Below are 57,671 nucleotides of genomic sequence, written 5' to 3' on the forward strand. Positions count from 1 at the left end.
TACTGTTAGTAAAGTATGTGTCGTAGGAATCCTCTAGAATTTTTATACTTCCATAAGTATTTAATTCCCTTACTACCTTAAGAGATCTAATTAACTCAGTTTGATTTACTGTAATTTTTCTTTCTTTTTTTTCAGCACCTTTGTCATCACATTCAAATGCAATAAATAGAATATTGCTATCTTGTTCCCTGCCTACTATTACAGATCGGTCTACACCAGTAAATCTGCCAGATTCATTTCTAATTTGTAATTCCATTTTTATCATCCTTTATATTTTTTTATAAGCATACCACGATTTTTTTATAATCGTGTAATATTAACAAAAAAGACCGAAAATATTATAGTCTTCGGTCTAAATCGTTTAATAATTTAAAGCTTCCAATATAGCAAGTAATTTATATGCATCAAAATGAAATTCGAAGCCGTTATTAATTTCTAAAATGAAAACATCATCAGATTCAACATATCGTATGTTTAATTCGCTAGTGACATTTGTATATGTTGAATATGAATCATTTAAGATTCCTACACTACCATTTGTTCCTAATTCTTTCACAACATTAAGTGTTCTAATTAACTCAACCAAATTCACCGTAATTTCTCTTTCGATTTCATCCGCTTGTATTTCATCGCATTCAAAATTAAACTCTAGAGTCTTACTATTTTGTCCTGTACCTAGCATTACTGCCGGGTTGGTTCCTCTAAAACCAAAATACTCATTTATGATTTGTAGTTTCATATGTATCAACCTCTCAACTTTTTTTAAAATTTGTAAATTAACTTCTAAATGCTTCAAGTACGGCCAATAATTCTTCTGCATCAAATTCAAACTTTAAGTCATTTGAAATTTCAATTCTAAAGATTGCTTTGTGATTATAAAAATCTTTTGAAATATGTGCTATATGCCCTTTAACTCCCTCTAATGAATCGTAAGAAACCACTAATTGCGCTTGTATTCCTTTGGAGACAGATATAGCATTTAACGATTTATGGAGCTTTGCATATGAAATGCCAATCTCACGTTTATCCCCTTTGTTATAATAGTCTTTTCCGCATTCAAAAAATATTCCGCCAAATTCTTTTGAAATAACCACTGGTAAATGTTTTTCATCTTCAATTCTGCTTAGTAATTCAAATTTCATCTCATCTCATATTCCTTTTTAATTTATGTTTAAGGAGTTTTTCCGACTTATTGTAAGCTCGGCTCAAACTTTTTCTTTAATCTCTCGTACTCTATTCTATCCTTTTCTTCATTTAATTCTTTTTGTCGTTTTAGGTAATCTTCGTGGGCTTTCTTTTTTGTTCTAGGTATTCGTTTAATTCTTCGTTTGTTATTATCCCCTTCTTATGTAGCTGTTCCCTTAGGTATTGGTGGTTCAGTATATAGCTTCTTGCTCTTGACTTGTTATACACCCAAATTCTCCCTCTATCCTCATCCTCTCCCCACTCTTTTGAGACGACTTGAATTCCCCCATCTGAAGTAACAATCGTGATTGCCTCTGCGAACGCTGCCATATGGGTAAACACGACCTTCTTATCCCAAAGGTCTTCTTCTTTTGTGATAAAATACATTGCAACCACTCCTTACATTTTTATCTATTTTACCACTCTGTTTTTGACCATTGAAAAAAACATTCTATTGTTTTTTGGGTTTCCATTATTGGCACGAAAAAAGACTAGCCTCCTCAGCTAACCTTTCAAAAGTATATCTATATCGCTTAATTTTATTTCCGGATTCCAATCTAATTCATCTTCTGCGAAGCGTGGAACAATGAATTTCGCTTTAGAATTCATTTGAAAGACTTCTTTTCCAAATTTCTCTCCATAGTTAAGGGCCCATCTTGTGCCACCCTCAATATACTGATCTGTTATAGCAATAATAACTTTGCTAATATGAGCTAATAGTACATTTCTTTCTATTAATCTTCGACCTCTTGTTCTAATCCTTCTTTTCATAAGTATACTGTTATGTTTATCGAAATCTGTTGATGACATATCAAACGGAAAAATAAGCGCTCCGTTCTCTTTAATTCTTTCTGAAAGTTTTTTATTTGCTTCTGGGAATATTGTCTCGTCCGTGCTTATTCCTAATACCGCAATTGTTTTTCCTCCGGCGTCTAGTGCGCCTTGATGGGCATATGTATCGATTCCTTCCGCTAAGCCAGAAACTACGATTTTACCTTTACTTGCTGTTTTTTTACCTAATTCATATGCAAGTAAACATTCTCTTTCTGTTGCGTTTCTGGGACCGATAATGGCAACTAGATCTTCTTCTTTCCAAGTGGTTAATGTTCCTACTATATTCATTTAAATTCCTCTCTTTGCTTGAACCTTAATTATTCTGTTTCGCTTCCTGTGTGGCAGCTATTTGAGTCATTCTGTTCGCAGTTATTGTTGGTATTTGAATCATATGTATTTAAATAATAAATGGGGTCAAAAGTGGTATTACACTTAGAAATGTAATTGTTTTTATTATGGCTTCTTTTTTCTTCTGAATTTTTTGCGTAATTATCTTTTCTTGATTCCCTCTTAGGGTTTTCACTTGTCACAATAGTGATTTTTCCTTTATACCCTTGCTGCCTTAAATACTCTCTTGTCTCCTCTTTTACTTTTCTTAATCTCTCTTTTTCTTCTAGTTCTGTTTCTTGTTTTTCATTTAATACATTTGTACGATCAGAATCTGAATTTGAAGAGAAAAATTTTTGTATGTGCATAAAAACTATTATCTCTTACCTCTTTCTATTTCCAGTTAAAACTTTAATCATTTTACCACTTATAATTTTGTTTTTAGAAAAAAAGAAAACCTAACTAGAAATAGTTAGGTTAAGGGATTTATCTATTAACTGATTTTATTACCAGACATTCAATACACTAAAATTTTTCTCTTCTTTATCATTAAGATAAGGGTAGTTTTTTACGTTTAATTCTTCTTTTAACTTCTTATAAAATACTATTATTGATTGTTCCTGTAAAGTGTCTTCGGAGTATGGGTGTTGACTTACAGGCATATCATCTTTGATTTTCAGGGGTATTTCGATTATTACTTTTAAATAGTTTGCGCCACCTGGGATCGCCAATTGGATAGTGCTTGGATTTTCTTTTCTCTGCTTTCTCAAAGTGTCCGTTACCCGTATTGCTTCTATAAAGGTAAATTTACCATCAGTGAACAACAAATCTTTTCGGAATGGCTCTGCTGCTCTACTAATGACAAACCCCTTAGTATCTATGAGGTTTTTAATACTCTGGATTCTCTCCTTATATGACACTTTTATATCGATTTGTCCACAAGTTAGATAACGTTCTAGTTGTTCAAATATATACCTTACTTGTCGATTTCCTGAATCTAATTCCAACAAATAAGTTTCCAAAGCAAATAAGTTCAACTCATTATAATATTTCTCTTGAATATTTTTTAATGTGTATCCTTGAATACCATTACTTTGATTCACTGCTTCATTGTAGGCTTCATTTATTATTGGAAGTATTTCTAAAATTCGTCTTGCCCCCCTAGGAATTACGATCATATTTTGTTGGGGGTGAGTTTTATAATATTCTACCGCTTCCTTATGTTCTACAAATAAGCATATCCCGTCTTTAATACGGATGCCCCTATTTACTAATTTTGAATCATATCTAGTCGAATCTAATTTATTGTTTAGAACATCTATTAATTCTTGGATAGTTTTTTTAGTGGATACAAAGTTTTCTTTTTCGAAATGGTTCAAAAAATTTTCTACTTTCCTTAATGACAACTCTAACAACTCGTCGATTTCAAGATATTCTAATTTTTGATGTGGTTTAATCCAATTTCTAAATTTTTCAATTGTAATAGGTTTTTTATTTGCACAGGCTGATTGAAACATATAAGTTAATTCTTTAGAATGCGCTGTTATATTTCTATCCTCATATTTGAATTGCTCATAAGATTGTTCAATTAATCTAAGTTTAATTCTTCCTTCAAAATCGTAATTATCATTCTCTTTTGAAATGCTTATTTTATCTTTAATGCTAATTAATTCTTTGTATTCACCGAGGTCTTCTACTCTAACTGATTTATCAATGAATTTGTTTGCAAGGTCGTTGGCCCTTTGGTCAAATGCACCGATTAGAGTTAAATTGTATTCTCTAATTTTTTGAAGTCCGATTGAGTTATTGTATAAATCGCTCAAGACTTTTAATATCATTGGTTTTGTAAAAACATTTTTTGATGATTTAATCTGTGCAATTTTACTTTCGCCGTTACTATAATGCCATACTACATCGATTTTATCTCTTTTATTGTCGGGCTCCATTACAACTTCGGACCAATCCATTTCACCTATTGAATGTATGACAGTAGCAATCGCTTGATAAAAATAGCCTTTTCCTCCATAAAGTCCGCTCATCTTGATTTACCTCACTTTTGTATTGATTTTCTTTATTAGTATAATGTAGTAAAAAGCTAGATATAGCAAATTATTCTACCATTTCTTTGACTTCAATGTATCTCTTTGGTAGAAAAACGAGAAGTAATACCCCTTCTCTTTTATCAAATGAGGTGGAATAAATGTATGCAGATGCGTCTACATACCATCAAATTTTAAATCTAACGTGGGATTTAATCGTGGTGGCATTATTGATAATTGCAGTCTTAAAACCTGTTGGATCAATGTTACTGTCAGCTGGTTACTCGTTACATTATGTAGAAAAATATTTTGTAACGCTGGCGGCTTCTATTTTTAGTTATCAATTCATTTTTTCTTTTTTATTTTATACAGGACATACTGGATCAATTCGTGTATTTAATTTCAAAATAATGAATCTAGACTATTTAGTAGCTAATGGATTTATGGATAAAATTGTTCTATTTGCAAGTTCCTCTTTCTTTTTATTTATATTTTTTATGCTATATACGGTACCTTTTATGGCACTTTATAACCGTTTCATTCTAAAAAATGATGCATTGAGATTCAATCATCAAATCACATCAATGTATACTAGAAATTTATTTTGTATCTTGGTGGTTACTCTTATTCCATCGTTTTTCCTTAGCATTTAATTCTAGTTATTCTTTCCTAGCCAAAAATAAAAGAGCAAAATTGCTCTTTTATTCTATTTCTTTTAGCCACTCCATCACTTTTCCGTACTGATAATAATTAACGTTTTTCAATTCAATTTTCGGTAAATCAGGATATTTTTCTAACATCTCTTTCATATCTGCTTTTGAAATTCCTAATACAGAATGTAAGTCTTCTTCACGTATTAGTTTTTTATTACCTGCGCCCATAAACGTATCAGAGCTATCAGGATTCTTGAAGTTTTTCAAACCCTCTCCAATAAAATATCCTAGAAATAATAATCCTATGCCAACCCAAAATAAGTCCATAAACAACACCTCATCCCTTAGAAAACAATTGCATTCATTTTACTCAATTTTACTTATTCATCAAAAGATTTCTAAGATTTTTCTCTAATACTTCGAATAGTAGATATTTTAGGAGGAAATCAAATTGAGATACGTAGTCAAAACGCTAAAAGCCTGTGCGTTAGTGGTTATATGTGCTGCACCGTTTGTAATTGGTGCAACTCTCCCTTCGTCAATTGAAGACAATAACGAGGCTGCATATAAAAAAGTCTTTAAGGGCGAATATGAAATAATTAATAGCAATTTCGAGAACACTGTTGATCGCGTCAAATATAAAAATAAACAGTACTTGGTTTATAAAAAGTACACCGGAAAAACAAAATATACGCCCTTCGAAATATATAAAATTGAAGAGGTTACAGAGCTGAATTTAGTAGATGTTCACTGATTTTCTTGTTTTCTTTTCCCCTTAATTTTATATAAAAAATTGGTTTTATTTTTAATTTTAGAATACAATGCTCCATAAAGATTACAAGGAGTTCGATTATGAATCTAGAAAAATTGAAATTAATTGCCTTTGAAAAATATCCTGAGTGGATGAGAATAATAGATGAAGAACCTACAATGTGGAAAGATTATACTGCTCGTGATCATAACCCACTTGTTATTATTATAGATGAAATGGGAGTATCAATAGGTTATAACAATGTAACAAGAGAACCGGTTTGTCGTATGGTTTGGGAACAACTTGATCCTTATCAAAAAGGTGAAGTTTTCTTAGCTGAATATGATGAAAAAACAACCGAATTACGAAGAAACCAAGAAGTAGCTGACTTATTTGAAAAGAAAGTTCTAGAGGAAATATTCCAACATACTATCGCTTGGAATCTATTAATAAGAAAAAAACACAAGTAAGACGTTATCTTACTTGTGTTTTTTTTATTTCTTATTTAGCTTCTCCTGGGACACCATTTCTTCAAATTTCTTGATCGTATACTTTGGTTCTACGCCAAAACGGTTTAGTTGTAATAAGTCATCGCCAATATTAACATAACCATTTTTTGTTGTGAATGCAGATTTAAAACCTGCCTCCTTAGTGATTTTTAGTGTTTCTTGTTTATATTGACCGAATGGATATGCCATAGAATGGGCGTTTAAATATATTCTACTATCTTCAAAATCTTTCTTTACTATATCGTAAGGTTTTGTAACGACATCAGATTTCTTCTCTTTTGAAATATTATGTAGCTTTGTTGTATGACCTTGATATTCAAATACATCTTTCATTTCTTCCATTTCACCTTTAGATAAATTCTGTAGATTATCTGGATTGAAATTTGATGGATTCTCAGTAATTCTAGAAGTGATCATAAACGCTGTAGCTTTAAGATTATTCTTTTTTAGTGCTGGGTAAGCGTATAGCAGCACTGATTTTTGTCCGTCATCTATTGTAATTAATGTAGTTTTTCCGGGTAAATTTCGTTTCCCTTGAACATATTCTTCTAATTCCTTTGTTGTGATAGTTGTATAGCCCTCTTTTGCTAAGAAGTCCATTTGCTCAGTAAAAGCTTCCGGAGTAATTGTTGTATTTGTTCTAAACTTCTTATTCTCTGAATTTTTCAAAAAGTGATGGTACATTAAAACTGGAATACCTTTATCTTCTTTTGTTATTGATTTATTTACATACCCTAAGCGTCCATCGAAATCTACCATCCACCAGTTTCCTGATGAAGCGATCGTTGGATACCTTCTATTTGCTTTAATTGTAGCGAATTGTACTAATTTCCCTGTCGAATTGTCATAGACTGGCGTGTCCTGATTTGTAATGAACGCTTTAAAACTATTGTGTTTATAATGATTTAAATTCTTATACGTTACTTTTTTAGCGATTTGGGAAGAATCCTTTGAAACGTAAGCGACTGAATTCCCGTATTTAATAGTCCAATAATTCTCTTTTATATCTTTTTTTATTGGATATTGCTGTTCTTTGTTTAAGTACCCTACTACGTCCATTTTACTATTGTGTTCTTCATAAATTGGAGTTTGATCTTGATTTACTTCTAAGTGATTCACGGCTGTTGCTTGAACTGGGCTCATACATAATATTGAAAGAGCCATACTAAAATTTTGTACAATTGAAAACATAAAAATTTACACCTCGCATTTATTCTCTCAGTACCTGAATTATACAAATTTGTATGAAACCATTTATTTTTACTCTATTAATCTTTAAAGATTTACAAATATAATATATGGTTCGGAAATGTTGTAAATAGATGGTTAATTACGAGCTTTTTTCAAACAATTGTCAACCATAAAAATAATAAAAAGCAACGAATTATACGTTGCTTTTTTCTTTATATAATATTGCTTCTTCTATATTCTTTCTCATTAACATATCAAGACTAGCCTTAAATGTCTTCTTTGTCATTTCTTGCTTTGGTCCATTTTGATATAACCAACGAAAAACTAACATATTTGCTTCTTGTTGAGTGTTTACATTTTTATCACAAACCACAAAATTCAATACGTTATATACTACTTTGTATTTTTCATAGTCTTTGTTATCAAAGAAACAATAGAAGCTTTTTCCTGTTTCTTGTTGTCTTTCTTTAAAGTATTCAATCAATCTCGTTTCACCGAATTTAAACTCATAAGAAACGAAAAATACCGGTTGCTTATTTTTTGTTTCTTTTACGTTAATTGTGCCATCCGGTTTTAAAACCACTTGGCCATCATATTGATGATTAACTGGTAGAATATCAGTGAATGTAAATGAATAGCCTTCTTGTATCCAAGTATCAAGAATTGCATTAAGTTCTGCATCCTCTATTAAAGAATAACCAACTTTTTCTTGAGCATATAATAACTTTTGTAACAGCATCAATCGTAATTCAAACGTAAAGCCGCCTGGTTCATAATGCGTTTTTTCTGCCTTTTCATAGTCATAATAATATTGGAAATCCTCGTTCAGCCATCCCTCGCTAAATAGATCTAGTTCAGCAGCTCCTTTATTCAACTTTTTATTGTTTCGATTAACTTCTAATCTTCTTAAAGGTTCTCGATATCTAACATCGTAAGTAACGTCATATAGGAATGCTTTCCATTCTGAAAGGTATTCTACTTCTGTATGACCTGAAGAAGCTAGTGTTTCAAGCATCTTGTCGTTTCTGCCAGCGTATAGACAAACCCAGCAACCGTTACGACTATTTGTAGAACCACAACCTTTAGTTTCAGTTAACTCTTCCCTAGTCATTGGACATTCACCTGAACCATCGCTATACATATCAAAAAGTTCCATTGATTTTAATCCCCAAGGTAAATATTCTTCTGAGGTAATGTAAGCCCATAAATCAGATGTTTTTACAAATTTTATTGGATAAAACATTTTTACATTATCAAAGTCGGGGTTTACTGCGAATAAGTCATTCTCATCAAAAGAGTACTTATTAATAGATCTTGCACGTTTAGCAGATTCATCCAATCTACTTCCTAATAACATCATTGCATCATATGGACGTTCTGAGTTGGATAATTCTTTTTTCGATTTTAAATCTGACAATGAAATAATTGAATTATCAAGATTAATAGGTGCTTCTGCTAGAATTTGTTCCAATTTTTTATTCATTGGATTTATTTTCATTTTTTTCGTACACCATTGAAATGGTGATGGTGGTTTAGGAGCAACTACCCCTCTTCCAATCACGTTCCAGAAAAATGAGTTTTTCATATCTGGTTCAACTAAATGTACTACTAAATTCAATTCCTCTTCGAATTGCTTTATTAATTTTAGATTCTTTTTTAGATACGAAGTCATTTGGTAACTTTCTACTTTTGTGTCTGCACTAACAATATGAACCCTTTTAAAACGGGCTCTTTTAGGCAAGCGTTGTAGCATTTTAAATACTAGCATTAAAACTAAGGAAGAATCTTTTCCACCACTATATGTAACAATCCATTCTTTGTCTTCTTTAATATATGTTTCTTCTAAATAAGTAATGATTTCATTGAATTTGTCGTTCATTTCTCCTGAGTTTAACTCATCTAGTAACCTTAAAGTCTCAAATAATTCCTCGTCATCTCTTTTAATCACTGCATTTCCGTTCATTGCAATTCCCACCTTTTATGTTTTTCTTATCATATCCGTAAGAATAAAAAAGTGAGAAAAAATAAAAAGAATTTTATTTTATGGGTGTTTTTATTTTTAAATATAATATATAATTATCCCAAGAAAACATAAAAAGGATGCTTTGATCGCTAGCGAAGATTACTCCTTTTCCCAACTCACAAGGTTGTTTACAGATAATTACTTAATTAGTGTGTGAAAATTTAAGTTTACTATCTTTGTGTTGTTGGGTTTTTTATTATTTTAAAGACACAATTAGTGCCTTTTTATTTAATAGAGTTACAATTTGTTTTTTGGGGCCCAAGTATTTTATTTGTAACGCTCCACTTTTCTAAGTTAAAGTGGAGCGATCATATAGATTTGTTTATTGAGTGAGATATTTTTAAGTGTATTTAGAAGTTATTATTGAATGTTTACGGAGGTTCTCATTAATGAGTACGAAGAAAAAGTTTTTATCGGGAATGATATTATCTGCTGCACTATTATTAGGTGCTTGTAACAATCCTGGTAAAGTGGAAGACAAAGAAAAATCAAAACAAAACTCTACTGCCTTAGTAGAATCTACAATTGAAAAGTTCGGTGATAAATCAAAGGACATTCAAAAATTTAAGGCTAAAATTGATGCAACTAATTCTATCCTTGTTAAGGATCAGTTATCTGAGACTCAACAATTCCTTGATGTTGACGTGGATTTTACAGATAAAGAAATTCACCTGAAAAACAAATCAAAAAGTAGTAAAAAAGATGAAGTTCCAGCAACTGAAATGTATGTAAAAGATAACAAAATGTATCTTAATGCATTTGGAAAATGGATGACTTCTGAATTAGATCCTTCATTAGACGTATTTAGAGAAGCTGCTGATATTCAAGGTCTAACAGGTGTTTATAATGAGATTAAAGGGTTAAAAAAGGATTTAAAACTGAAAGAAAAAGATAATGTAGTTACAATGGAAACTAAGAATCTTAAGGACATTGAATTAGATCAGATTACACTTGATTCTATTATTGGTTCAGAAAACAGTAAAAAAAATCCTAAAGTTAAAACATATACTGTTAAGATTGATTTAGATAAAAATACATACTTACCTAAAACATTGGAACGTAATGTTTCGATTGATGTTGATGGTGTTATATATACTTCGAAAGCTATAACGCAATACACTGATTTTAGTAATGTTGACATTATAGTACCTGAAGATGCTTTAAAAGCAACTGAAGCAATTCCAGAAGAAGATAATAAATAGACCTTTCCGTAATGAAGGGTCTTTTTTATTTGATTAATTTTAGTATATCCTCCCTTCTCCTACCTCAAACCGTACTTGCTGAGAAAATGTCTATTAGCAAAAATAAAAAGCGCCCTGACTCGTAGGGCGCTTTTTATATAGGGTACTGTTTAAGAAGAATGAGTCCTCTCTTTTTAAGTATACCTATATGAATACCACAATACAATATTGAAATTTTTGGGAATCGATTTTTTTATTATTTAAACAATGAAATAAACCCATTCCAAAGTGATTTTACTAAAGCTGTGAAGCTATGAATAATATTCTGGCCCTCGTCTGAGTTTACAAAGTTATCCCATTTTTCTTTAGCAGCTCCTAATGTTTCGTTTACCTTTTCCCAGTTAATATTTAATCCCTTAATTTTATCGAATAAACTTACTAATTGTTCTTGCTCTTCTTGAGTTAATGGAACTTCCATTTCTTTTGCATTCTTTTGAATAATAGCTTTCATATCCTCTTGTGTCTTAGGTTCTTCGGCAGTAATATCCTGCTTTACTTGGTTCATAAAGTTTGCAGCCTTCTCTTGCCCTATTTCTTTATTTTCTGCTAGTTTAGCGGTTGTTACCATCTCTTCATTTGCAATTTTCTTTTGTACTTCATCTATTTTTTTACCGCTTGATACTTCGTAAGCTTTAATAATACCTGTCAATGCACCTGTTCCTGATACATCAAATGGCGCGGTAATATATACTTTTGCGTCTTTTACACCAGCCGTTGAAAGTGCATTTAAATACATATTATTTGTTATGTAATTAACGTGTTCTGTTTCTACAATTAATCCGGTATTTTTTTCACCTAGAGTAATTTTCGCTGAAGAAATTGCTTTTGAACCAATTTGACTTTTAGGGATATAGTCCCCTAAATATTTATGTTCTTCTTTATTACTTACATATACAATATCGACATCTTTTTCTTTAACTTTCATTTCATCCAGTAATTTATCTTTTTGCTGAATAGATAGATTCTCACCTAAAGTAACAATAACATCTCCTGGTGCAGCGTCAGCTCTAACTATCGAGGTTCCTGTTGATCCTAATATACCTACCGCCATAATTGACACACCTAATTTTGATACGATTTTTTTCATAAAATACACCTCTCCTGCTGTAAAACAAGTTATTAATTAATACATTCATTAAGAGTTAACTCAGTCCTTTGAATGTTTTTTTCACTTGATTACCACAGACGTTTATAATTGTTTAAAAGATGTATAAGGAGTGATGTAATGTTTAAAGAAATAACCCTGAATGCGTTTAAAAACAATGGTTTTAATATAACGGAGTTCGAAAACGCTTTTCATTTCATTTTTGATATGGGAAGAATTATTTGTTATAAAGATTCACATCAATTTATAATCGCTGATTGTTTAATGGATAAATATGTAGTTTCCGATCAATTAAAAGATATATGTAACATTGTTAAAAAGTGTTTAATGAATGAAACGAACCCCTTTATGTTCAGTTTAGTTATGACCGAGTCTAATACCTACTTTTATGATTTAGAATTTGTTAATGTGACAAAGGATGTAGAGGAACGCCTAAAAATTCAGTTCGAAAAGATAAACGCAATTTATCAAATTAAAAGTGGTTGTTTACACCAGTACCAAGATCGGAAAAATCGACCGAAATACTTAAAATCTGATGTATTGTCTATAAATAGTTTCAGTATTGGATTTAATCCGCGAACGTTATCGTTAACACTTCAAACTACAGGGCAGAATGGTTTTGACTACTTATTTGATGTAAACGAACAACCGGATGTATTATTTCAATTGTTTGGTTTGATTGCAAATACATTTTCAGAGAGATTAAGCTTAGAAAGAATTGAACACTCTATTAAGATTGGACGGTTCGGATTTGAAGTCCAACTAAATTTAAAAGAAAAGATAAATTTATGTTTCGAAATTAATGGAAGCGAATATGAACAAATGCGGTTTGTAATTAGTGAATACGTTAAACAAACGGATGAGTATAATATTGATACTGATTTCTTTGATGGATGGTTTGAATATATTTATGTAAATTGGAAAAATAGACAGTTGTACATTCAAGATAACGGATTAATTCGATTTATTCAAAGAAGAGAAGCTTTAAAGTTTTTCGTACCGTCTATATAATATGCATTCAAAAAAGAGCACATATATTGTGCTCTTTTTAGTTACATACTTTCTAGTGTTTCAATTGCGTTTACAATGTCATCGTGTATACAAATTGTAAAATACTTGTCCATATTTGTCTCAGATTTGTTGATAATAATTGTAGGTATATCTGTTCCAGTAATAATCTCTGGGATCTGATTAACAGGCCAAACCTCAAGCGAAGAACCTACTACTATAAATAAATCTGCTTCATATGCCTTATCTAATGCTTCGTTAAAGTGATGTATAGAATCTCCGAATAACACCACATCCGGCTTTAGTATAAAGTTGCATATATTACCTTTTCCGTTCACTTTAGAACAACGTGGTATATTGTTATTGTTTATATACTCCAAATCATATTTACTTTTACATTTTGGGCACGTAGCAGTTTGTAGGGTACCGTGCATTTCTAAAACATCTGTGGAACCTGCTTTTGTATGTAAACCATCAATATTTTGAGTAATGACTGTTACTTCTTTGCCCTTTTCTTCAAGATCAGCGAAGAATTGATGACCTTTGTTTGGATGGTAATTTTGTAAAAGTTTACTTTCAAATATTTCTTTGTAGTATTTCCAAAATTCTTTAGGCTTAGATTTAAAATAAGAAAGTGATATAATGCTCTCAAAACTTTCATTGTTTGTCCAAAGACCATTTGAACTTCGGAAATCTTTTAGTCCACTAGGTACCGATATGCCCGCTCCTGTAAATAGGACTATTTTCTTTGATTGCTCAAGAAGTTGTTTAACTTGTTTTGTATCATTCATTTAGTTTTTTCTCCCTCATTTTACTTTTAACAATTCTATTATTTTTTTTATCAAAAAACTATTATTTAATTACTTCAGTTTCTTTCGAGATGACTTGTGTGTTTGTACAGACATCTTGGATTGTTTTTCGCTCGCTATGGATTAACGGAAAAAAGTATCCAATTAATAAAGTGGTCGAAATGCACGATATTAAGTTCCTTAGAATAACAATAAATACCTTCGAATCATCTCCACTTATATAACAAACTTTCAAACCACAAATATGCTTACCGATACTACCTTCTAACTTACTCATTTCAAAGATTGAATGGTATGCCACATAAATAACTACATTTAGAATAATACAAATTAAAAGCAAGTTTACATACTCATTTATTGTCCACTTTTCTTGTATTCCTTTTAGAAAATAATATATAAAATATACTAATGGAATTAAGCTAGTAAAAGTTTGATCTATATAAGCGGCCGCAACACGTCTTTTAAACAATTTCCCCTTCACGAACTCCCCCCTTTAATATTTCTAATGAGGACATTCGTTTTCATCATCTTTCCCCCTTTTACCTATATCAAAATTAGAGGAATATAAAATATTATCGTTTATAGTCTTAAGGTTGGCCTTTTTGAAATCAGGAGTGAAAATATGGATCGTTCAACTAAACTTGTACTTGGTAGCCTGTTACTCTCTAATTTTTTAGTTGCTATGGATACAACTATTTTAAATACTACGGGTCCTATTGTAACTGATGAAATTGGAGGGACAGCTTATTACGCTTGGATTTTTGCTATATATACATTACTATCTACCATAACCGTTCCTATCTTTGGGAAACTAGCTGATCGTTATGGGCGAAAGAATATTTTTCTCTTGTCAACACTGCTATTCACTATAGCTTCCCTTATGTGTGGAATAGCAACATCTATGCCTGAACTAATTGCTTATAGAGCCTTGAAGGGTATAGGTGCTGGTGGTATGTTACCTACGGCGGCTATAATATTAGGTGACTTATTACCTGTTGAAAAAAGAGGGAAGTTTCAAGGGCACTTTTCACTCATATGGGGTATAAGTGCATTATTAGGACCTTTGGTTGGCGCTTTAATTATTCAAGTGCTTGACTGGAGATGGATTTTTTATATTAATATTCCTTTAGGAATTATTGTAATGTTGTTCACACTTTCGTACAAAGAAAACATAGAACGTTTTTCGACACCTATTCAATGGCGTTCTGCATTATTATTTGCGGTTGCAACACTAACCTTACTTTCAATTACTATAGATTCATCTTGGTATATATATCTTTTACCAGTCTCTATTTTATTGCTGTTCTTATTTTATCGTTCTGAAAAAAAGACAGCAAATCCATTCTTACCTATTGGTATATTGAAAAATTATCCGCTATTATTCTTCAATATAAACACTTTCTTATTCTTCTTTGCGCTTTTTGGATTAGAATCATTCGTGCCATTCTTCTTACAAAAGGTACAAGGTAGCTCGGTGCTACTAAGTGGCCTTGTGCTTGCTGGAATTAGCATAGGATGGATTCTTTCTTCTTATCCATCTGGTAAAATTATTACAAGGTATGGTTATAGATTGCCAATATTAATTGGTAACTTGGTGATTACCTTATCTACAATCCCTTTCTTTTTCTACACTGAAGATACTCCACTTTGGTTAACCTTCCTCATCTTACTTACCCACGGATTTTGTTATGGATTAATTCAAACAACTGCTTCAATTGGTTCTTATGAGCTGGCTAAACCAGAAGAAAAAGGTTTCTCGTCTTCATTACAATCATTTGCAAGAAATATAGGAACATCATTTAGTCTAGGTTATATGGGTGCCTTGGTAATAAAAGATCCATTTTATATTTTATATGCTGCTGGTATCCTATCAATTTGTGCTTTACTAATATCAATAGTTTTGCTTGCGAAAAATCGCTCTGAATCTTTTTGATTCAGGGTGTTTTTTTATGTTTCATTTTAAGAATACAATTTCAATATAATCCTTATATGAAAGAGCGTGAGACAAAAAATGAAACAATTTAATAAAATGAAGCAACTAGCTGAGAAAGAACAATTCAAAGATATCGCTTGTGCAAACCAACTTATTGCAGATCTATGTGAAGAAGTCCTTTCAAAAATGGAAACTATTAAACAATTAGAGAAGCGTCCTGTAGTTTATCCGCATTATTGTTATCTCGCTATTCCATACGAACCAGGTTCTGATAGTATCCTTTTCCGAAAAAGAGATGAGGCAGAACTTTTTAGAGCAACACAAGGTTCTGAAAACAGATATAGGGTAAAAACAATTGAATTGTTTGAGAGTCATAAGAAAGTAATTCTAAAGAGAGAATTTCAGTTTTTAAGATAAGATTTTTCAAGCTCCCAAGTGGTATATGGTAATCTAATGAATGAAGTAATTAAGAGTAATTCATATTTGCCATACTCTATAAAGGAGTTTTTATTATGAAGAAAAGTACAGAATTTGTCTGCAAAAAGTATAAATGGGGATGGTCGGTATGGATCAAAATTGATAATGCCAAGAAACTATTGGCTAGTAAATTAAAGTCTGAGTACGACGTGTATAAATATATTTATACGTTGAGCAAAAATGGGAATTATAAGATTCTTGAATAGTTAATGCTTTCTTTCAAGAATATATTATGTATCGGAATCCATTATAGTTTTATAATGGATTCCATAAAAATAAAAAGAACAGGAATCACTTTAAAGTGTCCTGTTCTTTTTTTAGTTATTAGTAAACCATAAACTGATTTCTCTCTTTGCGCTTTCTAAAGAGTCTGATCCGTGTACGACATTATTACCAACACTATTGGAGAAATCTCCGCGAATCGTACCTGGTTGAGATTCTAATGGGTTAGTTTTCCCGAGCATCATTCGAGAGACAGCTACAGCGTTCTCCCCCTCCCAAATCATTGCAAAGACAGGTCCAGAAGTTATAAAGTCTACTAACTCATCGAAAAACGGCTTTTCTTTATGTTCTTCATAATGTTTTTCTGCCAGTTCTCTAGAAACTGTCATCAGCTTTGCTTCAATCAAATTGTAGTTTTTCCGTTCAAATCTATGTATAATTTCACCTATTAATTTTCTTTCTACCCCATCGGGTTTAATCATAATAAATGTTTGTTCCACAAAATCACCTCGTTTTAAAAAAACTTATTAATCTATTCTAATGAAAAATATTGAACCCTAATGCAATTATATTCCTTTTAAGGATTTTTCAACTAAATTTGCTCATTTATACTGATAATGGATTCATATGATATAATCTATGAAGAAAAAATCAAATCTAATATCATCAGGAGGAACATATATATATGGAATATAAAGAAAGTAAGGCCCTTGATAAAGTGACGGAGCAGGATATAAAAAAATATGTTGTAAAGCGTGAAATTGGAACACAAATAAAAGAAACGATGCATAAAAAACATTATTCAATTCGTACACTAGCTAATCAAATTGGTATGTCACATCCTCAAATTGTTAGAATAACAAATTGCGAAAATTATAATATAGATACACTTATAAAAGTTCTAGACCAATTAGGATTAGAATTGAAAGTGGAAGTAAAAAAATAAAGAGTTGCGATTATACGCTACTCTTTTTTTGAGCCTCTAAAGTTAGAAACACGCAGTTAAAATTCCTAAATAAATACCTGATAATAACAAGAATAAATGATGAATGGTCACCGATTTGTATGTACAAATAATAATGATTATATGTTTATGATTAATGAATCATTGCTTTAGAATCTACGTTGCTTTCTTTGATTATAATAATAGATGAATCTAATTTTTCCGCAAATATATTCGTAGGTGCTTTGATAATTATATTTACTGGGACGTTTACTGTATTCAATGTATGCACTCACCTTTAACTAAATTATTTCGTTAAAATCATTTTAGCAAACAGATGTTCGTTTATCAAGGTTTTTTTACCGAACCCTTGTTCTTATAAGTTTATGATATAATATTTGTAGAATTTTAAGAAAAATGACAAGGAGGAACTTATGTCTGATTATACGAATGATAACAAGTCTTTATTGCGTGCGGAAATACTTTCTTCTTCAGAAAAACTAAAAAGTGATGTTGCACCTGGTTTCTTCGAATATCTTGAAAACCTGCCTAAAGAAGCTTTTGACTTAGAAATGAGTGCCTTAGAAGAAGTCGATAAAGATGCTGTGATGATGATTAAAAAACATCTAGATACTAACGGCAGAAAGAATATTTCCAACAAATAAATAGAAAGAAGCCTGTTATTTATAAAAAAACAGGCTTCTTTTGTTATTCACTTAAATTTAGACAGCTGCAATATATAAGATTAACGCTGCGGCATTGTACGCCCCAATAATAAGGGCTCTTTTTCTTATAATATCCATATCTTTTTCCTGAAATCCTTTTAGGATATATATACTTCCAATAAAGAGTGCGATAAAGAAATTAACAATTGTCACTCCTACTCCAAGTAAGCCTAGTACGATCATCCAAAAAGGAGGTTCTCCAAATAATGTATAAGCAACTATAAGTAAGGAGTAACCCATTAATAACATTATCCAAGAAAATATTTGCCAAACTTTAAACATTGATTCAGCCTCAAAATATATAAATCCTACACATTGGTTAACTATTTTTTTCAAGATTATCCCCCCTTTGTTTCACTTTATATTTGATGAAAAGCAATTATCTCCATACGATTAGATAATTGCTACCATCTCATCTTTTTTTGTTGTTTGTATAATTCTATAATGTAGATACTATCCTATTGTTTCTATTTCTACAGAAACTACCCCGCTAATCGATCTAACCTCTTGATAGATTGATGTAGTAAATCTCTTTTCGTATGTTGAGATTTTATATTCTAATTTCCTCTCGCCCGTCGATAGATCTTTAACTCTCACTTTTTGAATAATAATATCCTTATTTTTAATGATTGATTGTAGTATTTCCAAGTCTACTTGCTCTTCAACAATAATAGACATCTGTAATTCTTTTTCGCTAAGTCTTCCAGGACCAAATTTCTTCAATAGATTAGGAAAGAATTCTACTCCAGCAATTATAAATATCATAGCGATAATGGCTTCTCTCCAGAATCCTGCCCCTACAGAAATACCTAAGCCAGAAGCACCCCAGATCATAGCGGCTGTAGTCAGCCCTGTTATTGATAATCCTTTAACTAAGATTACTCCTGCTCCAAGGAAACCAACACCTGAAATAATTTGTGCTGCTAGGCGTAATGGATCCATATTAATATGTTCGCCCTTTGGAAAAGTATAGGCGGATTGAATCGAAACAATTGTAATTAAACAACTAGCTATACAGATTACTGTGCTTGTCTTTAATCCTAATGGTTTTCTTTTTAGTTCCCTTTCTAATCCAATTATCATTCCTAGGATAGATGCGATGCCTAGTTTTAATATTATTGTTAATAACATTGTTTTTGTTCCTCCAAATAAGTTTTTAAGAGGTGTTTTAATGTTCTTTAAAAATAAAAAGAAGTATTTTTACTTACAACATTCAGGGAAATTAGGTATGTATCGTAAAGAATACTTAAAAATAAAAGAGAATTTTCCTTTCCATTCTTGTGAATCAGTTCAGGATATTGTATTGATAAAATTTACGTGTCCTTATAAAAAATTTTATTCTAATAGTAAGTACTTTCACTTTGGAAAGAGGTTAGATTTTAAGTACGGTTTAAAGTACAACCTGTTTAATGAGGAGAATGGCGTAGAGAACCCGAAAATTGGTAGAGGTATCAATACGAACGTACATACTCAGGGTGATACTCCTTTACCTGAAGAATTTACCCCTTGTTCAATGTGCGAAAAAGAGCTATCTTGTATGTTTTCTAAAACAAAAGCTGAATATATTCCAGTTAATTATAACTTCGTTAATTTTATTAATATTTTGCAGAGTTTAGGCTATGAAGAATCTATGAATCTCTATAATAAATATGTTTCTTACTACTCTGATTCGGGTTATGACGCGGTTATTGAAGAGGCTAATATGGTAGACGTTATGGTTGTGTTTCTATTTGCGCTTCCAATTGCTGTTTTATATGTACCCTTATATTTTCTAATTGATTATTTTAAAAGGATTAAGGAAAAAAAGTTTGATTCACAAAAAGCTTAATATTTTTTGTTTTTTTCACTTTTCTAATGAAATAGTGTATAGTGTATACTCTATTATTTAAAGGAGTTGTACGTTATGTATCAAGATATTATAAATGGTTTTAAAGATTTGAATTATGTTCCGACATCAGAAGAATTAGAACGTGTGGAGCAGACTCTTAAAAATTTTGAAAATAAATTTTCAGGGCCAATTTTCATACAAAAAAACAATAAAATTGTTAATAAAAAACCCTCGGTCAAATAATTAACCAAGGGGTTTTTTTATGATATTAGTTTGATAATATCCTTAGATATTTTATTAGCACAGTTTTTGTAATCAAACTGTTGAAGTTTGACCTTTTTATCTAACAATAATTCATTATTATTCCACCATTCAGTGGCTATTTTAGTTAATGTTTGTGAATTAGTCTCCTCATCCTGCTCAACTACTTGCATACCACCTGATTTTTGGAAATGTAGTCCATTTATTAACTGGTGATTATCCATTGAGTTAGGAAGTGGTACAATGATTGATGGGATTTCCGCATTTGCAAGTTCAAACAAACTACTTGTCCCACCTCTTGTAACTACAAATTTTGCTTTTGTATACATATCTTCAATATCTACAAATCCATAAGATTTTAAGTTCGTTATTCCTTCTTCTTCAATTCTCTTTTCAACTGTTAAGGTGTTTTTCTTACCTGCTTGGAGATGTATGAATAAATCGGGGGTGTTTTTTGCAGTTTTTATTGACCATTCGTTTAAAAATTCTGATCCGCCGCTACCACCAAGAACTACAATATCATTTCCCTGCGATATAGGGTCATTTATAGGAACTGGGTTACCAAAAACCTTTCCTTTCGAATTATTTAGCCTACCCGTTGTCTCGTCGAATGAATAATATACCTCTTTTGCACTCTTTATAAACAACTTATTAACTCGCCCAAGTACAGTGTTTTGTTCGTGTATAAAATATGGGATTTTCAATAAGTTTGCCGCAGCTAGTACTGGAGCTGTAACAAATCCCCCTGTTGAAATAATAAAATCAGGCTTTATATTTTTAAGTTGTTTATAGGCCTTCATTATACCTTTACTGTTTTGAATGGTGAAATTCTTCCATTTATCAAAAGGTGTTTTTCCTTCCATACCTTGAGAATCTATGTGAAAAAAAGGGTATGAGTATTTAGCCGCTATTTCCTTTTCTATGTAATTTTCATTACCTAAATAGAATATTGTTGCATCTAGTTTATCCTCTAGAGATTTCGCAATTGATATCGCTGGTGTAATGTGTCCTGCTGTTCCTCCGCCTGTAATTGCAATAATATAATGTTTGTTCAATGGAATGTATCTCCCCTCTATGTTTATCACATTTTATATTTTTATGAATGTATTTATAATGGCTTCAGCATATTTTTTGAAGAAATAATTTTTAAACTTTACAATTCATTTACTACATTATTAAAAAGATGTTTTTATTGACCTTCTTTTTTTAAGGAGGACTAGGATAGCAATGCCTTTCGGGTAATGAATTATTATGTAACGGTGTATGCAATTGTTCTAAAATTTATAGAACTTTTTCTAATTAAGGGGTGTAGAATCTCATTATGGAATTAATAGTATTTAGTTTAATATTAGGTATCGTATTATTTAGCTTAACATATCTAACATACAGGTTTTTCCCATTTAAAAGATATTTAAAATATTTACCATCTTTGTCTGGTGGTATGAGTGTGATAGGCCTATTAATAATGAGATGTCAAACTGGTTATTGGCAAGCCTATCTCCTATTGATCATAGCAGCTTGTATTTTAATGATTAGTATCATCACATTTTTATTTGCGTGTATTCTAGAAGTGTATGTTGAAGAACAGATACAAAAAAGAAGATCGATTTAAATTCAATTCTTTTTCTATTGCATTGGGGTGAATTAAATGTACTTAGAAATCAAACAAAAATCACAAAAGGTTCTTACGTTATTTGGATTGGCGGGGGTTATTTGGTGGGCAATAGTTTCGAAGATCCGCTATAATTCGGTTTGGGATTTACCTTTTATTAATTACATTCCTTACATACTATTCTTTGTTGTAATTGGTATTGGCATATACAATTTTATTAAGTATAGAAAAATTAAAAGTTCTCTTGATTTTGTAGAGGAAAAGTTATCAACCAAATAAAATAAAAAAACCCTAACAATGATTTTGATAGGGTTTTTTTATTTTCAAGAATGTTCTTTCTTCATTTTAATTCTTTGTTTTTCATCTTGAATTTGTTTTTTTATAGATTTAATAATTAATTGCTGTTCAGTTTTTGTTACCTCTCTTTTTGGCTCGTATTCTTCTAAGAAAGATTTAAATGATTTATCTAAAGTTAAGACTGGTATTTTCTTTGAGAAAGCTTTCACTTGTACCTTTGGATTTACAAAGTAAACCATTCCTTGAATCCAGTAAGGGTATCCCTCTTCTTTTAACACTCCTGATAATCTGAAGACGTGTGTTTTAACCTGCTTGGTAGGATTATAGAAAGGATTTGCGTACTTTCCTCCTAGTTTTGTCTCTTTAAACTGTACCCATCGTTTATCGTCTGGTCTGCCTGTTATTATGCCCGTATGGTTCTTAACCTCGATTACAAATACACCTTTCTTTCCAACTACTATTAAGTCTGTCTCACTTTCTTGTTCTTCGTGTAATACCGTTACATTTGAAAACACAGTATAATCCGGCGGTAAATCTTTAATTATTTTAAGTGCCTTATTCTCACCTGATAATCCGTTTAGACTAATGTTTACTTTTCGGCCAATATAACCAGTCATTAAACATACAAACCCTAAATAACCAAATCCGAAGAATTGTAAAATATTTAGTACATCCATTATGACAAAAATATAAAATGAAATTAACCATAGCGATGCAATAATTAAAATGTTGTGATACATTTCGTTTCTAAGAGGATTGTGTGCTTTATATACCTTAGTCATTATTATCTACCTTAAAGAAAAATGGATAAGTTAGTTCCTTTACAAATACCTCTTTTGCACTGTTCTTTATAATTTCGCTATAAATACTTTGCTCCCATAAATTTTCATCATTTTTTGTAGTTAATCTATTATATGAAAACGTAGGTGCTCCCGGTAAGAAAGCTATGTATACAGTATCTTCCTCAATGGAATAGTTTGAACCTGATTGGAATCTGTTTTCGGCTTTTATTGTTTGACTATATCTTTCGAACAACCCTTGTTCAGTGTCATAAACATCACCAACTGTACTTTTGTATGCGAATGCATCCAAAGTGTGATACATACAAAAGTTCCAAGCTGCTTCTTTGTTAGGAAATTGATTAATATCAATTACGTAATTCATATAATACTCGGCACCAGATTTAATCTCTTCCATTGATTGATCCTTCTGTAGAATATCTAGTTTTTCCGCTTCTAATTTCAGGAAAAACTCTTTTTTAAACGTTTCTACTTCTTCATAAATATCATAGAGTTCTATTTTGCCATATGAATTAGTCATTCTTTCAGCAATCTTATTAAACATTATTATTGTATTGAATAAACTAAGTGCTGTATCTTGTTCTATTCTTGCGAATTTCCTAAAAAAATTAAATTCTACACCTATACGTAATGTAGCACCTTTTGGATAAATATTATTTATGTGTTTAAACATTAAATTGAGATGGAGTAATGTTAAGAAGTCGGCAGCATCCGGATATATAATTCCGTTTGTTATTTCCTTTATATGAGGTTTAGTGTTAAATGATAGAGAGAAAAATTCTAACCTTTTATTATCTTGAATTTTATTTCTTAGTAGATTTAATGAGCTGTTGTATTTACTTTGTTTATATGCTTCTTCGTCGGTTATTTCCTTTTTCATAAATCCGGGGTTAATTGTAAGTAAGTGATTTAGTTTTTCGTCTAGTGGAAGTGAACTATTTGCAATTTTTTCATACTCTTGCTGGCATTGTTTTGATATGTAAAAATCTAATCCATAATCTTCTATTGAGAACATAAAATACCCTCCTCCCTCTTAATTGATTTTATGAAAATAACAAATAAGTATATAAAAGTCAAAGTAATTTAAGGAATTTATTATGAATAACAAACTATTATTTCTAAAAAAACGATGAGTTAATACTCATCGTTTTTTGATTGTACTCATTGTCATTTGTAATTTATTAGGAAATTTATTTTCTTGATTTACTATCCTCATAATTTTCGATCGACCATATCCCTAGCTTTTTTTGTCTAGATTTATCTTGAAGTTCTTTAAATTTGTCTATATATCTTGTGTTTGGAACATATACATAAGCTACCCTTGCTAAGCCCTCTTTTAATAACATTTCATTTATCATTTCTCCATTTACATATACGTATGCCAGTAATCTACCGAATTTATCTCTTTCAGAAACATCTTTTTCTAATTGAACAGTATCCCCTATTTTGATGTGTTTTTTAGTGAAATCACTAGCTTCTGGTCCAAACGGTTGAACACCCTTTTTAGGATGACGAGTTTCCGGAGTATCTACCAATAAAAATCGTACCTTCTCAATTTTTTTCCCAAGGGATACCTTGATAGTGTCCCCGTCTATAACATCTACGACTACAGCATCAATTTTTGGATATGTAGCGTTACTATTGCTTTGTTTTTTATCTTCGGTTTCTTTAATATGCGAATTGCTATTATCTATTTTACTTTTTTCCAAAGTTTGAATATTCTTTTCTGTATCTAGGAGATTACAACCGGTAATAAATGTTGCGATCATAAGCACTATGAATAATTTCTTCAACACAATCCACCTCCGTTTTTAGGTGTGATTATTATAGTTGAAAATTTGACTGTCCTTATAAAATAAAGAAAATTTACTTTGAAAGAAAAAAACCATCTATAAATAGATGGTTTATATTTAGTATTTTTCTAGCATTTTATCGAAGTAATCCTTTAACATATTTCTTGTTAAAGTGGTTTTGTTTATATATATTGTTTTTCCGTCTTCAACTGTTTTGATACAAGGGAAAATCAAACCCTTGTTCTCTATATATCTATGGGTGCTTGTTTCAATTATTATTTTTGATTCGTTTAATTTATTTAGTAGTTCACGTTCGGCATCTATCTCACTTAAAAAATTCCGATTAGCTCTTTCCATATATGCCTCTATTGGATGTGGACCGACCCCTACTTTGTATTCAATATTATTCGCTAATGATGTATTTAATAGTTCTTCTACCTTTTCTAATAATAACCAACCAAAATCATTTCTAAAATTTGTGCTTTCTTTATTTATCCCCATTGTGAAGTTAAATAATCCGTGTTTTTTTATTAGTTCTTGTAATTTATTTTTTGCATCTGGAGATAGCGGACCGACAACTGTTTTCAAGAAATTTGTTATATCGTTCCATTCGGAATTGTTAATGATCTCTTCAGCAGCTAAAACTGTATTATTTGATACTATTCTTGTATCTGATTTACCTTCGTTATGTGTCTGATAGCTATTCGTATTTTTTGATTCTTCTTTTGTTGAAGCAATTTCATTTTTTGTATCCAAATGCTCCGTATTATGTTCTTCAATTACTAGTGGTTTTGTATTAAAAGATTTAGTGCTTAATGCTAATTTACCGTCAGGCTTTTTTTCAATTATTTTAGCATTTACTATTTGTTTTTCTTTGAAATACTTAGACACTTCACTTACATAATCATTTGCAATTTCTCCAATATAAATCATTCCTGAAATAGCTGGTTCAGATGTCAGGTTTACTATAGCTCCATATTGCATATTTTTTTGAACCTCTACCTCTACAACATCTCCACACTTTAAATCCTCAAATATTTTCTCAACCCTTTTATTCTCTATCTCATCGTCTGAACTCTCTAGTAAATAACATAGATAGGTTGCAGCCCTGCCAGCATTATTTGATCTCGTAAATCCAGAAAAAGCTTTCAATTGTTTCCTCAAATGCTCTTTTTCCATTATTGATACTTCTTTTTTATCTACTTTAAATGTTGAAATAAGTTCCCCGTGTTCAATATTTGAAAGATAGTCCTCAAATAATTTACCTGATATATTTCTATTTACATCTTTAATACTTAACCATTCAGTATTAGTTTCTAGATTAATGTATGAATTTATATAAGCTATATCGGCCGGATATTTTCTGTGTCTTTTAAAACCATCGTAACTATTTTGTTTCTCTTTTGCAGTTTGTTTACTTTTCGCTTTGCCGATTACTTGCTCTTTATTTTTCTCACTATTAACTATTTTTTCATTAGGCTGTTCTATATTATTGTTTTCATTGTAAGGTTTAACTTTTAACACTCTATAATAATAATTTCTTATTTTATCTATCTTATCATCATATTCTTTAGCTAGTTCTTTACATATCTTGCTAAGTTCTCCTCGTTTCAAACCTCCGTTAGCCATTTTTTCATCAATTATTTTAATAAGACTTGGGATCCACTTCTCTTCCATTGAAATCCTCCTTATAGGTCTTGTCTGCTAACAATTGTATAAAAATTTGTTTTCTAAATCAAACAGAAATAACCGATAAACGAAATATAGCATTATTAATAATTACCTCAATATGTAATTTTTAGAAAATATATATCTGAAAAAGTAAAAAAAGATGAGTAGTTATATCTCTCATCTTTTTTTATATTCAAAGAAATCAATGATGTTCGCGTTCGATTTCTGTTTATATTTTTTTAGATATTCTGATTCTATCCATCTATAAATTGTATCTTGATGTTCAAAAATAATTAAGCAATGTTCAAAATCTGTAATTTCAAGTTTCGCTTTAATCTTATGGCAGAAGCAATTTTCATCTAAGTGATTAAAGCTTGTTCCAGAATCATCAAACATTATTTTATCTCTGTTCTTAATTAATCTTAAATTATCAATTTCGAATGACTCTCCATCTATAGAAAATTCTACCGTAATAAACCCACCTGGTTTTTTCTGCATTTGCTTTAAATTAAATACTAAATCAAATGTCTCGCTTCCTTCTGAAAAGTAGATCCCTGCTCTGATTTCGTCCTTGTTTACTGATAAGAACTGTATGAAGTTCTTAACTATCTCTTGGGTAGCATTGTCATCAAGAAGTACTTGTTCATTAGGATTCTTTTTGTATAAGTTAAATTCCGCAGCATTTTGTTCGGAATTGAAAGTCAAAAAATATACCTCTCCATCTACTTTAATATACGATTTTAAACCTTCCTCCAAGGGATATATAAATAGCACTTTGAAATCCATATACCTTGCCTCCTCCGCTGCATTAATAGAATGCAATCAACATAATCATTGGTGTTAAAAAGTCAAGATTTGGCGAAGATATGTTATGGGTTAGCCCGACTTATTTAACATATTTTTGTATTACTGAAAATACAAATGATACTTATACGATTGTTTGCATATGAAATTGTTTAAAAATTTAATTTTATAATTGTAAAAATATAGTTCCTATTTATAGTCCAATTTGTGGAGGTGGATGTTATGAATATATTTGATGAAGGTATCTTTATTAATCATTTAGATTGTGAAATAGCTAAAAGTGAGCGCTTTGGTTACCCATTTTCAGTTTTAATGGTTAAAACTCTGAACCCTCAGTCTCACGCTATAATGCTATTAACATCAATAATCGAAGCAAATTATAGGACTACTGATGTAGTCTCTAAGAAAGATAATGGAACGTATTTTATACTCTTGAATGGAACCGATGAAGATGCAGCATATTTGTATATGTCTAGACTTGTTCAAAAAGTTGTTTCAGAAAATGAAGTACCATTAGTTTGTTCTGTAACAAGTTACAGAACAGGTGATACTAGAGAATCTGTACTAAGACGATTAGTTCAAAAAATATAAAAAACCATCATAAAGATGGTTTTTTATGCTGCAAATTTACCACGTAGTTTTAACATTTTATAAATCATTTCTTTTGCTTCGTTTAAATCCTTTGCACGCCATTTCGTATCGATATGACGGTTATAAGGCATATCGATTAAGATGATGTCACGGTTTCTTTCTCGAAACTTATAATAAGTTTCAGGCTTATCATCGACAAGAATGTCTCCTTTAATCATCCACTTACAAGAACAGAAAATAATGTTTTCTTTTGGGATTGATGGAAAGTTTTCAGCTACCCATAATCTCTTATCGTCTGCCGGATTAGAGAAACCATTTTTCTCGTTTCCTAGCGAAGACTCATTCCCTGAAGGAGAATCGCTTACGATATAGATCTCAGCAATTTGCTCTAAACTCTTCACAAATTCTTTAGCATTTTCCTTTAACGGAATGTTTCTGAATAAACCTGGATACTTAAATAATTGATATATTTCTTTTCCTCTTTCAGAAAACTTATCCAATTCCCATTCATTCACAAGCTTGTGATCCACATTTTCATTAAATAACTTATTATTTAGTTCCCAAAAATGAGTACCAAAAGTATTTAATGTATCATCTATATCTAATAATATTGTTGGCTTTGTCATTTTATTTTCTCCCTTTTATGCCTTTATATGTATTTATTTGTTTTTACTTAATTATTATAAGCAAGAAAATATTAAAAGTGGAATGTTTTTCATCTTTTACTTCAAAACGGATAATGGATCGGTGTATGTAAATACTGAACCATCATATTTTGTTGCTACTGAAAAATGTAAATGGGGTCCGGAAGTTATCCCTTGATTTCCGACTGCTGAGATATGTTGACCTTGATTAACCCTTTGACCGGGCTTTACATATAGGGAGTTTGCTTCCATATGTCCATAAATTGAATATAAGCCATTATCGTGCTGTATCACTATCCAATTACCGAAACCAGATGCGGGACCAGAGAACAGGACTGTTCCTACTCCTGCACTATAAATTGGAGTTGAAAGTGGAGCTGCAAAGTCTGTGCCTGAGTGCAAACGTTGGTAGCCTAGCACTGGGTGTGTTCTATAACCGTACATTGAAGAAATTTGATATGTTCCTGCTTTCATTGGTGAAGTTAATGTTTGATTAGGGTTTAGAGGAATGTTTTCTGACCCTACATTCGGAATATTAGGCTTCAAAGCTTCGTTAATCTGTTTCATTAATTCTGCCTGCGCTTTTTCTTCTTCTGTTAACTGATTTACCATTTGTGTTTCTCTTTCTTTATGCGTTACAAGGACAGCATCTTGCTTTGTTTTTTGCTCAACTTGCTGATTCTTTAATGCGTTTAGTTTGTTTTTTTCGTTTTCCACAGTTAGCTTATTTGCCTCTAATTGTTTTTTTTGCTCTTTTAGTTCTTTTTCTTGTTTTTGAATTGAGTTATATATTTTTTGATTTTCATCAGCAATAATATTAATTAAATCAACAGTTGTTAATAAATCACTTAAATTTTCTGTTTGAAAGAAGAATTGGAAGAAACCGAAATCTCGATTTTCATAAAGAAACGATATAGATTGACCTAATTTATCTCTTTGTAATTTTAATTCTACAATTTTCTTATCGATTTCCTTTTGTGTAACTTCAATGTTATGTAGTAATTTCTTTATACTTTCTTCTGTAGTTTTTATTTGGCTTTCGGTTGTAGCTAATTGATTCTCGATGCCCATTATTGTCTTCTCGGTTTCGTCAATATATTTATGAACTTCGCTTATTTGTTCTTTTATATTTGTTTTCTTTTCCTCTACTTTTTTTAGCTCTTCCTTCAATGAATCTACTTTTTTAGTTTCCTCTGTTTCTATATCTTCACTAACATTGATTGATGGTTTCTCTTCTTTTTGTGTAGTTTGTGTTTCGGTATTATTATTTTTCTCTATTGTTTGCTTTTCTGTATTTTCTTTTTGTACTTGTGTTGTTGTGCTTGCTTCATTTGCGCTTGCAATAAACGGTGGAACTATTAACATCGATGCACAAGTTAAAAACGTTAATTTCCTTTTCAAGTTTTATCTCTCCTCTCAAAAAAAATAATCCATAGGATGTTTAAAAACCGGTTACTAAAATACGATAATGAATGAAATAATTAGACTTTACCTTAGAGAATTTTCTTCTTCAAGAAACATTACCATTTTTCTTTTTATTTTTTGTGATTAAGGAGTGTATATATGCGTTTAGATAAGGTTGTGGAAAATATACAGCTATGGCAACAAACCTCAGGATTCCTTTCTTTAACTTGTGGTATTAATCCGTTACATCATCCACTAGTTCCTAAAATTGAAAACGGCAGCGTTAGTTTGTATTGTCCGGATTGTGAATATACTCAATCTAGGATTCCAAAAATTTTTGGAGATGATACTTTTGAAAACAAATTCAATATCCAAAGAAAATTTTTAAAATCCTGTTTCAAGAAATGAAAATAGGTGCTATTAGCACCTATAGATAAAGCAGAATGGTATTTGATTTAGTTTCGAAATAGAACAAGTCTTTATCTAGACGAACTTTTGAATCCTCTGTAAATGGAAATTTAATAATTTCGTCGTTTATTTTAAATTGAATCCATTCATAGTCATCTTCATCTAATTCTATTCTTTCAATTGCCCCCTCATATGGAGTACCATTAAAGATTAACTTTACCTCTTTGTCTTTTAATATTGAATCAAGGAAATCGAACAATAAAAAAATGATTTGTTCTTTTGTATTTGAAACATATAACCTCAAAATTATCACCCCTTCTATATGTTTTTTCTACTCATTTACATAAATATTTACCCCTGAAAAGTAAAGTAAAATTGTATAAAAATATGGAGTGTTGAAAATGAAAAAAATATATTTAACTTGTATCGCTTGTGGCGTTATTCTAGGTGGATGTGAACCTGAAAAAAACAATTTCCCAATTGCAAATGAAGTTGTAAAAGCTGAAAGTAAAATAAAAACATTAAAGGTATCCTATAATTTGGCTGCTATTACAAAAGATAATGACGTAAATGTTCAACTGTCTTTAGAAAATGATAATTCTTTTCCTATCCCGATATTAGGAGAGGATCAGAATCTATTTTCTATTAAATTGAAAAAGGAGGATGGCACTGTTTTAGAAGAGCAGTTTATAGAAAAAGATCCTCAAAGAAAAATGATAAATAAACAAGAAAAGTTAGAATGGAGTGTCCATTTTAAAGGCGGGTCTAATGAACGTCTCGTAGTTGAGAGTCAGTTACTTTTAAAAGGCGATAACTCAAATATGTTGGAGCTCATTGATGAAGTGCAAACAAGACATATTAGAGTCAAACCTTTAGTTGTCGATACATATACTCTAACTTTCGCTCCGAATAAAGATAAAAGATATGAGTATCAAGCTGAAGATGGTTCTTTATTATCTAGTGAAGTATTTACAATCTTTAATAAGAATAAAGTCCAATCGGTTGTTGAAAATAGTGGTTTAAATGTCATTTCTATTGAAGATGATGGGGTTTATAAAAAGAACATTCCTGAATCCGCTGAAGAAGTAGATATCACTGACTCTATTCTTAAAGATGATATGGAAAAAATTCTTCCTATGCCTATAGCAAAAGGTGCCACTTGGGATGTTAATAACATACATTACACCTTATCAGAAGAAGCTATTAAAGTTACTACACCGATAGGAGATTTCGAGGATGCTGTAGAAGTAACAGAAATAGATGGGGGTATTAAGAAGTTTTACTATTATCAAAAAGATATTGGGTTAATAAAAGTAAAAAAATATATAGATGATTCATCACCTGCAAAAACAGAAATGCAACTAGCTAAAATTGAAGAACTGTAAAAAAGTAGCGCCCGAGAAAGGCGCTACTTTTTAGTTAGGCAATATATTGTTTAAATGAATCTATGTCGTATTGATGGTGTGTATTAATCGATATATTGCTATCGAAGGCATCGAAAGTGATAACTCCAGAAATCTTATCTAATTGTTCAGTTGGTGTTTCAGATGGGAAAACAAATGCATTACAAATCTCCATATCACTTTTTATGCTTCTTAAACATTTTTCATATAATATTTGTTTGGTAATGTCTTGTATACCTGGCTGGGTGCGTTCCGTGAAATAGTATTTTGCATCGTATATATGGGTAGTTCCATTAACTTCAGTAATAATGTCTGGTCTGTGTGTTTGTGTGACACCACACACATTTTTAATTTTCCAAGTTGCTTTAGGGAAATATTCTAGCCATTTCTCTGATTGATCCTTGAGCATACATTTGCAAATTGACTCCCAAAAAATATGAGGATTTTTTGTACCAACTAATAAACATTTTGAATCATATATAGAATCTAAAACAAATAGTGTTTTTCTAAATATGTTTTGTTCCCGTGGAAAAGTGGTTGTAATCAGTTGTTCTTGAACTTCCATTTTCAACTTATCTACAAGTACTGCGTTAGGCATATATGTGTGTGGTAGATGCGGGTAAAATGTAGCCATTACGGGGAATGTATGAAGGATAAATAGAATGATACTGTCGTGTAAATTCTTTAAATTACCCTCATTTAATGTTGTTTTTGTTGAGATCGGCGATTGCCAAATAGGAGCGTTGTTCTGACAGTATACAGGTGAACGGTTAAACATTTTGTCCCAATTTGGATTCGACCAATCGCTCTGAAATTGCTTACAGTATGATTTCATATACCCATTCTCTGTGAAGTCTTGAAGAATTTCAGTAACAGCATCCCAAACTCCATTGTTAGTTTCTTCTAATAGTTTGTTAGCATTATGAAACTTCATAATAGCTCTATAAAATAAAGAAAGCTCTGTACTGGAAAAGTTATTTTTTCTGTATTTGGGTACCACAAAGATGTGTATATCATTAAAGAAGATGGATCCGATATATTTGAAACAAATCTTTTGGTATTTTGTTTCTATGATCTCGTTTTCATTTAAAAATACAAGGGCTTCTTCTAGCCCTTGTGATTTTAAACTTTCAAGCTCATAATATTGATTCTCTTTTAATGTTATTGTTTTCATAGTGTCATTCCATCGATGATTCAAATTTCAAAACGGAATATGTTCTCCCCTTCCTTGTATCGGTCTTTTAATTCACTAATAATGTGGTGGGTGAAAAATTGTGTGGCGAAGTCTTTTAAGACATTTTCTTTTAAATAAACAATAACTTGATAGAAAAAATCGTCCTCAGACATCTCTTTCTTTTTAGCAAAAAAAGGTCCCAAAAGCTGGTCTTCTTTTATAAACGGAATTTTCATAAGCTCTTCATTTAATTTTTTTCTGACATCGTTCCAAAGGACTGGTTCGTCTTTATTTGGTAGGCATACTGTATATTTAGATATTTCATTTTCTTTTTCATTGATGCCAATGTGGTTTATATCCCATCTTCTTAAAAATGCCGCGTCTAATGGGAATGTGTGCTTATCACCGAAGTTTAAAGTTCCCCATATATAACAATTTCTTGGCACATACAGTTTTTTTGGTAAGTGGGGATAATTTTCTTCTAAGTACAATGATAGATCTTCATTAGGTTCAATCTGATATATACTTTCTCCGTCTTCATCACGTTCAATAACTTGGATAAAATCGCCAAGGATTTCATTTGCATTCCCTCTATTGAGTTCTTCAATGATTAAAACATAATTTTCTTTGGGGTTTTCGATTGCCTTTAATAGCATCTTTGTTAATATACCTAGCTGAAAACCGTACCCTATTTGTTGCCCAGGTAATTGTTTTGGTTTAAAAGTTCCAATGAAGTGGCCGTATGCATAGTTAGGATGAAACGTTATTCTTTGGATATTTTCTTCTTTAAAATATTTTTGTGCTTCCGTTTTTAATAGATAACTTTTCCCCGTACCTGGTGCGCCTGAAATTAACCATTGTTGGTTGTGAGGAATAGGTTTATTCGTTTCAACCTTTAATCTCTGCGTTATCGGGAAGCTTGTATAATGTGTTGTTTTTGCCTTCTCTTCAAGAAAGACTAAAGATTTTTTTGTTTTGAAATTTAGTTTAGCTAAATCATTTTCTTTAGCTCCAAAGATAAAGTAGCGAGGGACATTGCGATATTTACAAATAATTAAATAATCAAGTTCGAATAGTAACTTTCTGAACTCATAAAATGCTGGATCGTCAATATCTTTGTAACCAAGAGATAATCGTTCGCCTTTTCGTTTCTCTTTTGAAAGATGAACCTTAACAAATTCATCCTTTACCGGGTTACTTGCAAAAAAATTCGTATCTCTTCCTTTTTTAAATTCATCTGAAAGATTACTAAACAAATAATCGCAGTTTTCTGCTGAAAAATGTACAAAAAGTTGGGTTAGAAACCACTTTTTATGGTGACCCTTTGATTGAGTATCGTCCTCATATCTGAAATTTTCAACATACGGGAAAAGATGTCTCTCTTCTCTTTCAAATCGGATATCTGAATCTCTTGTTCCTTTATCCTCTATATTTTCAGCGACAATATGCCTCTTTTTTAATGGCTTAATTAATACACCGTCAAATAAGGTTCCTAGTGTAGTATTTATGCTAACGAATTCGTTGTTTTTTTGTAAGTTAAGAATACTTTCTACTATTGTTATGCCTTCCTGTAATGTCATTTTGAGGCTCCTTTAATATTTTTTCGCATTATATTTTGTTTTTAAGAAAAAAACCAATCTTATTAAAAAAAAAAGAAAAACCTTCAATGTTCAGAAGGTTTTTCTTATGTACCAAAGAGTAATATATATGTTTAATTGCGAATGTATAATTGCTAATCAATAATAATAATGTCTGAATAAACTTCTTTGCCGCTGTTTAAAACTACCTTGTTGAATGGTTCTTTGTTTTGTTCAACTTGTTTACCTGAATATCTTAAAAACGAATCAATCTTCGAATGGATCTGATTAAAATCCATTTTTAAAAATAGATTTTGTTGTGAATCTTTACCTGTTTGATGTTTACAGACAACAAACAATCTATTTTCCTCGTGGTTTCTTCTCTCTTTACTCTGATTATCATACAACCAGCGTATCAATGCGTTTCGATATTCTCTCTCGGTACGAAACGCACTTCTGTTCATTTTAAATTTTTTCGGAAAGCTAGACACCTTTAAATCAAAGGGTGTATCCATTAAATAAAAATCAATTGTTTTGTGTTTATTGTTCTTTTCCTTTTCAGCAATGTTATATGAACAGAAAATATTTTCAATCACATCGCTAGTTTTGAAATTAAACCAACGATGAACTAAATAATTAAAATCCATATCAGGACCTTGTGTACATCCGTTCTCAAGTTCACTAAACGTTTTTGCTGTAAATACAATTTTATCTGTTTTAAGGTCATTTGAATTATCTTGTCTTTTCCAACACTTTTTAAGGAAAGGAGCTGCTTTTTGTAACTCAACTAATACACTGCCATAATTTATTTTTTTGACTTGATGTACAGGTATTGTGATCTTCTCGAAATGCTGATGTTTTGTGAACAGCGCTGTAGATGCTCGTAAAAAAATATTTTCCATACTCTCACTCCTTTATTTTCGCTTTAAAAATATTATATAAAGTAATTAATTCAAGGTGAGAAAAAAATACCTTAAAACATAAAAGGCTTTTTATTTTAAATGCATTTTATTATTTTAATTGTTATGAAGGTGACAAAATATGCTAAGTAAAATTGGTTTCAGCGGAAAAATGACTTCGGGTAAAACCACGATGTCAAATAAATTAGAGAAGAAATATGGTTATGTTAGATTAGCTATTGGGGATCGAATTAAAAAAGTGTCCAACCTGCTAATTGAGGATAAAGATGAGCTTTCAAAATACTTAAAGAGTGTATTACTTACCCCTAGTACAAATAATGTCTTCGATTTTGATGAGTACCAGAAATATAATACTGTGTTTAAAAATTTGATTAGATTGTTTGAAGATAATTTTAAAAGTACCCAATTTATAAAAGAATCGAATCACGTTTATGTAAAAAATGCGGATTATAGAGAATTAGTTCAGTTAGTTGGAGGTACAGTTAGACAGGCTTATGGAGAAGCGGTTTGGTGCGCCATTCTTCTCAATGAAGCTGATGAATTAATCAATCTGGGGAAAAGAATAGTATGTGATGATCTTAGACTAGAGATAGAATATATGCTCTTTCAAGCTCGTGGTTATACCCTTATTAGATTAGATGTAAAAGAAGAAATTCAAAAACAAAGGATTATTAAGCTTTATGGTGATTTTAATGCGGAATCTTTATATCACAAAACTGAAGTTGAGTTAGATAATAAGGACTTTATACATAGAATGGATACTACTATTGAGTCCATTGAAGAAACATTCTCTAGAGTAGAAAAAATATTAAAGTCTTTATCAATTTAAGTCGGGACAAATCTTATTCATTTAGGGTGGGAAGAGCTAGAATGGAAGTGTGGCTCTTCCTTTTTGTGTCTATCTGGAAATCCGAGAGTACCCCTTCCTCTAAGCGTAGCGTAGGTGGGGGGTGAATCGGCTTTTTTATCACCCTAGAGTTGCTTTGGTAAATTACCGGATTTTTTGTTTATAATACAGGATAGAAACAACATAACAAGGAGGTGAATACTATGACGAACAACGATAAGCACTATAAAACAATGCAAATTTGGCTAAAATCCGGACATCGTATGTATCCATATTTTAAGCAAATGTGCGAGAACAGTAAAAGTTTGTACAATACGACAAATTTTTATATTCGTCAGATTTACACAGCTTTGAAGAGCGAGGAAGCCTTACAACCTCTTCAACAGGAGGTTCTAGACTGTTTGCAACAACAGATCGAACCTATGAACTCCGTTCAACGTGAAGCATATGCCAAACGTGTAGAACGTGAAAAACAAAAAACAATCGACAAACAAAAAGAAGTGAAACTTAATTTATTTACATTACCAAGTGCGGAACGCGCAATGGTGGATTACAACTTTTTAGATGCACTCTTTAAAAGTATGAAACAGCCAGACTACGACTCTCTTCCGAAACAAAGTAGTCAATGGGTAATGAAAACTGTTTTTCAAAACTGGAAATCATTTTTTGCACTCATTAAAGATTGGAAGAAGAACCCTAGTGCCTATGAGGGGCGACCTCGAATACCCAATTACAGCCGTGCCCCGCAAAAAGAAGTCCAATTTACCAACCAAGATTGTGTCATTAAGGAGGGAAAGTATCTTAAATTCCCTCTTACGAAAGAACGGTTAAATATTGGGAAACTTGGGTTCACAAAAGGAAAACTCAAACAAGTTCGCGCAATTCCAAAATACGGACAGTACGTTGTGGAACTTATTTTTGAGGTTCCGATGGAACCAAGAAGCGCTAGTCCTAAGGAACTTATAATGAGTATTGATTTAGGTATTGATAACCTTGCAACCATTACAACAAACACAGGACACGTACCTGTTTTATTGAAGGGCAAACACGTTAAATCAATTAATCAGTACTATAACAAACAAAAAGCACGTTATATAAGTATCCTTCGACAAGGGAAGAAGACCACGGAAGGTCCTTTCACTTCAAAACGGGTGGAACGTTTACATAACCTTCGAAACCGAAAAGTTAAGGATATCTTTCATAAAGCAAGTCGTTATATCGTTGATCTACTGATACAAGAAAATGTTGATACAGTTGTGATTGGTCAAAATAAGGGTTGGAAGCAAAAATCAAATATCGGAAAACAAAATAACCAGTCCTTTGTACATATACCACACAGTATGTTCATCAGTATGATTACGTACAAGGCACAAGAGGTCGGTATTGAGGTTATTATTTCAGAGGAATCCTATACTTCCAAAGCGAGTTTCCTTGATGATGATATAATCCCGACGTATGGAGAAACCACCGATACACCTATTTTTTCGGGAAAACGTATCTCCAGAGGAGTATATCAGGCTAAGGACGGAAGATTGATAAATGCCGATGTGAATGGCTCAGCAAATATTATGTGTAAAGTAATTGATAGCATTAAAAAAGAAACCGTTAAGGTTTCTCAAGAATTAACAATCATTAAATAAACATTGTTCTTCGCGAATTGAATGGGAAGGTTGTGACATAAAAGTGTTGTCACGTAAAACATTCGCACACCAAACACACAAATGAAGTTCCAAAGGCAGGACCAATGGAATAGAGGGGTTAGGTGTATATAGCTCACCAATGTCTTAACTCCAGTAATGTTACTCACTCTTTAATGGTTTGATACATTACAAACCCCCACTTCAAACAACGTTAGTTGTTAAGTGGTGGGAGTATTGATGCAAGGAATAAAAGAATAATAATAGAAAGATAGGTTGAATATTTGTTAATTTAAGGAGGTTTGATTTTGGAATTAATGCTACCTAATAAGGTGAATTTATATGATGAAATGAAGAAACAGGCCAAGTTACACCCGAAAAAAATAATTATTGAAGATCAGAATAATTCACTTACATATGAAAAATTCCTTATTACAGTAAATGTACTAAGTAAAAAAATAAAAGAAATCTCATTGAATGAAGATCGAGTCGGAGTTTATCTACCGAACGTTATTGGTAATATTATTGTTTTGTTTTCAATGTTTAAGAATGAACAATCACCCTGCGTTTTAAACTTTACAATGGGAACTCAAAGTTTGTTAGATTGCATTGAAACTGCTTCACTACAAACGGTTTTAACTTCCAAAGAGTTTATTGAAGCAGCGGATTTAGGAACTGTAGTTGAAGAAATGGAAAAGAAGGTAAAGGTTATCTATTTAGAGGATTTAAAAGAAACTATCTCCGTAGCTCATAAATTGATTGGTTTAGTCGAAGCGAAATTACCTATTTTAACTAATAAGAAACAGACTGATGTTGTTCTATTTACATCGGGTACTGAGAGTAAGCCTAAAGGTGTGGTGCTTAGCCATAGAAATATCTTTGCTAACATCAAACAAGCTCTTGCCGTTATAGATGCTACTGAAGAGGATAAAATATTTAACGCCCTACCACTTTTCCACTGTTTTGGGTTAACAGTAGGAGCAATTCTTCCGCTTGTCTCAAATATTAAGACATTCGTATATCCATCTCCATTACATTACAAAGAAATTCCTAAATATATTAAAAAGGATCGTAGTACTATTTTGGTTGGAACAAATACTTTTTTAGATAACTATGGACGCTACTCTACTCGTGAACAATTACAAAGTTTAAGAATTGTTATTGCTGGAGCAGAAAAATTAAAGAAAGATGTACAATTGAAGTGGAAAAATGAATTTGGTATCTCTATCTTAGAAGGATACGGTACCACTGAAACCTCTCCTATCATATCGCTGAACACGCCTCAATTTACCAAAGAAGGTACTGTTGGTAAGATAATACCTTTATTAGACTATAAGATCGAACCGGTCGAAGGTATTAGTGATGGTGGCAGCTTACTATTAAAGGGTCCTAATGTTATGCAGGGATATCTAATACACGGAAAAGGATTTGTTCCTTGTGATGAATGGTATAACACCGGTGACATTGTAAATATTGATAAAGATGGGTATATCAAAATTGTTGCAAGGTTAAAACGATTTTCAAAAGTTGCTGGAGAAATGGTTTCTTTAAATAAGGTTGAGGAATTAGCTCTATCCTGCTTTGGGGATTCAGGTTTTTATGCAGTAAGTGTACCTGATACAAGAAAAGGTGAACGTATCATCCTGTTTACTACTTCTCAAGGTGCTACTGAAAAGGAACTTAAGAAATTCATTAAGCAAAAAAAGATTTCTTCTCTATATATCCCTTATAAAATGGAAAAAATCGCTTCTGTACCACTATTAGGGAGTGGCAAACCGAATTATAGGGAACTAGAAGACTTAGCAAAAACTATAAAAAAGGGATTTTTCTCGTAAAAAAGACACTCTATGAAGACAGCGTTTACCTGTCTTCTTGAGTGTCTTTTTTAGAATTGGTAGCATTTAAATTTCCAAAGAGCCATAATTGGAAATAGCCCTTAACCCATAAGGATCGTATTACGACCAAGATAATAGGTGCAAGTATTAATCCAATAAAACCTAGCACAGAGACACTAGTAACCATACCAGCAAGCATTATAAATGGTGATATGCCTAGTGAATTCCCGGTTAACCTTGGTTCCATTACCTGCCTGAAACTAACTATTATTAGACATAATACAGTTAATTTAATAGCAAGAGATGTTTGACCTACTAGTAATAGATAAAGTACCCAAGGAATGAAAAATGCTGGTGTTCCTAATAACGGTAAAACATCGATAACCCCGCTTATAAACGCGAGTAATAAAGCGTTACCTATTCCTAAGAACTCTAATGAAACCCAAACAATTAGAAATGTACAAGTTACTAATATTAATTGAGCCTTTATATATCCACCTAATCCTTTGGCTGTATCACCAAATAAAGCAGTTAGAAATGTTTTTGCGTTATCTGGAATGTTTTTTATTAAAAACTTTTTTAAAGTTGGCCATTCAAATGTTAAGAAAATTGATAGAACATAGCCTATCGCAATTTGAATGATAAATTTGGAGAATATCGACACATTAGTGAAAATTGTACTAATTAACCCGTATGTCCAATCAATAGCATTTTTTGATATGGATTCAAGTTGGTCTTTAGCATTTTCAGATAGTGAGTCAGGAACGTGATTAATCTGTGATTTTAGACTCATTATTTGTTGGTGGATCATATGTTGTGACCAATCAAGCCATTGAGGAAAATTTTGAATAGCATTTTGAGTTTGGAAGTATAACACTGTACCAATTGAAACAATGGTTCCGACGAGTATTAGGCTTACCGTTAAAATACTTAAACTCACTGAGGTTTTATAAGAAAACCCTTTTTTCGTTAATAATTTTATGCAGGGTCTATACATAGCATAAAATAACATTGCAATGTATATAGGTGTTGCATATATGAAGCTAATCTTTAGTAAATAGAAAAACAGAAATAGGCATCCTATAAATAGCCCAATATTGATGATGTTTTTCCAGTGCTTTTTAAAGTAAACTAACACTGTATCCCCCTCCTTAAATAAAGATAGGAGGAGTATAATTACAAACATCTTTAATACAAGTAAGGTGTGTGATTTTTACTAAAGAACAAATTTTCGTGGTATTAGAATTCTATCCATCCTTCATCATTAGTTATAAATGACTTAACTGTTTTTAATCCTGAATATATATTTAATCTTCCTTCTACGTAACCAGCATCCCCTTCGAATACACCCATAACATTCTTTCCAATTGCGTTATCGACTAATACTTCTATCTTGTTTGTTTTTAGGGTCTTTCCGAAAAGAAAATATGTAAATACCATATGTGGATTATTTATTTTTCCGATTAATATATGGTTGGTCTCGTTTGGATTAAATGGATATATCCCTTGGACATAATATGGAGCATCCTTTTCAAAAGTAGACTTTTCTTCAAATAACTTTTTAAAGGTTTTCTTATCCTCATCAAAATGAAATACTCTAAAATAAGTTTCTTTTTCTGTATTAGATAATACAAAAAATTCTTTGCCATCATATTTAGGATCCATTTCTAAATGTATTGTCCTAGTAACCGTTTCTTCTTTGTTATTCATTTTCTCTTTGTATATCTTTTCGATCTTTTCATCTGTCATTTTCGCTACTTTATCAGTAGTGTTTGCATCGTTATCACTTATCAGCTCAACCTTTTCTTTTGTAAAGCTACACCCTACAAGTAATGAACTAAACAATAAAAATGGTACTGCTATATTAATTGTTTTCTTCGCAAATTTCATTTCTTCGCCTCCCTATACCTTGTTTATAAAGACCTCTCGTTTTTTTGATTATATTTTTATATCAATGGAAATCAACAATTTATTAATTTAAATAAAACAACCGCATACGCGGTTGTTTTTTAGTCCATATTGATCCATACACTTTTAACTTCTGTATAGTTTTCTAATGCGTAACTGCCCATTTCTCTTCCGATACCTGATTGTTTATAACCTCCGAATGGAGAAGCAGCATCAAAAGTATTGTAGGTGTTAACCCAAACTGTCCCTGCTTGTAATTTATGAGCGATGTAATGAGCTTTCTTCAAGTCCTGAGTCCATACTCCAGCTGCTAAACCGTAATACGAATCATTGGCTTTTGCTACTAAGTCGTCTATGTCATCAAATGGCATAGCTGCTACTACAGGGCCAAATATCTCATCTTTTGCAATAGACATACTATGGTTAACATCCGCAAAGATTGTTGGCTCCACAAAGTAACCATTATCAAATGGAATGCCTCCGCCAGTAAGTACTTCAGCGCCTTCCGCTATACCTTTGTCTATATAACCTTTAACTCGTTGTTGTTGAATTTGAGATATTAAAGGTCCCATTGTTGTATCAACAGCTAATCCATCGCCCTGCTTAATTGATTTTGCACAAGATACTAAATCTGCTACAACATTATCATACATTTTCTTCTGAACATATAAACGACTACCTGCACAACAAACCTGACCTTGGTTAAACATTATCCCCATTAGTGAGCCTGGTACTGCTTTTGTTAAGTCTGCATCCGGTAAAATGATATTAGGTGATTTCCCTCCTAATTCAAGTGTAACCCTCTTTAAGGAATCGGCTGCTGATTTCATAATAGATTTACCTACAGCTGTCGATCCTGTAAATGCTATTTTATCTATTAATGGATGGTCTACTAGTGGTTGTCCAGCTGTTTTACCGTATCCTGGAACAATATTGACTACTCCTTTTGGGAATCCGGCCTCTTCTATTAGTTCTGCAAGATACAGTACAGATAATGGTGTATTCTCTGCCGGTTTTAACACTACTGTACAACCTGTTGCTAAAGATGCTCCTAGTTTCCAAGCAGCCATTAATAATGGGAAATTCCAAGGGATAATTTGTCCTACTACCCCAACAGGTTCGTGTAAAGTGTAATTGAAGAAATTACCTTGAACAGGGATAGTTTGTCCAACTATCTTTGTTGACCAACCTGCAAAATAGCGAAAGTGCTCTATAGCTAAAGGCACATCGGCATTTAACGTTTCTCGTATTGGTTTCCCGTTATCTAACGTTTCCAATTGTGCTAATTCCTCTTTATTCTGCTCCATTAAATCAGCGAGTTTGTATATTAATCTACTTCTTTCGGCTGTACCTATTTTAGACCACGGGCCATTATCAAATGCTTCTCGTGCTGCTCTTACAGCTTTATCTATATCCTCTGGTCCGGCTTCGGCCACGTTTGCCAGTAATTGACCTGTTGCTGGATTTAATGTTTCAAAGGTTTTACCTGATACCGAATCTACAAATTCACCGTTTATATATAATTTTTTAACGCCTTTTAAAAATTTAACTACTTTTGGATTAACTTGATTTGTCAAAATAACACACCCCTTCAAACGAAAGATAAACACTATTTTTGTTTATCGGAAATTAATCACTTCCGCGGTCATTATAACTAGTTTTTTTATCTTTTTTGAAAATATAATAAATAAGAAAAATTACTGAAAAGGTGTGTGTTTTTAGTGAAAAAAGAATTTGGTAAATTAATTACTGCTATGGTTACCCCTTTTAATAATGATTTCAGTTTAGATATTGATAGCATCAAGAAACTTGTAAAACATTTAGAAGATACCGGAACTGAAACTATCGTTCTATCTGGCACTACTGGTGAAGGTCCAACTCTAACTGAGGAGGAAAAAGAAATCTTGTTTAAAGAAGTTTGCGAAGTTAAAAGTAATGAAACGAAAATTATTATGAATGTAGGAACAAATAATACTCTTGAAACTGTAAATAATGCTGTTAAATGGAGTTCTCGTTTAGAGGTTGATGGAGTAATGGTTGTATGCCCTTATTACAACAAACCGAACCAGAAAGGCTTATATTTGCATTTCAAAAGCGTAAATGATGCCATTGATAAGCCAATAATGGCTTACCATATTCCTGGTCGTACAAACGTAGTTATGGATGAAGAAACGATGATAAAAATTTCTTCGTTAAAAAATATAACGATGTTAAAAGATTCTGAAGGCGATTTAACTAAATTACAAAACGTAATAAAAAAAACAAAAGATAATTGGTCTATTTATTGTGGTGATGACCCTGCCCTATTAGATTACTTGGAAATCGGCTCTGCTGGAGTAGTATCTGTAGCATCCCATTTCATAGGAAAGGATATTATTAAATTAATAAATGATTTTAATGATGGCTTAATAGGTACTGCCAGAGAAAAACAAGAATTTTTAACGCTTGTTTCTAAGGAACTATTCCCCTCCTATGCTCCTAGTCCTATTCCTACAAAGTATTTGTTATCTCTACAAGGACTAATACAAGAGAATGTTAGGTTACCTCTGACTACATTAGAAGAACTTGAGAGAATATATTTGACCGACGTTGCCCAGAAGATGTTTATATAAAAAAAACTCCAAAAGGAGTTTTTTTTATAATCCCAAATATGGTCTAGGATCAACTGATTGACTTTTATCGATATTCCATCTACCTTTATGTACTTCAAAGTGTAAATGTTGACCAGTTGAATCACCTGTGCTGCCCATCCAGCCGATGAATTGACCTTTTTGTACTTTGTCGCCTACTTGAACAGCTCGTGAGCCTGATCTCATATGCGCGTATACAGTTTCATATGTTTGGCCGTCAATTTGGTGAACAACAAATACTACTTCTCCATAACTAGAAGATGTGTAAGATCTTGATACTACACCATCAGCAGCTGCGTGTACTTGTACATTACCAGCTTTCGCAAAATCTATTCCTGCGTGTAATCTTCCCCAACGACTACCATATTCTGAAGAAACAACACCTTCAGCAGGTTTAATAAATATTGCTTTAGATTGGTTATGGTTTGAATTTGTATTATCTGAATTAGATCCTGAAACTTTTAATGTTTGTCCTACATATATAATATCGCTAGATAAATTGTTTAGTGATTTTAATGAGCTTACACTTGTATTAAATTTACTAGCAATCTCTGAAAGCGTGTCACCTGCTTTTACTTTATATGTACTAGTATTAACTGGTGGAGTTGTAGGTTTTTCTTCAGGTTTATTTACAGTGGAACTACCTTTTTTAATTAATAATTTTTGACCAGGGCTTATTGTGTCAGAATTCAAGTTATTTAAAGACTTTATGTTGTTTACAGTAGTGTTGTTATTCACTGAAATTCTATATAAAGTATCGCCTGATTTTACTGTGTAATAAACATTCTCTTGATTTGAATTATTTGAATTCGTACTTCCTCCTGAGTTGTTACTATTTCCTTCATTAGTACCTTCATATGACGGAGCAGATAAATAGCTTGAGTACATATATCCCTTTACACTTCCAGTTGAAATATAATACCAACCATCTTTTACTGATTGTACTTCAACTTTAGTTCCTTTTTGTAAAGATGTAACGATGCTAAAATTATTCCCTGCACCTGTTCTTACATTTACCCACGATGCATTTGTAACAGTTCTATATTCCTTTTTGTTTGAAACTACATTATTCGACTTGCTTACAAGTAAATTTTGTCCTGGATGAATCGTATTGCTTGTAAGGTTGTTTAAAGATTTCAGCTCATTTACTGTTAAATGATTATCTGTAGCGATCCTATATAGAGTATCACCACTTTTTACTGTAACTGTGTTTGCTGAAACAATAGCTGGTACTGCGAAAGCCGCTATTGCTAATCCTGTTGTTGAAACTAATAATTTTTTCATAAAAATTACCTCCTAGTTAAAAGATTTCTGGGAGCACTGGCATTACTTATAGATAAATAAAAATAGAATGCAAGGAAACCTGCATTTTTAAAAAAATAAAAAAGCGAAAAACCCTTTTCCTATAAGGGTTCAAGATACTTATTTTTTATTTATGTACTCCATATATATATCTATTAATCCACGTCCTGTCGTGTCTTTGATTGTAACTTTTGGTTGAGTTAAATAGTGGTTGATTGTTGTTGTGATTGGAAGGAGTTTTTCTGGAAATAGGTATTCTGTATATAATTCCAGTTGTTGTGTCTGCTCGTCAAAATAAAAAACAAGTGGTATGGTTTCAAAACTTCTTGTATCGATAACATCTTGAAAGATTAATAGCTCGTTTTTATATTTGAATACGCATTGTATATATTTTCCCTCTGAAACACCGAAAAATAATGTCTCGAAATCAGGCAAAATATCTTTTAATAAGGTTTGTAAATATTCATCCTCTTTCTTGTCATAGGAAGATAAAATTAACGGAATGAATATTTTTTTGCTAATATGCTTATTAAATAAGACAGAGGCTTCCTCAGTAAGCGCTGTGCAAATTGAATCAGTAAATGATTTGCCACAAAACGGACAAGTCTCTATTTTTTTATTTGTATCAGGAAAATGTTTGAAAGAACCGTATGAAAATTGAACTTTATTTTTATGTATATTTTTTATATAAACGTTGTTTAATTTGATTGGAAAATTATTCACTTTTAAAACTAAATTATAGTTATTCTCTTCGTTTAAATTAACTATATCCACAATACTTATCTCTTTTTCTTTGTGAAAACGGATAATATTAGCTGTCATTATGACACCTCCTCCGATAAGTTCTTCTAATTGATTAAAGACTATGATTGTTTTTCCTTTAAAAAAGGGAAATCCCAAAAACAAAAAAACTAACCTTAGAGGTGATAGAATATGAAATTAAAATTAGTTTTAGTTGCCGGATTAGCAACTACTTTACTAGCTGCTTGCCATAACCCAACCACTGTGGAAAAAGAAAAAACTGAGGACAAATCAGTAGAAAAACCTGTATCTAAAGAAGCAAAAGATGAATCTGTCAATAAAGGCACTAATGAAGAGTCGGCTGAAAAAGAATCAACTAATAATGACTCTGCTAAAGGTGATTCAAATAGTGATAAAGAAGTTACAAAAACAGATGCCGATTCTAAACATAAAGATAATAAGAATAATAATTCCCCTAAGACAGACATCGAGGGTCACAAACACGATCACAATATAACAAAATCAGAGCTAAAAGCTGAAGATATCATTGTCTCTTATTTCAATGCTATTTCATCACAAGATGCCCCTACGCTTGATAAACTAGCTCCAAATGATAAAGATGAAAATTCACAACTAGCTAAACTGTTCCAAAGCAGTAAAATTAACGCTGATATTGTTAAAATGGAGAAAATGTCATTAAACGACTCTGCTGCAAAATATAAAGTAATTGTAAAATTAACTTCAAAAGAAAAAGATGATAGTTTTACTAATAACAAATCTGAATATAAAATCGATCTTGATTTAAAGAAAAATATAATTAAAACTAAAGCAATTACAAACACAGAGTATCTTCAATAGTTTAAATGAAAATAACTTCCTACTATCTAAGTCAAAGCAAAGGATTCCTTTGCTTTTTTTTATGCATTTATAAAATTATGGTATATAATACCCTGACGTTTTGATGAAAGGGGTTTTTATATGAAATTAAGGGCTATAAAAGAATTAGAATACCGTACTAAAAAAATGAACTCTCGGTTCCAAGTAAAATCGCAAAAATTACTTGATAAAAGTATTAATAAAACCAATGCTAATGAGTTTGAAAATGATATTAAATCTATGTTACCTCCTGCTAATGAATTGGTGTTTATTACAGTAAAAAAGAATGCGCAACTTGCAAACGAAATCTTTAAAATTATACAGATCTTATATATTGAAGGTACTAAAGTTATCGAAAGTTCGGGAACAAATAATGAAATTATGAAACTTGTTACATATGGAACTGAAAAAATATTCAATTTGTTAAAAGAGATAGAACAAAAAACTAGTGATTTCAAATCTATTATTTATAGAAAAAAACATTCATTCAATGAAAAATGGTTTACTGAAGTAGCAAAAAACATTCAAATTAGTGATAACTTTTCAGTGTTTATTGAGGAACTATATGGTGGGGATACTGCCCTATCTATCAAAAGAGCTTTGAAGAACCCTTTGGATAAAGATATATATTTATACGGCATAGACAGCCATATAGATATCGGTTTAAACTCTCGAAAAAGAGGAATCCATACAGCGAGAGGAGGTCTACTTGAGTCTAGTTCTTATTGGGCCGATTTATCATTTTGTGCGAATCAATACATCGATTTTGCAGAAGGAACTGGACACTATACTGAAAGTGAACTTTTTAAGTTTTATCATCGGAAAATGATGAGAAAAGACGGGTATTTTGTCTTTAATTATCCTTTTTATAGAATTGATGATATACGCGGTATTTTACGTAATAACGAACTTATTAAAGTAATAAATACGTATGATGAACTTGGTAATATTGTGTTCATAATGAAATTCTCATATCCACAAAATTATTCCAGTAAACTTATTAAAAATATCGCTTTTAGAAGCCCTGCTATTCCAAATTTTGTTGAAGAACCTTTAACTTACTTTAACAAAAGCCCTATCGAAGTAAAAAAATTCCGTGGTAACTATACAGATTTATCCGATATTAGTTCGGAATTTATCAATCACTCTAGTACGGAAAATTTTGTTTTTGAATACTATAAGCCTAAAAATCGAATTGAAGAAATGTCGCGACCACTAACTGAATATAAAGCAGGTCACATACCAGCAATGGCCACTTCAGAGATCATAAACGGCAGGTATATAGATGAAGTGTTACATTCCAAACAAAATAGTAGTTTTGAATTTGACCATATCTTTTCTACAAAGATTGTAAAGCGTGAAATTGAAGAAGAAAAAGAAGTCATTTATAAAGGTGATGTAGTAAAAGAAATTTCATTAAAGAAAAGTAATGTAATAGTTTCCACTGTATTAACTGCTAAAGGTCAATATATTGAACTGTTTGCTAACGATGTGGATGATGTAGATCTTTCCTAATGGAGGTGTTAAATGAACGATTTACGACTAAATTTCGATATCGAAGAGGAAAATTTCAGTTTAAACTCTGATTTATTAATTGTGAAACAAACTAATAAAAATAATCATTATGAGATAATTGCCGTTTCCTTATATGGTACAAAAACCGATTTTAATAAATTATTAAAAAAGAACGCCGGATTAAGTGCTGAGTTGTCCGGATTAAAGAATGCTGATCGCACAAAGGTATTCATAAAAAACTTGTCAGAATATGAGAAGTCCGAAGCAATAGGTAAATACCATCAAAGGGTAACATTAGTTAAGAAAACTAATGACATCATTGACCAAACAGATGATAAATATCCGGTTGTAATTATTCCAAAGAAAAATACTTCTCATTTTGATACCATTGTTTTTGAGCACATTCGAGAAAATATTGTTTCTCCCCTATTCCCTAATGTTTATATTCCGCAAATTTTAGCTGGAGAATTATATGTATCAATTCAACAAGCTGAAAAAATCTTAAAAAATGTCGAAAGCGGAAATGTTACTTCTGATAATGAAATTGCAGCAACTGAAATGATCCTTATGTACAATGATTGGGTCAAATACCTAGTTAGAGAATTAAAATTACAAAATCGAATCAAGCAATTAGAGATTTTACAGTGTTCAAGTGAAGTTATTGCTGTAGAGATACATATAATCGAGTCTGAAATTAAAGAAATAATTTCAAAAGGTTTAAGGTCAGGCACGATAACTTTATCTAAAGCTAGGGTTGTAAATAACAACTATAATGATTTTGATGAGTATATGCCACTGTATTCAGATTCGTTTAAAAATCGAATTGAAAGTATATCTGAACCTATTCATAGAAGAGGTGTTTATAAGATTCTTAATACTGAATCCCTTTCCCATCTTGGGAGAAAACCAATTCCTGAACAACTTGAAATTATTGAAGCTGGTTTGAAATCGTTAAGACTGCAAAAACGAATGGTAATAGTAGGCGAACCAGGAGTTGGAAAAACTTTTATGATGTCAACTATTGCCTATTTAGATTCAATTAATTCCAAGAAGCCAATGAAGTTATTAGTGCTTTCTCCGGATCACTTAGTAGAATCAGCCTGGCAAAACGAAGCTGAAATTACTTTAATAGAATCAGAATATCACCATATTAATTCAATTTCTGACTTAATTACCTATAAAAACCTAGGCTATTTTACTGATCATAAGCCTAGGGTCTTCATCCTCTCACAGAGCGCTGCAAAGAACGGCTATTCAAAAAGACCTGCTGCCCTTTGGAAAACCCGTCTAATCAAATCAGAGGCCGTTGAAAATGAATATATCGATAGAAAAGTCTTTTGTTGTCCTAATTGTGGCGTAATAATCAAGAAAAAGAAAAAGAATACTGTTCAAAATAATAATGAACCTAAATATATTGATGTACCTGTCGATTTTGACCATTTTAGTTCAGAAAAAAATACTAATTATAAATGCAATGATTGTAATACCGTTCTTTGGGCAGTAAATAATAAAAATGCTAGCTCCATAAATAAAAAAAGGATATCCCAAATAAAGAATGATTCTTTAATTTACACAAGTGTTGGTTTTATCCCTAAAGATATAGAAGCGTTGAAAAGAGAAATTGATTATTGCGAAAAACAATTTGTCGAAAAGCCATCCAAAAAGTTAAAAACACGATTAAAAGATCTTAGAGATGCAGAAAAACAATTGATAGGTGAACAGAAAGCTAAGATAGCTATTTCTCCCTATAAGGTTTCAATTGCAGAATATATACTTAAAAAAATGAATAAGGTCTTTACGCATCTAATTATCGATGAGTTGCACGAGTTTCAAAACGAGGACTCATCTAGAGGAAAAGCCTTTGGAAAACTCGTTTCAGCTTGTCCTAAAATAATTGCTGGTACAGGTACTATGATGAACGGTTATGCAAAATCCCTCTTTTATATGTTTTATATTTTATTCCCTCAAAAAATGAAAAAGGCTGGATTCGATATAAGTGACAATCAAAAATTCCAAAATTCTTTTGGTGTTACGGAAAAAAGAATAAGAGTAATGCCTGATAATAAAAGAATTCCCTTACCTACAAAATCTAAGCCAGGTATCTCCCCTATTATTTTCCCTCTATTCCTACAAGATACAACCGCTTTCATTTCATTGAAAGACTTAGATTCCCACCTTCCCAAAATATTTACAAAGCCAATTGAAGTTGAATTACCTAAAGAATTGATTGAAGGAAAAGAGCAGCTTGAAAATGCTGTTGCAAAATTAACCAAAGGTGACGTAAAGCTATTTAAAACCACTATGCCCATTTTGTATTCATACCTAGATATGCCTACTGTTACTAAAGAAATTAAAGATGAAAATGGAAATGTTGTTTATAAGACGGAACCATTGTCTGAATTCGAAGATATTAAACTTGATGCAGTAAAAGAAATCGTAAAAGACGAAGTACAAAATCAAAACAATAGAGTAATTATATATACATACTATACGAGTGACGGAATTAACAATTACATTAAAAATAAATTAGAAGAAGAAGGATATTGTGTTACAGTTCTTAACAAAAACACGGAATATAGCATATCGTGCACTGGAGATAAAATTAAGGTACCAAAGAAAAAGAGAGAACAATTTATAAAAGATGAAGTTAAAAAAGGAACTGAAGTTTTAATATGCAATCCTGAATTGGTGAAAACAGGTACTAATTTAATAGACTTCGCGCCAATTATTAGATATCAAATGGATTATCAAGTATATACCGAACGACAAGGTCGAGGTAGAACAAGAAGAATTGGACAAACCAAAAATTGCACCATTTACTATGTCTTTTATAAGGACTCCTTCCAAGAGGATGTTACATCCTTGATGGCAACAAAAATAGTTGCATCTGAAGCAATTGAAGGCAAAATGGATGCACAAGGACTTGATGCAATAACGAATGACAGGACTCCTGAAGAAGAGTTAGCTAAAAAGTTCTTCAAAAAAATGAATCTGGAATAAAAAAGAAAAGACTGGAAATTATTCAGTCTTTTCTTTTTCGAAGTAGAATGGAAAATCAAATTCATCTATGTAAATGGGTTTATAACCGCAGCCCTTAATATCCTCCCATCTCTTCATATCCCACTCGTCGTTCTCCTCTAATGTTGTCATTTTAAGATGAGTACGATTTTGAAAATGGGGATTCAGCATTAGGTTAAAGAATTTACTCTTTTTACTGGTATGTGCAATCAGCATATTGGGGTTTAGATTTTGAAAATCTTCTAAAGCTTTACCCTCTCTAAATATCAAATTATTAAAAGCTCTAATTCTACAAGCCTCTTTTGTAAGAAAGAAACCGAAAATTTCCTCAGTCTTTTCTTCGTATTCTAAAAATGGTTTAAAGTTATCTTTCCACTCTTCGATTTGAGTTTTGTATGGCTCTTTTTGATCTTTCCATAGTCTATAATAGTATTCTGTTTTTCTTTCGTGGCTACTCTCAAATTCTCCTAGCGAGTTACCAAACATCTCACTCCACCTTTTTATTATTATTGAGTTCCTTGTGCCTGTTATTTTTTCAGCAGCTAAGTTTAACTCTAATAATATATTAAATGTCCTATCTAACTCTGCATCGCTCCAATCACCTATTCTTTTATAGAGGTCACCTTTAAATGCGATGATAAATCTAAAATTGTACGGATATATTTCTCTAATTGTTTTTGCTATCAACTGTAGGTGTACAAGTGTTATAAAGTCGGCAATATCGGGTTCTATCCAACCGTTGGAAATATCACTCTTTTTGAATTTCGGAGAAAATGTTGTTAAAAAGAAATCAATAGGAGCCCCTTTAGATACTTGTTTTTTTAGACTTTCAAAGTAATACCGTTTAAGTTCTTCAGGTGTATCATCGCTACCCTCTATTTGAACAACAGACTGGTCAGAGAATAAAAAACGAAAAATCACGTCTGCTATCGTGTCCTCTTCTTTTATTAATAAATTGTATCTATTTTCTAATGAATAAAATGATAAGTCTTGTAATGTTAAATCTGTTATTTTCAACATCTATCCCCCCTCAAAACAATGGTATATAGTGGTAGAAATTATACCACAAAATATTTTTTTATTTGAAATAAAAGAATTAAATATCTGTCTGCTCTTATTGTTTTTTCTTCCAAGTTAAAAATATAATATCAGCGAAATTACAAATGATTATCTATATACATAAAGGGGATTTTAAAATGGATATTCAATTAAGAGGACATAACTTTGAATTAACTGATGCAAATCGTCAATACATACTAGATAAGGTTTCAAAATTAAATCGATATTTTAAAAATGAGGTTAAGGCTACAGTAACAGCTAAAAAATTTCAACGAAGTGTTAAATTAGAGGTGTTATTAACTAGTTTAGGTAAGCAACCTTATATTCGAGCTGAAGTGGTTGCAGATGACTATTATTCTTCTGTGGATCTTGTGATAGAAAAATTAGAAAAACAAATTCGCAAATATAAAACTAAATTACAAAAACGACATCAAGAAAAATTGCCGTTAGCGGATTGGTTTCTTGAAGAAAAAGAAAACAATAAAGATATTAGCAAAGAATTTTTAACAAGTCTGGTTAGAGAAAAAGAACTTGAGCTAACTAAACCTATGGATGTAAACGAGGCTATTTTACAAATGGGGATGTTAGGACATAACTTCTTTATTTTTAAAGAAATTGAAACTTTGAACATCTGTGTTCTATACAAAAGAGCAGATGGAATGTACGGATTAATAAAAGTTATATAAATTAAAAATTAATAAAATTAACTTTTAGCATAGCAAAACAATGCAAAACATTGCAACAATTTTATCAAATGCATTACAATGCAATGCAAAACAATACATTGCATTGTAAATAAAAAAGAAAGCAAAGTGCGTTAATTCCACTTTGCTTTTATTTTTACTTCAATTCATTTTTTTGTATTAATTTTTCTGCTATCTGAACAGCATTAAGGGCTGCCCCTTTTAATAAGTTATCTGCAACTACCCAAAAACTTATAGCATTTGTTTTGTTTAAATCTTTACGTAATCGACCTACCATAGTATCGTAGACTCCCTCGCAATTACGAGGCATTGGATACATCTGTTCATCGATGTCATCAATTACCTTTAAACCATCAAAGTTTGTCCATAAATCTCGGAGTATGTCGGTATCGATTTCCTTAGAGGTTTCTACATAAATTGATTCACTGTGCCCAATTACGACTGGAATACGAACACAAGTAGCGTTCACTTCTATATCATCGTCGTGTAGAATTTTCTTTGTTTCATTTATCATTTTCATTTCTTCTTTTGTAAATCCATTTTCTTCAAAAACATCAATTTGAGGAATTACATTAAATCCAATTGGATGTGGATAAACTTTCGGAGTAGTATTTTCTTTCTTTAAAAATGCTGCTGTTTGTTCTTTTAATTCTTCAATTGCTCTCTTCCCAGATCCTGATACTGATTGATATGTGGAAACTACCACTCTTTTTAATCCGAACTCATTTAATATTGGTTTAAGTGCTAGTATCATTTGTATAGTTGAACAATTTGGATTGGCAATAATTCCATTGTGTTTAAAAATATCTTCAGGATTAACTTCTGGCACGACTAAAGGAACATTTTGTTTCATTCTAAAGTGGCTAGTATTATCAATTACTATTGCACCGTTTTTAACAGCGATAGGTGCGTATTTTTCAGAGATGTTACCTCCAGCAGAAAATAACGCTATATCTATATTTTCGAATGAAAATTCAGTTAATTCCTCTACTACTAGATTTTCATTTTTGTAACTTAATAACTTTCCGGCAGATCTTGATGATGCAAGTAGTTTTAATTCATTAATTGGGAAATTTCTTCTTTCAAGTGTTTCAATCATTTTTTGGCCTACTGCTCCAGTAGCACCAACGACAGCTACATTATATTTTTTTGTCATTTTTGTACACCTCTAATAAAAGTTCCTCGAAATTATTATTTCGAGGACTTATTTTTTAATTCTAACAAACGTTTCTTTGTTGTTACATCAAGAAATTCTTCTAGAAATACAGGCGGAAAACTTTGTTTCTTATTTTGAATTTTAGTTGCAGATGACTTTTTATTATTTTTAATTTCCACGTTTATACACCTCCGGATAACTATATATAGGTTTTAATAATTAGTAAATTACCCTTTATTAATTTTTAAATTTCAAGCTTCAACATTTGTAAACATAAAAAGTAGTAATAGCATTTAGACACTAACCAATATAATTAATCAAATAGTTAGTTTATTATGTAATTTTTATATAATTATATCGGTTGTTTTGTATATTTTTATGGGGTTTTAAAGGGAAATAACATTAATTAATGAAATGTATTTTCTAAAAAAATACCACCCTACATCGGGTGGTATTTGAAACAAGATGTTTAGTTATATAGTCAAAATAATCTGTATTACTTAACGTACGATAATCTCATTCAAGTAAAAGGCGTTGTGCAATAAACAAATAGCATTATTCCCGTCTTCTTTTGGTACTAATACCCAAATTGTTGTATGAGAATCTGATGTTTGGAGAATAGATATATTGTTTTCATAGAGTGTACTTACAATTTTCCTAACAACACCTGATGCGCCTGTCATTCCTGATCCTACTAATGAAATCTTCGTTACATCTTCTCTTAACGTGAAATTGATTTCTAAGTTAGCCAATATGCTGTTTACTTTTTCAGAGTCTTCATTTTTAACAGTAAATCCGATGGTAGTTGGCGTTATATTGATTAGATCCAGAGATATATTCCTTTTATCAATTTCGTCAAACATTGTATGTTGTTTTTCAGTTTCAATAGGCTCAGAAATTACAAACTGAACAATTTCTTCTGTTTGTGTTATACCTGTAAGATATTGTTTATTACCGGCTTCTTCATCTAAATTAAGTTCGGATTGATTTGTGATAAGTGTCCCTTCTCCTTGTGAAAATGTAGAACGAACTCTGATTGGAGTATTATATTGCATAGCTATTTCTACTGCCCTTGGATGTATTACTTTTGCTCCCATATGTGCTAAGTTACAAATCTCTGAATAAGTAACCTTTTCAAGAATCTTTGCGTCTGTAACAATTCTCGGATCCGCTGTCATAATACCTTCTACATCGGTAAATATATCTACATATTCGGCATTCAGAGCTGCTCCTAATGCGGTTGCAGAAGTATCACTACCACCTCTTCCTAAAGTAGTAAACTCATAATCCTTTGTCATCCCTTGAAACCCGGTTACTACAAGTACATTTACGCTCTCAAATTCTTTCAATATTTTTTCGGGTCTTAAACCGATAATAGAAGCTTCATTAAAAGATGTATTTGTTAATATCCCTGCCTGTCCACCGGTTAATACTCTACTTTCTATATCAACTTCTTTTAATTCGCTTGAAAAAACACTGGCAGAAATTATTTCGCCTGTAATCATTAATAGATCCTTTTCTCTGCCCGTACTTAATGGTGCCATATTAATTAAAGTGTCAGTAGCATAGGGTTCACCTTTTCGTCCCATAGCTGATACTACAACCACTACTTTATATCCTTTATTTATTGCGCTCTTTATATGCTCAAAACACATCTTCCGCTTCCCTTTCGTAGCTACAGATGTTCCACCGAATTTTTGCACAATTATTTTCATAATTTATTCCCCCAAATATTGATTGGATAAAATTTGCACCTCAGGATGTAAATCTACATTAAATTTATCTCTAACAGCTTTTTGCACGAAAGTGATTAATAATAGAATATCGTTTGAACTTGCATTACCTAAATTGATAATAAAATTACCGTGTTTTTCAGATATTTGAGCGTTTCCAATTTTATATCCCTTTAATCCTAATTTCTCTATTAAATCACCCGAATAATTCGGTAAAGGATTTTTAAATACACTGCCGCAACTTGCTGCTGTTAAGGGTTGTGTTGATAACCTATATTCTTTATTTTTAGTTGTCATCTCAACTATTGTTTCTTTATCAGCATAAGTTAGTGAAAATGTTGCATCTAAAACGATGTAGTCTTTGTTTTGGATAACACTATTTCTATATGAAAAATCCATTTCGGCGTTCGATAGCTTTTTTATGAATCCATCACGACCTAGAACAGTTATACTATGTAAGACTTTAGAGACGGAACTTCCGTGTGCCCCGGCATTCATCGCAACAGCTCCACCAACAGAGCCAGGAATACCTGCACCAAATTCCATACCTGATAAACCTTTCTTTGCTACATTCAAACAAAATGCAATAAAAGATAAAGCTGCACCCGCGGTAACCTGAATACCTTTAAACTCTAATGTTTCGAATGATTTACCCAATTTAATTACTACTCCCTGTATACCTTCATCTGGAACAAGTATGTTTGATCCCTTTCCCAAAATAAAATGTGGTATTTTTTCCTTCATTAATATAGGAAATAGTTTTCTTAAGTCTTCTACACTGTTTATATGTACTAAGAATTCAGCCGGACCTGATAATTTCCAAGTGTTATATTTTCTTAAAGATGCATTTTCTTCAAAATTTAACTTTAGTTTCAATAAAATATCTCTAATATCATTCATTGTATTCATCCTTCCTAAAAAGTAGAGAGCGAACCGAATAAAAATATATAAATTAAAAACCTTGTCTTAAAATAGAAAAACAATTTATTATGTTCTTCTATTTAAAACAAGGTTATATAGAAACATTACTAAATCAATAACCAATGAGATTATAAGATATAAGTATAAATAAGAAAAGACTAAGAATATAGGAATAAAGAAAAATACTGTCGTTTTTAGATAAGGGATACAAAATACAATCAATATTATGAAACAAATTATGCTTATCCCTGTCTTTAAATTGTAGTGTTTATATAAGGAGTTCATTTTATCACCTTATTATAGAAAGAAAAATAATTCCCGATTGAAAATTAATCATCTGTAACGTAATTCAATGCCATACAAGTGCATATTTCTATCGTGATCAAATCTATTCCAGCAAACTTGACCCATTGCTCTTCTAGGAACATTTTCTTCATCGAAGAAAACCTCTACAAACTCTGAAATGATTTCCGTTTCAGTCTCTATTTTTAATCCTGAGTAACTAACATCTAAAATGGTTACAACTCCAATTTGATTAAAATCAGAAACCACGGCTTGAAATTCCACACTCTTCCTTTCTTCTTTTCTTAAGTTATCAACACGAGAATGCTCAATTAATTTAAACTG

Annotated in this window: 63 protein-coding genes (2 of these 63 only partly in view); 24 read left to right on the forward strand and 39 right to left on the reverse strand. The window is 31.5% G+C overall.

Annotated elements, in window-relative coordinates; genetic code table 11:
• The 7 genes from VF726_RS14125 to VF726_RS14155 form a co-directional block, all read right to left on the reverse strand.
• Positions 1-256 carry the 5' portion of a hypothetical protein gene (locus tag VF726_RS14125; RefSeq protein ID WP_440169122.1) on the reverse strand. It extends 119 nt beyond the left edge of the window, so only the first 256 of its 375 coding nucleotides appear in the window; its start codon is at positions 254-256; its stop codon lies beyond the left edge, outside the window.
• A gap of 105 nt (positions 257-361) precedes the next feature.
• Positions 362-739 (reverse strand): hypothetical protein, encoded by a 378-nt coding sequence (locus VF726_RS14130; RefSeq protein WP_440169124.1) that lies wholly within the window; start codon positions 737-739, stop codon positions 362-364.
• Positions 740-776: 37 nt separating this feature from the next.
• Complete coding sequence (locus VF726_RS14135) at positions 777-1,142, reverse strand: hypothetical protein (protein WP_440169125.1); 366 nt, start codon at positions 1,140-1,142, stop codon at positions 777-779.
• Between the two features lie 130 nt (positions 1,143-1,272).
• Positions 1,273-1,572, reverse strand: a complete 300-nt coding sequence (locus tag VF726_RS14140) for a hypothetical protein (RefSeq protein ID WP_440169127.1) — start codon at positions 1,570-1,572, stop codon at positions 1,273-1,275.
• 117 nt (positions 1,573-1,689) lie between these two features.
• Positions 1,690-2,307, reverse strand: coding sequence for a DNA-processing protein DprA (locus VF726_RS14145; RefSeq protein WP_440169130.1), 618 nt, complete (start codon positions 2,305-2,307; stop codon positions 1,690-1,692).
• A 29-nt stretch (positions 2,308-2,336) separates the two neighbouring features.
• On the reverse strand, positions 2,337-2,714 hold the full coding sequence (locus VF726_RS14150; RefSeq protein ID WP_440169133.1) for a hypothetical protein: 378 nt from the start codon (positions 2,712-2,714) through the stop codon (positions 2,337-2,339).
• A 138-nt stretch (positions 2,715-2,852) separates the two neighbouring features.
• Complete coding sequence (locus tag VF726_RS14155; RefSeq protein ID WP_440169135.1) at positions 2,853-4,385, reverse strand: hypothetical protein; 1,533 nt, start codon at positions 4,383-4,385, stop codon at positions 2,853-2,855.
• Positions 4,386-4,546: 161 nt separating this feature from the next.
• Here VF726_RS14155 and VF726_RS14160 point away from each other — a divergent pair, with 161 nt between their 5' ends.
• On the forward strand, positions 4,547-5,038 hold the full coding sequence (locus VF726_RS14160) for a hypothetical protein (protein WP_440169138.1): 492 nt from the start codon (positions 4,547-4,549) through the stop codon (positions 5,036-5,038).
• 48 nt (positions 5,039-5,086) lie between these two features.
• Here VF726_RS14160 and VF726_RS14165 read toward each other — a convergent pair whose 3' ends face one another.
• Positions 5,087-5,365 (reverse strand): DNA-binding protein, encoded by a 279-nt coding sequence (locus tag VF726_RS14165; RefSeq protein WP_440169140.1) that lies wholly within the window; start codon positions 5,363-5,365, stop codon positions 5,087-5,089.
• 124 nt (positions 5,366-5,489) lie between these two features.
• Between VF726_RS14165 and VF726_RS14170 the strand changes: the two genes are divergently transcribed.
• Positions 5,490-5,792: a hypothetical protein gene (locus VF726_RS14170; protein WP_440169142.1), complete on the forward strand. Its 303-nt coding sequence runs from the start codon at positions 5,490-5,492 to the stop codon at positions 5,790-5,792.
• A 98-nt stretch (positions 5,793-5,890) separates the two neighbouring features.
• Positions 5,891-6,259 carry a hypothetical protein gene (locus VF726_RS14175; RefSeq protein WP_440169145.1) on the forward strand — a complete coding sequence of 123 codons (369 nt, stop codon included), beginning with the start codon at positions 5,891-5,893 and terminating at the stop codon, positions 6,257-6,259.
• Positions 6,260-6,283: 24 nt separating this feature from the next.
• Here the strand turns inward: VF726_RS14175 and VF726_RS14180 are convergent, their stop codons facing one another.
• Both VF726_RS14180 and VF726_RS14185 read right to left on the reverse strand, forming a co-directional pair.
• A complete protein-coding gene (locus tag VF726_RS14180; protein WP_440169147.1) occupies positions 6,284-7,489 on the reverse strand; it encodes a polysaccharide deacetylase family protein in 1,206 nt (401 codons plus the stop codon).
• A gap of 193 nt (positions 7,490-7,682) precedes the next feature.
• Positions 7,683-9,452: a phosphoadenosine phosphosulfate reductase domain-containing protein gene (locus tag VF726_RS14185; protein WP_440169149.1), complete on the reverse strand. Its 1,770-nt coding sequence runs from the start codon at positions 9,450-9,452 to the stop codon at positions 7,683-7,685.
• A 449-nt stretch (positions 9,453-9,901) separates the two neighbouring features.
• On the opposite strand from VF726_RS14185, the gene VF726_RS14190 reads away from it, so the two are divergent.
• Complete coding sequence (locus VF726_RS14190) at positions 9,902-10,714, forward strand: DUF6612 family protein (protein ID WP_440169151.1); 813 nt, start codon at positions 9,902-9,904, stop codon at positions 10,712-10,714.
• Positions 10,715-10,949: 235 nt separating this feature from the next.
• Here the strand turns inward: VF726_RS14190 and VF726_RS14195 are convergent, their stop codons facing one another.
• Positions 10,950-11,840 (reverse strand): DUF1002 domain-containing protein, encoded by an 891-nt coding sequence (locus tag VF726_RS14195; protein ID WP_440169153.1) that lies wholly within the window; start codon positions 11,838-11,840, stop codon positions 10,950-10,952.
• A gap of 138 nt (positions 11,841-11,978) precedes the next feature.
• Between VF726_RS14195 and VF726_RS14200 the strand changes: the two genes are divergently transcribed.
• The gene (locus VF726_RS14200) at positions 11,979-12,869 is read left to right on the forward strand and encodes a hypothetical protein (RefSeq protein WP_440169155.1); all 891 of its coding nucleotides are present in this window, start codon (positions 11,979-11,981) and stop codon (positions 12,867-12,869) included.
• A 41-nt stretch (positions 12,870-12,910) separates the two neighbouring features.
• On the opposite strand, the gene VF726_RS14205 is transcribed toward VF726_RS14200, so the two are convergent.
• The gene (locus VF726_RS14205) at positions 12,911-13,657 is read right to left on the reverse strand and encodes an NAD-dependent protein deacylase (RefSeq protein WP_440169157.1); all 747 of its coding nucleotides are present in this window, start codon (positions 13,655-13,657) and stop codon (positions 12,911-12,913) included.
• Between the two features lie 61 nt (positions 13,658-13,718).
• Positions 13,719-14,156 carry an RDD family protein gene (locus VF726_RS14210; RefSeq protein ID WP_440169160.1) on the reverse strand — a complete coding sequence of 146 codons (438 nt, stop codon included), beginning with the start codon at positions 14,154-14,156 and terminating at the stop codon, positions 13,719-13,721.
• Positions 14,157-14,297: 141 nt separating this feature from the next.
• Here VF726_RS14210 and VF726_RS14215 point away from each other — a divergent pair, with 141 nt between their 5' ends.
• The 3 genes from VF726_RS14215 (at position 14,298) to VF726_RS14225 (ending at position 16,291) form a co-directional block, all read left to right on the forward strand.
• A complete protein-coding gene (locus tag VF726_RS14215; protein ID WP_440169162.1) occupies positions 14,298-15,608 on the forward strand; it encodes an MFS transporter in 1,311 nt (436 codons plus the stop codon).
• A 78-nt stretch (positions 15,609-15,686) separates the two neighbouring features.
• A complete protein-coding gene (locus tag VF726_RS14220) occupies positions 15,687-16,025 on the forward strand; it encodes a hypothetical protein (RefSeq protein WP_440169165.1) in 339 nt (112 codons plus the stop codon).
• Between the two features lie 95 nt (positions 16,026-16,120).
• Positions 16,121-16,291 (forward strand): hypothetical protein, encoded by a 171-nt coding sequence (locus VF726_RS14225; RefSeq protein ID WP_440169167.1) that lies wholly within the window; start codon positions 16,121-16,123, stop codon positions 16,289-16,291.
• 111 nt (positions 16,292-16,402) lie between these two features.
• Here VF726_RS14225 and ndk read toward each other — a convergent pair whose 3' ends face one another.
• On the reverse strand, positions 16,403-16,807 hold the full coding sequence (gene ndk / locus VF726_RS14230) for a nucleoside-diphosphate kinase (RefSeq protein ID WP_440169169.1): 405 nt from the start codon (positions 16,805-16,807) through the stop codon (positions 16,403-16,405).
• Positions 16,808-16,992: 185 nt separating this feature from the next.
• Here ndk and VF726_RS14235 point away from each other — a divergent pair, with 185 nt between their 5' ends.
• Entirely contained in the window at positions 16,993-17,253 is a 261-nt protein-coding gene (locus tag VF726_RS14235) for a helix-turn-helix domain-containing protein (RefSeq protein ID WP_440169172.1), read from the forward strand.
• Positions 17,254-17,684: 431 nt separating this feature from the next.
• Complete coding sequence (locus VF726_RS14240; RefSeq protein ID WP_440169174.1) at positions 17,685-17,915, forward strand: hypothetical protein; 231 nt, start codon at positions 17,685-17,687, stop codon at positions 17,913-17,915.
• 57 nt (positions 17,916-17,972) lie between these two features.
• On the opposite strand, the gene VF726_RS14245 is transcribed toward VF726_RS14240, so the two are convergent.
• Positions 17,973-18,311 (reverse strand): hypothetical protein, encoded by a 339-nt coding sequence (locus VF726_RS14245; protein ID WP_440169177.1) that lies wholly within the window; start codon positions 18,309-18,311, stop codon positions 17,973-17,975.
• 117 nt (positions 18,312-18,428) lie between these two features.
• Positions 18,429-19,106: an MgtC/SapB family protein gene (locus VF726_RS14250; protein WP_440169179.1), complete on the reverse strand. Its 678-nt coding sequence runs from the start codon at positions 19,104-19,106 to the stop codon at positions 18,429-18,431.
• A gap of 40 nt (positions 19,107-19,146) precedes the next feature.
• Between VF726_RS14250 and VF726_RS14255 the strand changes: the two genes are divergently transcribed.
• Positions 19,147-19,803 carry a hypothetical protein gene (locus tag VF726_RS14255; RefSeq protein ID WP_440169182.1) on the forward strand — a complete coding sequence of 219 codons (657 nt, stop codon included), beginning with the start codon at positions 19,147-19,149 and terminating at the stop codon, positions 19,801-19,803.
• A gap of 75 nt (positions 19,804-19,878) precedes the next feature.
• Positions 19,879-20,046 carry a hypothetical protein gene (locus VF726_RS14260; protein ID WP_440169185.1) on the forward strand — a complete coding sequence of 56 codons (168 nt, stop codon included), beginning with the start codon at positions 19,879-19,881 and terminating at the stop codon, positions 20,044-20,046.
• Between the two features lie 17 nt (positions 20,047-20,063).
• Here VF726_RS14260 and VF726_RS14265 read toward each other — a convergent pair whose 3' ends face one another.
• Positions 20,064-21,119, reverse strand: coding sequence for a UDP-N-acetylglucosamine--N-acetylmuramyl-(pentapeptide) pyrophosphoryl-undecaprenol N-acetylglucosamine transferase (locus tag VF726_RS14265; protein ID WP_440169187.1), 1,056 nt, complete (start codon positions 21,117-21,119; stop codon positions 20,064-20,066).
• Between the two features lie 593 nt (positions 21,120-21,712).
• Between VF726_RS14265 and VF726_RS14270 the strand changes: the two genes are divergently transcribed.
• Positions 21,713-21,955, forward strand: a complete 243-nt coding sequence (locus VF726_RS14270) for a hypothetical protein (protein WP_440169190.1) — start codon at positions 21,713-21,715, stop codon at positions 21,953-21,955.
• Positions 21,956-21,999: 44 nt separating this feature from the next.
• Here VF726_RS14270 and VF726_RS14275 read toward each other — a convergent pair whose 3' ends face one another.
• From VF726_RS14275 to VF726_RS14295, 5 genes are all read right to left on the reverse strand, one after another.
• A complete protein-coding gene (locus VF726_RS14275; protein ID WP_440169192.1) occupies positions 22,000-22,755 on the reverse strand; it encodes a nuclease-related domain-containing protein in 756 nt (251 codons plus the stop codon).
• Positions 22,748-23,788: a hypothetical protein gene (locus tag VF726_RS14280; protein WP_440169195.1), complete on the reverse strand. Its 1,041-nt coding sequence runs from the start codon at positions 23,786-23,788 to the stop codon at positions 22,748-22,750. The genes VF726_RS14275 and VF726_RS14280 overlap by 8 nt, the downstream gene beginning before the upstream one ends.
• A gap of 175 nt (positions 23,789-23,963) precedes the next feature.
• Positions 23,964-24,569: a thermonuclease family protein gene (locus tag VF726_RS14285; protein WP_440169198.1), complete on the reverse strand. Its 606-nt coding sequence runs from the start codon at positions 24,567-24,569 to the stop codon at positions 23,964-23,966.
• A gap of 114 nt (positions 24,570-24,683) precedes the next feature.
• Entirely contained in the window at positions 24,684-26,243 is a 1,560-nt protein-coding gene (locus tag VF726_RS14290) for a S1 RNA-binding domain-containing protein (RefSeq protein ID WP_440169200.1), read from the reverse strand.
• A 171-nt stretch (positions 26,244-26,414) separates the two neighbouring features.
• Positions 26,415-27,023, reverse strand: coding sequence for a hypothetical protein (locus VF726_RS14295; RefSeq protein WP_440169203.1), 609 nt, complete (start codon positions 27,021-27,023; stop codon positions 26,415-26,417).
• A 240-nt stretch (positions 27,024-27,263) separates the two neighbouring features.
• Here VF726_RS14295 and VF726_RS14300 point away from each other — a divergent pair, with 240 nt between their 5' ends.
• Positions 27,264-27,632 (forward strand): hypothetical protein, encoded by a 369-nt coding sequence (locus tag VF726_RS14300; protein ID WP_088361798.1) that lies wholly within the window; start codon positions 27,264-27,266, stop codon positions 27,630-27,632.
• 23 nt (positions 27,633-27,655) lie between these two features.
• Here VF726_RS14300 and VF726_RS14305 read toward each other — a convergent pair whose 3' ends face one another.
• Entirely contained in the window at positions 27,656-28,258 is a 603-nt protein-coding gene (locus VF726_RS14305) for a 5' nucleotidase, NT5C type (RefSeq protein ID WP_440169205.1), read from the reverse strand.
• 96 nt (positions 28,259-28,354) lie between these two features.
• Positions 28,355-29,677, reverse strand: a complete 1,323-nt coding sequence (locus VF726_RS14310) for a peptidoglycan DD-metalloendopeptidase family protein (protein WP_440169208.1) — start codon at positions 29,675-29,677, stop codon at positions 28,355-28,357.
• Positions 29,678-29,839: 162 nt separating this feature from the next.
• Here VF726_RS14310 and VF726_RS14315 point away from each other — a divergent pair, with 162 nt between their 5' ends.
• Positions 29,840-30,088, forward strand: a complete 249-nt coding sequence (locus VF726_RS14315) for a hypothetical protein (RefSeq protein WP_440169211.1) — start codon at positions 29,840-29,842, stop codon at positions 30,086-30,088.
• A 19-nt stretch (positions 30,089-30,107) separates the two neighbouring features.
• Here the strand turns inward: VF726_RS14315 and VF726_RS14320 are convergent, their stop codons facing one another.
• Complete coding sequence (locus tag VF726_RS14320; protein ID WP_140421501.1) at positions 30,108-30,392, reverse strand: DUF4430 domain-containing protein; 285 nt, start codon at positions 30,390-30,392, stop codon at positions 30,108-30,110.
• Positions 30,393-30,489: 97 nt separating this feature from the next.
• On the opposite strand from VF726_RS14320, the gene VF726_RS14325 reads away from it, so the two are divergent.
• Positions 30,490-31,473, forward strand: a complete 984-nt coding sequence (locus VF726_RS14325; RefSeq protein ID WP_440169214.1) for a hypothetical protein — start codon at positions 30,490-30,492, stop codon at positions 31,471-31,473.
• A 34-nt stretch (positions 31,474-31,507) separates the two neighbouring features.
• Here the strand turns inward: VF726_RS14325 and VF726_RS14330 are convergent, their stop codons facing one another.
• The 3 genes from VF726_RS14330 to VF726_RS14340 all read right to left on the reverse strand — a co-directional run bounded on the left by VF726_RS14330 (position 31,508) and on the right by VF726_RS14340 (position 35,144).
• Entirely contained in the window at positions 31,508-32,665 is a 1,158-nt protein-coding gene (locus tag VF726_RS14330; protein ID WP_440169217.1) for an LlaJI family restriction endonuclease, read from the reverse strand.
• A 20-nt stretch (positions 32,666-32,685) separates the two neighbouring features.
• Positions 32,686-34,245: an AAA family ATPase gene (locus tag VF726_RS14335; RefSeq protein WP_440169219.1), complete on the reverse strand. Its 1,560-nt coding sequence runs from the start codon at positions 34,243-34,245 to the stop codon at positions 32,686-32,688.
• A 152-nt stretch (positions 34,246-34,397) separates the two neighbouring features.
• The gene (locus VF726_RS14340; RefSeq protein WP_440169221.1) at positions 34,398-35,144 is read right to left on the reverse strand and encodes a hypothetical protein; all 747 of its coding nucleotides are present in this window, start codon (positions 35,142-35,144) and stop codon (positions 34,398-34,400) included.
• Positions 35,145-35,283: 139 nt separating this feature from the next.
• Here VF726_RS14340 and VF726_RS14345 point away from each other — a divergent pair, with 139 nt between their 5' ends.
• From VF726_RS14345 to VF726_RS14355, 3 genes are all read left to right on the forward strand, one after another.
• Positions 35,284-35,991: a hypothetical protein gene (locus VF726_RS14345; RefSeq protein WP_440169223.1), complete on the forward strand. Its 708-nt coding sequence runs from the start codon at positions 35,284-35,286 to the stop codon at positions 35,989-35,991.
• A gap of 221 nt (positions 35,992-36,212) precedes the next feature.
• Positions 36,213-37,649 carry an RNA-guided endonuclease InsQ/TnpB family protein gene (locus tag VF726_RS14350; protein ID WP_440169226.1) on the forward strand — a complete coding sequence of 479 codons (1,437 nt, stop codon included), beginning with the start codon at positions 36,213-36,215 and terminating at the stop codon, positions 37,647-37,649.
• Between the two features lie 314 nt (positions 37,650-37,963).
• Positions 37,964-39,481 (forward strand): AMP-binding protein, encoded by a 1,518-nt coding sequence (locus tag VF726_RS14355; protein WP_440170184.1) that lies wholly within the window; start codon positions 37,964-37,966, stop codon positions 39,479-39,481.
• Between the two features lie 25 nt (positions 39,482-39,506).
• Here the strand turns inward: VF726_RS14355 and VF726_RS14360 are convergent, their stop codons facing one another.
• From VF726_RS14360 to VF726_RS14370, 3 genes are all read right to left on the reverse strand, one after another.
• Complete coding sequence (locus VF726_RS14360) at positions 39,507-40,619, reverse strand: AI-2E family transporter (RefSeq protein ID WP_440169229.1); 1,113 nt, start codon at positions 40,617-40,619, stop codon at positions 39,507-39,509.
• Positions 40,620-40,720: 101 nt separating this feature from the next.
• Complete coding sequence (locus tag VF726_RS14365) at positions 40,721-41,371, reverse strand: hypothetical protein (RefSeq protein WP_440169232.1); 651 nt, start codon at positions 41,369-41,371, stop codon at positions 40,721-40,723.
• A 119-nt stretch (positions 41,372-41,490) separates the two neighbouring features.
• Positions 41,491-42,966 carry an aldehyde dehydrogenase family protein gene (locus VF726_RS14370; protein WP_440169234.1) on the reverse strand — a complete coding sequence of 492 codons (1,476 nt, stop codon included), beginning with the start codon at positions 42,964-42,966 and terminating at the stop codon, positions 41,491-41,493.
• Positions 42,967-43,110: 144 nt separating this feature from the next.
• Between VF726_RS14370 and dapA the strand changes: the two genes are divergently transcribed.
• Positions 43,111-44,001, forward strand: a complete 891-nt coding sequence (gene dapA / locus VF726_RS14375) for a 4-hydroxy-tetrahydrodipicolinate synthase (RefSeq protein WP_440169236.1) — start codon at positions 43,111-43,113, stop codon at positions 43,999-44,001.
• Positions 44,002-44,025: 24 nt separating this feature from the next.
• Here the strand turns inward: dapA and VF726_RS14380 are convergent, their stop codons facing one another.
• Complete coding sequence (locus tag VF726_RS14380; protein ID WP_440169238.1) at positions 44,026-45,303, reverse strand: LysM peptidoglycan-binding domain-containing protein; 1,278 nt, start codon at positions 45,301-45,303, stop codon at positions 44,026-44,028.
• 138 nt (positions 45,304-45,441) lie between these two features.
• Positions 45,442-46,143, reverse strand: a complete 702-nt coding sequence (locus tag VF726_RS14385) for a hypothetical protein (RefSeq protein ID WP_440169241.1) — start codon at positions 46,141-46,143, stop codon at positions 45,442-45,444.
• 111 nt (positions 46,144-46,254) lie between these two features.
• Here VF726_RS14385 and VF726_RS14390 point away from each other — a divergent pair, with 111 nt between their 5' ends.
• The 3 genes from VF726_RS14390 to VF726_RS14400 all read left to right on the forward strand — a co-directional run bounded on the left by VF726_RS14390 (position 46,255) and on the right by VF726_RS14400 (position 51,453).
• Positions 46,255-46,920 carry a hypothetical protein gene (locus VF726_RS14390; RefSeq protein WP_440169243.1) on the forward strand — a complete coding sequence of 222 codons (666 nt, stop codon included), beginning with the start codon at positions 46,255-46,257 and terminating at the stop codon, positions 46,918-46,920.
• 120 nt (positions 46,921-47,040) lie between these two features.
• Positions 47,041-48,453 (forward strand): hypothetical protein, encoded by a 1,413-nt coding sequence (locus tag VF726_RS14395; protein WP_440169245.1) that lies wholly within the window; start codon positions 47,041-47,043, stop codon positions 48,451-48,453.
• 12 nt (positions 48,454-48,465) lie between these two features.
• Entirely contained in the window at positions 48,466-51,453 is a 2,988-nt protein-coding gene (locus VF726_RS14400) for a hypothetical protein (RefSeq protein WP_440169248.1), read from the forward strand.
• 18 nt (positions 51,454-51,471) lie between these two features.
• Here VF726_RS14400 and VF726_RS14405 read toward each other — a convergent pair whose 3' ends face one another.
• Positions 51,472-52,488 (reverse strand): hypothetical protein, encoded by a 1,017-nt coding sequence (locus VF726_RS14405; RefSeq protein ID WP_440169251.1) that lies wholly within the window; start codon positions 52,486-52,488, stop codon positions 51,472-51,474.
• A 179-nt stretch (positions 52,489-52,667) separates the two neighbouring features.
• Between VF726_RS14405 and hpf the strand changes: the two genes are divergently transcribed.
• Positions 52,668-53,216 carry a ribosome hibernation-promoting factor, HPF/YfiA family gene (hpf, locus tag VF726_RS14410; protein WP_440169254.1) on the forward strand — a complete coding sequence of 183 codons (549 nt, stop codon included), beginning with the start codon at positions 52,668-52,670 and terminating at the stop codon, positions 53,214-53,216.
• A 154-nt stretch (positions 53,217-53,370) separates the two neighbouring features.
• Here hpf and VF726_RS14415 read toward each other — a convergent pair whose 3' ends face one another.
• The 5 genes from VF726_RS14415 to VF726_RS14435 form a co-directional block, all read right to left on the reverse strand.
• A complete protein-coding gene (locus VF726_RS14415; protein WP_440169257.1) occupies positions 53,371-54,390 on the reverse strand; it encodes an aspartate-semialdehyde dehydrogenase in 1,020 nt (339 codons plus the stop codon).
• Between the two features lie 35 nt (positions 54,391-54,425).
• Complete coding sequence (locus tag VF726_RS14420; protein WP_440169259.1) at positions 54,426-54,569, reverse strand: hypothetical protein; 144 nt, start codon at positions 54,567-54,569, stop codon at positions 54,426-54,428.
• Positions 54,570-54,890: 321 nt separating this feature from the next.
• A complete protein-coding gene (gene dapG / locus VF726_RS14425; protein ID WP_440169261.1) occupies positions 54,891-56,105 on the reverse strand; it encodes an aspartate kinase in 1,215 nt (404 codons plus the stop codon).
• Between the two features lie 3 nt (positions 56,106-56,108).
• Complete coding sequence (murB, locus tag VF726_RS14430; RefSeq protein ID WP_440169264.1) at positions 56,109-57,023, reverse strand: UDP-N-acetylmuramate dehydrogenase; 915 nt, start codon at positions 57,021-57,023, stop codon at positions 56,109-56,111.
• A gap of 354 nt (positions 57,024-57,377) precedes the next feature.
• Positions 57,378-57,671: the 3' portion of a PilZ domain-containing protein gene (locus tag VF726_RS14435; RefSeq protein ID WP_440169265.1), read on the reverse strand. Its footprint extends 246 nt past the window's final position; the window shows 294 of its 540 coding nt (coding positions 247-540); its start codon lies beyond the right edge, outside the window — the gene reads right to left on this strand; it ends in the stop codon at positions 57,378-57,380.

The organism is Bacillus sp. Brlt_9 (assembly GCF_051948935.1).
Lineage (GTDB): Bacteria > Bacillota > Bacilli > Bacillales > Bacillaceae_G > Bacillus_A.

Excerpts from the sequence above, each read along its gene's own strand:
- VF726_RS14130 (WP_440169124.1), bottom strand. The coding sequence starts at position 739 with ATGAAACTACAAATCATAAATGAGTATTTTGGTTTTAGAGGAACCAAC.
- VF726_RS14135 (WP_440169125.1), bottom strand. The coding sequence starts at position 1,142 with ATGAAATTTGAATTACTAAGCAGAATTGAAGATGAAAAACATTTACCA.
- VF726_RS14140 (WP_440169127.1), bottom strand. The coding sequence starts at position 1,572 with ATGTATTTTATCACAAAAGAAGAAGACCTTTGGGATAAGAAGGTCGTG.
- VF726_RS14145 (WP_440169130.1), bottom strand. The coding sequence starts at position 2,307 with ATGAATATAGTAGGAACATTAACCACTTGGAAAGAAGAAGATCTAGTT.
- VF726_RS14150 (WP_440169133.1), bottom strand. The coding sequence starts at position 2,714 with ATGCACATACAAAAATTTTTCTCTTCAAATTCAGATTCTGATCGTACA.
- VF726_RS14155 (WP_440169135.1), bottom strand. The coding sequence starts at position 4,385 with ATGAGCGGACTTTATGGAGGAAAAGGCTATTTTTATCAAGCGATTGCT.
- VF726_RS14160 (WP_440169138.1), top strand. The coding sequence starts at position 4,547 with ATGTATGCAGATGCGTCTACATACCATCAAATTTTAAATCTAACGTGG.
- VF726_RS14165 (WP_440169140.1), bottom strand. The coding sequence starts at position 5,365 with ATGGACTTATTTTGGGTTGGCATAGGATTATTATTTCTAGGATATTTT.
- VF726_RS14175 (WP_440169145.1), top strand. The coding sequence starts at position 5,891 with ATGAATCTAGAAAAATTGAAATTAATTGCCTTTGAAAAATATCCTGAG.
- VF726_RS14180 (WP_440169147.1), bottom strand. The coding sequence starts at position 7,489 with ATGTTTTCAATTGTACAAAATTTTAGTATGGCTCTTTCAATATTATGT.
- VF726_RS14185 (WP_440169149.1), bottom strand. The coding sequence starts at position 9,452 with ATGAACGGAAATGCAGTGATTAAAAGAGATGACGAGGAATTATTTGAG.
- VF726_RS14190 (WP_440169151.1), top strand. The coding sequence starts at position 9,902 with ATGAGTACGAAGAAAAAGTTTTTATCGGGAATGATATTATCTGCTGCA.
- VF726_RS14195 (WP_440169153.1), bottom strand. The coding sequence starts at position 11,840 with ATGAAAAAAATCGTATCAAAATTAGGTGTGTCAATTATGGCGGTAGGT.
- VF726_RS14200 (WP_440169155.1), top strand. The coding sequence starts at position 11,979 with ATGTTTAAAGAAATAACCCTGAATGCGTTTAAAAACAATGGTTTTAAT.
- VF726_RS14205 (WP_440169157.1), bottom strand. The coding sequence starts at position 13,657 with ATGAATGATACAAAACAAGTTAAACAACTTCTTGAGCAATCAAAGAAA.
- VF726_RS14215 (WP_440169162.1), top strand. The coding sequence starts at position 14,298 with ATGGATCGTTCAACTAAACTTGTACTTGGTAGCCTGTTACTCTCTAAT.
- VF726_RS14220 (WP_440169165.1), top strand. The coding sequence starts at position 15,687 with ATGAAACAATTTAATAAAATGAAGCAACTAGCTGAGAAAGAACAATTC.
- VF726_RS14225 (WP_440169167.1), top strand. The coding sequence starts at position 16,121 with ATGAAGAAAAGTACAGAATTTGTCTGCAAAAAGTATAAATGGGGATGG.
- VF726_RS14235 (WP_440169172.1), top strand. The coding sequence starts at position 16,993 with ATGGAATATAAAGAAAGTAAGGCCCTTGATAAAGTGACGGAGCAGGAT.
- VF726_RS14240 (WP_440169174.1), top strand. The coding sequence starts at position 17,685 with ATGTCTGATTATACGAATGATAACAAGTCTTTATTGCGTGCGGAAATA.
- VF726_RS14250 (WP_440169179.1), bottom strand. The coding sequence starts at position 19,106 with ATGTTATTAACAATAATATTAAAACTAGGCATCGCATCTATCCTAGGA.
- VF726_RS14255 (WP_440169182.1), top strand. The coding sequence starts at position 19,147 with ATGTTCTTTAAAAATAAAAAGAAGTATTTTTACTTACAACATTCAGGG.
- VF726_RS14260 (WP_440169185.1), top strand. The coding sequence starts at position 19,879 with ATGTATCAAGATATTATAAATGGTTTTAAAGATTTGAATTATGTTCCG.
- VF726_RS14270 (WP_440169190.1), top strand. The coding sequence starts at position 21,713 with ATGTACTTAGAAATCAAACAAAAATCACAAAAGGTTCTTACGTTATTT.
- VF726_RS14275 (WP_440169192.1), bottom strand. The coding sequence starts at position 22,755 with ATGACTAAGGTATATAAAGCACACAATCCTCTTAGAAACGAAATGTAT.
- VF726_RS14280 (WP_440169195.1), bottom strand. The coding sequence starts at position 23,788 with ATGTTCTCAATAGAAGATTATGGATTAGATTTTTACATATCAAAACAA.
- VF726_RS14290 (WP_440169200.1), bottom strand. The coding sequence starts at position 26,243 with ATGGAAGAGAAGTGGATCCCAAGTCTTATTAAAATAATTGATGAAAAA.
- VF726_RS14295 (WP_440169203.1), bottom strand. The coding sequence starts at position 27,023 with ATGGATTTCAAAGTGCTATTTATATATCCCTTGGAGGAAGGTTTAAAA.
- VF726_RS14300 (WP_088361798.1), top strand. The coding sequence starts at position 27,264 with ATGAATATATTTGATGAAGGTATCTTTATTAATCATTTAGATTGTGAA.
- VF726_RS14305 (WP_440169205.1), bottom strand. The coding sequence starts at position 28,258 with ATGACAAAGCCAACAATATTATTAGATATAGATGATACATTAAATACT.
- VF726_RS14315 (WP_440169211.1), top strand. The coding sequence starts at position 29,840 with ATGCGTTTAGATAAGGTTGTGGAAAATATACAGCTATGGCAACAAACC.
- VF726_RS14325 (WP_440169214.1), top strand. The coding sequence starts at position 30,490 with ATGAAAAAAATATATTTAACTTGTATCGCTTGTGGCGTTATTCTAGGT.
- VF726_RS14330 (WP_440169217.1), bottom strand. The coding sequence starts at position 32,665 with ATGAAAACAATAACATTAAAAGAGAATCAATATTATGAGCTTGAAAGT.
- VF726_RS14335 (WP_440169219.1), bottom strand. The coding sequence starts at position 34,245 with ATGACATTACAGGAAGGCATAACAATAGTAGAAAGTATTCTTAACTTA.
- VF726_RS14340 (WP_440169221.1), bottom strand. The coding sequence starts at position 35,144 with ATGGAAAATATTTTTTTACGAGCATCTACAGCGCTGTTCACAAAACAT.
- VF726_RS14345 (WP_440169223.1), top strand. The coding sequence starts at position 35,284 with ATGCTAAGTAAAATTGGTTTCAGCGGAAAAATGACTTCGGGTAAAACC.
- VF726_RS14350 (WP_440169226.1), top strand. The coding sequence starts at position 36,213 with ATGACGAACAACGATAAGCACTATAAAACAATGCAAATTTGGCTAAAA.
- VF726_RS14355 (WP_440170184.1), top strand. The coding sequence starts at position 37,964 with ATGCTACCTAATAAGGTGAATTTATATGATGAAATGAAGAAACAGGCC.
- VF726_RS14365 (WP_440169232.1), bottom strand. The coding sequence starts at position 41,371 with ATGAAATTTGCGAAGAAAACAATTAATATAGCAGTACCATTTTTATTG.
- VF726_RS14380 (WP_440169238.1), bottom strand. The coding sequence starts at position 45,303 with ATGAAAAAATTATTAGTTTCAACAACAGGATTAGCAATAGCGGCTTTC.
- VF726_RS14385 (WP_440169241.1), bottom strand. The coding sequence starts at position 46,143 with ATGACAGCTAATATTATCCGTTTTCACAAAGAAAAAGAGATAAGTATT.
- VF726_RS14390 (WP_440169243.1), top strand. The coding sequence starts at position 46,255 with ATGAAATTAAAATTAGTTTTAGTTGCCGGATTAGCAACTACTTTACTA.
- VF726_RS14395 (WP_440169245.1), top strand. The coding sequence starts at position 47,041 with ATGAAATTAAGGGCTATAAAAGAATTAGAATACCGTACTAAAAAAATG.
- VF726_RS14400 (WP_440169248.1), top strand. The coding sequence starts at position 48,466 with ATGAACGATTTACGACTAAATTTCGATATCGAAGAGGAAAATTTCAGT.
- hpf (WP_440169254.1), top strand. The coding sequence starts at position 52,668 with ATGGATATTCAATTAAGAGGACATAACTTTGAATTAACTGATGCAAAT.
- VF726_RS14415 (WP_440169257.1), bottom strand. The coding sequence starts at position 54,390 with ATGACAAAAAAATATAATGTAGCTGTCGTTGGTGCTACTGGAGCAGTA.
- dapG (WP_440169261.1), bottom strand. The coding sequence starts at position 56,105 with ATGAAAATAATTGTGCAAAAATTCGGTGGAACATCTGTAGCTACGAAA.
- murB (WP_440169264.1), bottom strand. The coding sequence starts at position 57,023 with ATGAATGATATTAGAGATATTTTATTGAAACTAAAGTTAAATTTTGAA.